56 protein-coding genes, 1 riboswitch and 1 other annotated feature (2 of these 58 running past the window's edge) are annotated in these 57,671 nt (G+C 44.9%); of the genes, 54 read left to right on the forward strand and 2 right to left on the reverse strand.

What is annotated here, in order from left to right:
• On the reverse strand, nucleotides 1-549 hold the 5' portion of the coding sequence (locus E4K68_RS10785) for a Na/Pi symporter (RefSeq protein WP_282432984.1). Its footprint begins 366 nt before the window's first position; only the first 549 of its 915 coding nucleotides appear in the window; the start codon lies at nucleotides 547-549; the stop codon falls past the left edge of the window.
• Between the two features lie 147 nt (nucleotides 550-696).
• On the opposite strand from E4K68_RS10785, the gene E4K68_RS10790 reads away from it, so the two are divergent.
• The 33 genes from E4K68_RS10790 (at nucleotide 697) to ftsZ (ending at nucleotide 36,237) form a co-directional block, all read left to right on the forward strand.
• Nucleotides 697-1,203, forward strand: a complete 507-nt coding sequence (locus E4K68_RS10790; protein WP_135378932.1) for a GNAT family N-acetyltransferase — start codon at nucleotides 697-699, stop codon at nucleotides 1,201-1,203.
• 283 nt (nucleotides 1,204-1,486) lie between these two features.
• Nucleotides 1,487-2,980, forward strand: a complete 1,494-nt coding sequence (locus E4K68_RS10795; protein WP_135378933.1) for a TldD/PmbA family protein — start codon at nucleotides 1,487-1,489, stop codon at nucleotides 2,978-2,980.
• Nucleotides 2,977-4,296 (forward strand): metallopeptidase TldD-related protein, encoded by a 1,320-nt coding sequence (locus tag E4K68_RS10800; protein ID WP_135378934.1) that lies wholly within the window; start codon nucleotides 2,977-2,979, stop codon nucleotides 4,294-4,296. Before E4K68_RS10795 ends, E4K68_RS10800 begins: the two co-directional genes overlap by 4 nt.
• Nucleotides 4,297-4,327: 31 nt before the next feature.
• Complete coding sequence (locus tag E4K68_RS10805) at nucleotides 4,328-5,089, forward strand: histidinol-phosphatase (RefSeq protein ID WP_135378935.1); 762 nt, start codon at nucleotides 4,328-4,330, stop codon at nucleotides 5,087-5,089.
• Between the two features lie 170 nt (nucleotides 5,090-5,259).
• Complete coding sequence (locus tag E4K68_RS10810; protein ID WP_135378936.1) at nucleotides 5,260-5,946, forward strand: hypothetical protein; 687 nt, start codon at nucleotides 5,260-5,262, stop codon at nucleotides 5,944-5,946.
• Nucleotides 5,947-6,008: 62 nt separating this feature from the next.
• Entirely contained in the window at nucleotides 6,009-6,368 is a 360-nt protein-coding gene (locus E4K68_RS10815) for a YlbF family regulator (RefSeq protein WP_135378937.1), read from the forward strand.
• 31 nt (nucleotides 6,369-6,399) lie between these two features.
• A complete protein-coding gene (gene bshA, locus E4K68_RS10820; protein ID WP_135378938.1) occupies nucleotides 6,400-7,530 on the forward strand; it encodes an N-acetyl-alpha-D-glucosaminyl L-malate synthase BshA in 1,131 nt (376 codons plus the stop codon).
• Nucleotides 7,531-7,578: 48 nt separating this feature from the next.
• Complete coding sequence (locus E4K68_RS10825) at nucleotides 7,579-8,499, forward strand: MoxR family ATPase (protein WP_135378939.1); 921 nt, start codon at nucleotides 7,579-7,581, stop codon at nucleotides 8,497-8,499.
• Nucleotides 8,483-9,832 (forward strand): VWA domain-containing protein, encoded by a 1,350-nt coding sequence (locus tag E4K68_RS10830; RefSeq protein WP_135378940.1) that lies wholly within the window; start codon nucleotides 8,483-8,485, stop codon nucleotides 9,830-9,832. The genes E4K68_RS10825 and E4K68_RS10830 overlap by 17 nt, the downstream gene beginning before the upstream one ends.
• Nucleotides 9,833-10,193: 361 nt before the next feature.
• The gene (locus tag E4K68_RS10835) at nucleotides 10,194-10,364 is read left to right on the forward strand and encodes a 4Fe-4S binding protein (protein ID WP_135378941.1); all 171 of its coding nucleotides are present in this window, start codon (nucleotides 10,194-10,196) and stop codon (nucleotides 10,362-10,364) included.
• A 141-nt stretch (nucleotides 10,365-10,505) separates the two neighbouring features.
• On the forward strand, nucleotides 10,506-10,934 hold the full coding sequence (locus E4K68_RS10840; protein WP_135378942.1) for a transcriptional repressor: 429 nt from the start codon (nucleotides 10,506-10,508) through the stop codon (nucleotides 10,932-10,934).
• Between the two features lie 149 nt (nucleotides 10,935-11,083).
• Nucleotides 11,084-13,210 carry a glycosyl hydrolase gene (locus tag E4K68_RS10845; protein ID WP_135378943.1) on the forward strand — a complete coding sequence of 709 codons (2,127 nt, stop codon included), beginning with the start codon at nucleotides 11,084-11,086 and terminating at the stop codon, nucleotides 13,208-13,210.
• 450 nt (nucleotides 13,211-13,660) lie between these two features.
• Complete coding sequence (locus tag E4K68_RS10850; protein WP_135378944.1) at nucleotides 13,661-14,734, forward strand: methionine synthase; 1,074 nt, start codon at nucleotides 13,661-13,663, stop codon at nucleotides 14,732-14,734.
• A 154-nt stretch (nucleotides 14,735-14,888) separates the two neighbouring features.
• The gene (locus E4K68_RS10855; RefSeq protein WP_135378945.1) at nucleotides 14,889-15,086 is read left to right on the forward strand and encodes a DUF1858 domain-containing protein; all 198 of its coding nucleotides are present in this window, start codon (nucleotides 14,889-14,891) and stop codon (nucleotides 15,084-15,086) included.
• Between the two features lie 228 nt (nucleotides 15,087-15,314).
• Nucleotides 15,315-15,896, forward strand: coding sequence for a LysM peptidoglycan-binding domain-containing protein (locus E4K68_RS10860; protein WP_135378946.1), 582 nt, complete (start codon nucleotides 15,315-15,317; stop codon nucleotides 15,894-15,896).
• A gap of 691 nt (nucleotides 15,897-16,587) precedes the next feature.
• Complete coding sequence (lpdA, locus tag E4K68_RS10865; RefSeq protein WP_135378947.1) at nucleotides 16,588-17,970, forward strand: dihydrolipoyl dehydrogenase; 1,383 nt, start codon at nucleotides 16,588-16,590, stop codon at nucleotides 17,968-17,970.
• Entirely contained in the window at nucleotides 17,936-18,118 is a 183-nt protein-coding gene (locus tag E4K68_RS10870) for a hypothetical protein (protein ID WP_135378948.1), read from the forward strand. The genes lpdA and E4K68_RS10870 overlap by 35 nt, the downstream gene beginning before the upstream one ends.
• Nucleotides 18,119-18,307: 189 nt before the next feature.
• Complete coding sequence (gene mraZ, locus E4K68_RS10875; protein WP_199241744.1) at nucleotides 18,308-18,739, forward strand: division/cell wall cluster transcriptional repressor MraZ; 432 nt, start codon at nucleotides 18,308-18,310, stop codon at nucleotides 18,737-18,739.
• Nucleotides 18,740-18,755: 16 nt separating this feature from the next.
• The gene (gene rsmH / locus E4K68_RS10880; protein ID WP_135378949.1) at nucleotides 18,756-19,688 is read left to right on the forward strand and encodes a 16S rRNA (cytosine(1402)-N(4))-methyltransferase RsmH; all 933 of its coding nucleotides are present in this window, start codon (nucleotides 18,756-18,758) and stop codon (nucleotides 19,686-19,688) included.
• 30 nt (nucleotides 19,689-19,718) lie between these two features.
• Entirely contained in the window at nucleotides 19,719-20,201 is a 483-nt protein-coding gene (locus tag E4K68_RS10885) for a septum formation initiator (RefSeq protein ID WP_135378950.1), read from the forward strand.
• A gap of 53 nt (nucleotides 20,202-20,254) precedes the next feature.
• Nucleotides 20,255-22,309, forward strand: a complete 2,055-nt coding sequence (locus E4K68_RS10890; RefSeq protein ID WP_135378951.1) for a penicillin-binding transpeptidase domain-containing protein — start codon at nucleotides 20,255-20,257, stop codon at nucleotides 22,307-22,309.
• Nucleotides 22,310-22,409: 100 nt separating this feature from the next.
• Nucleotides 22,410-23,897, forward strand: a complete 1,488-nt coding sequence (locus tag E4K68_RS10895) for a UDP-N-acetylmuramoyl-L-alanyl-D-glutamate--2,6-diaminopimelate ligase (RefSeq protein WP_199241745.1) — start codon at nucleotides 22,410-22,412, stop codon at nucleotides 23,895-23,897.
• Nucleotides 23,878-25,299, forward strand: a complete 1,422-nt coding sequence (murF, locus tag E4K68_RS10900; RefSeq protein WP_135378953.1) for a UDP-N-acetylmuramoyl-tripeptide--D-alanyl-D-alanine ligase — start codon at nucleotides 23,878-23,880, stop codon at nucleotides 25,297-25,299. The genes E4K68_RS10895 and murF overlap by 20 nt, the downstream gene beginning before the upstream one ends.
• A gap of 15 nt (nucleotides 25,300-25,314) precedes the next feature.
• Entirely contained in the window at nucleotides 25,315-26,322 is a 1,008-nt protein-coding gene (mraY, locus tag E4K68_RS10905) for a phospho-N-acetylmuramoyl-pentapeptide-transferase (protein ID WP_135378954.1), read from the forward strand.
• A gap of 578 nt (nucleotides 26,323-26,900) precedes the next feature.
• Nucleotides 26,901-28,277: a UDP-N-acetylmuramoyl-L-alanine--D-glutamate ligase gene (murD, locus tag E4K68_RS10910; RefSeq protein WP_135378955.1), complete on the forward strand. Its 1,377-nt coding sequence runs from the start codon at nucleotides 26,901-26,903 to the stop codon at nucleotides 28,275-28,277.
• 14 nt (nucleotides 28,278-28,291) lie between these two features.
• Nucleotides 28,292-29,386, forward strand: coding sequence for a putative lipid II flippase FtsW (gene ftsW / locus E4K68_RS10915; protein WP_135378956.1), 1,095 nt, complete (start codon nucleotides 28,292-28,294; stop codon nucleotides 29,384-29,386).
• 16 nt (nucleotides 29,387-29,402) lie between these two features.
• Entirely contained in the window at nucleotides 29,403-30,512 is a 1,110-nt protein-coding gene (murG, locus tag E4K68_RS10920; RefSeq protein WP_135378957.1) for an undecaprenyldiphospho-muramoylpentapeptide beta-N-acetylglucosaminyltransferase, read from the forward strand.
• Nucleotides 30,513-30,608: 96 nt separating this feature from the next.
• Nucleotides 30,609-31,463: a hypothetical protein gene (locus E4K68_RS10925; RefSeq protein WP_243450339.1), complete on the forward strand. Its 855-nt coding sequence runs from the start codon at nucleotides 30,609-30,611 to the stop codon at nucleotides 31,461-31,463.
• Nucleotides 31,378-32,262, forward strand: a complete 885-nt coding sequence (murB, locus tag E4K68_RS10930; RefSeq protein WP_199241746.1) for a UDP-N-acetylmuramate dehydrogenase — start codon at nucleotides 31,378-31,380, stop codon at nucleotides 32,260-32,262. The genes E4K68_RS10925 and murB overlap by 86 nt, the downstream gene beginning before the upstream one ends.
• 82 nt (nucleotides 32,263-32,344) lie before the next feature.
• Nucleotides 32,345-33,610: a UDP-N-acetylglucosamine 1-carboxyvinyltransferase gene (gene murA / locus E4K68_RS10935; RefSeq protein WP_135378959.1), complete on the forward strand. Its 1,266-nt coding sequence runs from the start codon at nucleotides 32,345-32,347 to the stop codon at nucleotides 33,608-33,610.
• Nucleotides 33,611-33,788: 178 nt separating this feature from the next.
• A complete protein-coding gene (locus E4K68_RS10940; RefSeq protein ID WP_135378960.1) occupies nucleotides 33,789-34,514 on the forward strand; it encodes a cell division protein FtsQ/DivIB in 726 nt (241 codons plus the stop codon).
• An 18-nt stretch (nucleotides 34,515-34,532) separates the two neighbouring features.
• Entirely contained in the window at nucleotides 34,533-34,862 is a 330-nt protein-coding gene (locus E4K68_RS10945) for a small basic family protein (RefSeq protein ID WP_135378961.1), read from the forward strand.
• A gap of 310 nt (nucleotides 34,863-35,172) precedes the next feature.
• Nucleotides 35,173-36,237, forward strand: coding sequence for a cell division protein FtsZ (gene ftsZ, locus E4K68_RS10950; protein WP_135378962.1), 1,065 nt, complete (start codon nucleotides 35,173-35,175; stop codon nucleotides 36,235-36,237).
• Nucleotides 36,238-36,347: 110 nt separating this feature from the next.
• On the opposite strand, the gene E4K68_RS10955 is transcribed toward ftsZ, so the two are convergent.
• Nucleotides 36,348-37,967 (reverse strand): methyl-accepting chemotaxis protein, encoded by a 1,620-nt coding sequence (locus E4K68_RS10955; protein WP_135378963.1) that lies wholly within the window; start codon nucleotides 37,965-37,967, stop codon nucleotides 36,348-36,350.
• 442 nt (nucleotides 37,968-38,409) lie between these two features.
• Between E4K68_RS10955 and E4K68_RS10960 the strand changes: the two genes are divergently transcribed.
• From E4K68_RS10960 to gcvH, 21 genes are all read left to right on the forward strand, one after another.
• Complete coding sequence (locus E4K68_RS10960; protein WP_135378964.1) at nucleotides 38,410-39,375, forward strand: efflux RND transporter periplasmic adaptor subunit; 966 nt, start codon at nucleotides 38,410-38,412, stop codon at nucleotides 39,373-39,375.
• 16 nt (nucleotides 39,376-39,391) lie between these two features.
• Nucleotides 39,392-40,045, forward strand: a complete 654-nt coding sequence (locus tag E4K68_RS10965) for an HlyD family efflux transporter periplasmic adaptor subunit (RefSeq protein WP_135378965.1) — start codon at nucleotides 39,392-39,394, stop codon at nucleotides 40,043-40,045.
• A gap of 15 nt (nucleotides 40,046-40,060) precedes the next feature.
• Nucleotides 40,061-41,686, forward strand: a complete 1,626-nt coding sequence (locus tag E4K68_RS10970; protein ID WP_135378966.1) for a DHA2 family efflux MFS transporter permease subunit — start codon at nucleotides 40,061-40,063, stop codon at nucleotides 41,684-41,686.
• The gene (locus tag E4K68_RS10975; protein ID WP_135378967.1) at nucleotides 41,649-42,140 is read left to right on the forward strand and encodes a MarR family transcriptional regulator; all 492 of its coding nucleotides are present in this window, start codon (nucleotides 41,649-41,651) and stop codon (nucleotides 42,138-42,140) included. Before E4K68_RS10970 ends, E4K68_RS10975 begins: the two co-directional genes overlap by 38 nt.
• 266 nt (nucleotides 42,141-42,406) lie before the next feature.
• Nucleotides 42,407-43,321, forward strand: a complete 915-nt coding sequence (locus tag E4K68_RS10980; protein WP_135379094.1) for a sigma-E processing peptidase SpoIIGA — start codon at nucleotides 42,407-42,409, stop codon at nucleotides 43,319-43,321.
• Between the two features lie 3 nt (nucleotides 43,322-43,324).
• On the forward strand, nucleotides 43,325-44,050 hold the full coding sequence (sigE, locus tag E4K68_RS10985; protein ID WP_135378968.1) for an RNA polymerase sporulation sigma factor SigE: 726 nt from the start codon (nucleotides 43,325-43,327) through the stop codon (nucleotides 44,048-44,050).
• Between the two features lie 57 nt (nucleotides 44,051-44,107).
• Complete coding sequence (gene sigG / locus E4K68_RS10990; RefSeq protein WP_135378969.1) at nucleotides 44,108-44,881, forward strand: RNA polymerase sporulation sigma factor SigG; 774 nt, start codon at nucleotides 44,108-44,110, stop codon at nucleotides 44,879-44,881.
• Between the two features lie 179 nt (nucleotides 44,882-45,060).
• Nucleotides 45,061-45,336 (forward strand): YlmC/YmxH family sporulation protein, encoded by a 276-nt coding sequence (locus tag E4K68_RS10995; protein WP_135378970.1) that lies wholly within the window; start codon nucleotides 45,061-45,063, stop codon nucleotides 45,334-45,336.
• Nucleotides 45,337-45,512: 176 nt separating this feature from the next.
• Complete coding sequence (gene pgeF / locus E4K68_RS11000) at nucleotides 45,513-46,334, forward strand: peptidoglycan editing factor PgeF (protein ID WP_135378971.1); 822 nt, start codon at nucleotides 45,513-45,515, stop codon at nucleotides 46,332-46,334.
• A gap of 5 nt (nucleotides 46,335-46,339) precedes the next feature.
• The gene (locus E4K68_RS11005; protein ID WP_135378972.1) at nucleotides 46,340-47,026 is read left to right on the forward strand and encodes a response regulator transcription factor; all 687 of its coding nucleotides are present in this window, start codon (nucleotides 46,340-46,342) and stop codon (nucleotides 47,024-47,026) included.
• A 6-nt stretch (nucleotides 47,027-47,032) separates the two neighbouring features.
• Entirely contained in the window at nucleotides 47,033-48,403 is a 1,371-nt protein-coding gene (locus tag E4K68_RS11010) for a HAMP domain-containing sensor histidine kinase (protein WP_135378973.1), read from the forward strand.
• 14 nt (nucleotides 48,404-48,417) lie between these two features.
• A complete protein-coding gene (locus E4K68_RS11015) occupies nucleotides 48,418-49,353 on the forward strand; it encodes an HlyD family efflux transporter periplasmic adaptor subunit (RefSeq protein WP_135378974.1) in 936 nt (311 codons plus the stop codon).
• 64 nt (nucleotides 49,354-49,417) lie between these two features.
• Entirely contained in the window at nucleotides 49,418-50,116 is a 699-nt protein-coding gene (locus E4K68_RS11020; RefSeq protein WP_135378975.1) for a YggS family pyridoxal phosphate-dependent enzyme, read from the forward strand.
• Nucleotides 50,117-50,143: 27 nt separating this feature from the next.
• On the forward strand, nucleotides 50,144-50,581 hold the full coding sequence (sepF, locus tag E4K68_RS11025; RefSeq protein WP_135378976.1) for a cell division protein SepF: 438 nt from the start codon (nucleotides 50,144-50,146) through the stop codon (nucleotides 50,579-50,581).
• Between the two features lie 15 nt (nucleotides 50,582-50,596).
• Nucleotides 50,597-50,860 carry a YggT family protein gene (locus E4K68_RS11030; protein WP_243450340.1) on the forward strand — a complete coding sequence of 88 codons (264 nt, stop codon included), beginning with the start codon at nucleotides 50,597-50,599 and terminating at the stop codon, nucleotides 50,858-50,860.
• Complete coding sequence (locus E4K68_RS11035) at nucleotides 50,861-51,658, forward strand: YlmH/Sll1252 family protein (protein ID WP_135378977.1); 798 nt, start codon at nucleotides 50,861-50,863, stop codon at nucleotides 51,656-51,658. It abuts the gene before it with no gap.
• Between the two features lie 11 nt (nucleotides 51,659-51,669).
• Nucleotides 51,670-52,131: a DivIVA domain-containing protein gene (locus tag E4K68_RS11040; protein ID WP_135378978.1), complete on the forward strand. Its 462-nt coding sequence runs from the start codon at nucleotides 51,670-51,672 to the stop codon at nucleotides 52,129-52,131.
• Nucleotides 52,132-52,218: 87 nt separating this feature from the next.
• On the forward strand, nucleotides 52,219-52,692 hold the full coding sequence (locus E4K68_RS11045; protein WP_135378979.1) for a hypothetical protein: 474 nt from the start codon (nucleotides 52,219-52,221) through the stop codon (nucleotides 52,690-52,692).
• A gap of 25 nt (nucleotides 52,693-52,717) precedes the next feature.
• Nucleotides 52,718-52,924: a binding site (T-box leader), on the forward strand.
• 130 nt (nucleotides 52,925-53,054) lie between these two features.
• Nucleotides 53,055-55,817: an isoleucine--tRNA ligase gene (gene ileS, locus E4K68_RS11050; RefSeq protein ID WP_135378980.1), complete on the forward strand. Its 2,763-nt coding sequence runs from the start codon at nucleotides 53,055-53,057 to the stop codon at nucleotides 55,815-55,817.
• Nucleotides 55,818-56,008: 191 nt separating this feature from the next.
• A riboswitch (glycine riboswitch) is annotated at nucleotides 56,009-56,116 on the forward strand.
• 227 nt (nucleotides 56,117-56,343) lie between these two features.
• Entirely contained in the window at nucleotides 56,344-57,438 is a 1,095-nt protein-coding gene (gene gcvT / locus E4K68_RS11055) for a glycine cleavage system aminomethyltransferase GcvT (RefSeq protein WP_135378981.1), read from the forward strand.
• 66 nt (nucleotides 57,439-57,504) lie between these two features.
• Nucleotides 57,505-57,671 carry the beginning of a glycine cleavage system protein GcvH gene (gcvH, locus tag E4K68_RS11060; protein ID WP_135378982.1) on the forward strand. 220 nt of this gene lie beyond the right edge of the window, so only the first 167 of its 387 coding nucleotides appear in the window; it begins with the start codon at nucleotides 57,505-57,507; the stop codon falls past the right edge of the window.

Raw genomic sequence — 57,671 nt, forward strand, 5'->3', positions numbered from 1 at the left:
AAGTAGGGCAGATAGAATGGTCCCTGCGACAACCCCTTGAAGATGGTTGTCTCCAAGTTGCCGGAGGAAATGCTGAATGGACGGAAGATCGGCGAGCGGAGCCATACCTGCTTGGAGTAAAGTCAAGGAGAAAAAGAGAATGCCAAGACCCAAGATGGATAGAGAGAGAAATCGTCCTCGATTAGGAAGGAAAAGATAACCCAGAGCGCCGAGAATCATGATGTAGGGGGTTATTTGGTCTAAGGGAAAAGCGAGTAGTTGCGTGGTCAGTGTGCTTCCAATGTTACTCCCTAAAACTAGTGCGAGGGCATTTTCAAATGGGAGTAGCTGGGCATCGACAAAGGATACGGCCATAACGGTCAAGGCGGTACTTGATTGGAGTAGAGCGGTTGATATTGATCCACTCCAAAACCCTTTCCAAGGGGTCTCGGTCATCCAAAGTAGCGCTTGGCGGAGGCCATGCCCGGCAAACGTCTGGAGTCCTTGGCGTAATAAATGCATCCCACCCAGGAGGAGGACGAGGCCGAGCACGAGGGTAAATAGGTACAGAGGGATCACCTGCCTTAGTTCACTAACTTTGAATACATAGTTATCTTCACATAAAAAGAGAACACAATTTTGTGTTCTCTAATAATATTTTTGGATGAAAGCGACACTTGACTGATGCTCGCATAAGTTAGCCTAAGAGGTGATTATATGCGTGTTCGGAAAGGGAATGTTCGTGATTGGCCTTTTATTTTTGCCCTTGGGAAAGTAGGTATTCCGGATAGTATTTCTCCATGGCGTAAGCAGCCGATGGAGGAGACCCTTAATTACAGGGAAGTTATTCTTAAAGGGTTTTGGACTTGGATTCAGCAGTCAGGGTCCGTTGTCTTTATTGTGGAGGTTCCTATTGAGGAGGAAAAATCTAGTTCGGATACGAAAAAGACTCAGCCGATTGGGTATTTAGTTTTGCATACTTCATCAAGGGAGGAATTGACGGGCGTTTTCCAGGGATGGGTTATGGATTTTGGAGTTCTTCCCGAGTGGAGGGGTAAAGGGGCGGGCCGGGTGTTGCTTGAAGCGGCGGAGGATCATTGCCGCGAACAAGGGGTTCCCTACTTAGGCCTTGCTGTTAGTAGTCATAATGTGAAGGCGCTTCGCCTTTATGAGAAGTTTGGCTTTGCTGAGGAACGAAAACTCATGGTCAAAAGTTTAGATTGAATAAAAATAGGGTAAAAAAAGCTTGCGACAAATTATTTGTCGCAAGTGAAGTAAAAGAGAGGAGTGGGGATAAAAAATTGAAAATGTGAGACTGTTTATATCTTGTCCCAGGGCTTTGCTGTTTATACAAGCCCTGGGATATGTTTTTCTCCAACTATTTCGTTCAGGTGAGGGGCTGGAGTTTCCTTTTTTCTCACTGTGGTATAATATTAATATCCATATTGGAGTAGTTGAGGTAGATTTTAGGTCAAATGTGTTGGACGTTTGATTATAGGAGGTAACCGTGGAACAAAAGGAAATGAAAACGTTAGTTGACTCTGTTTTGGCGGAGGCTCGGGCTTTTGACGGGTATGTTATTGTAAGGGCCCAGTCGCGTAGGGAATGGGGTATGCGCTTAAGCAATGGACGTTTTGAAAGGGTATCGACGGGTGGGGATAGCGGCTTTGGAGTTCAGGCGTTTACGAAAGACGGGGCATCGGGATTTGCTACCTCTGACGTTTTAGAAAAAGGGGTCGGGCGTAAACTGGTCGAAAAGGCCATCCGGTTAGCCCAGAGAAATGAAGGGATTGAGTCTAAGCGGAATCGCCAGATTTGGGAGGCTCCTCTAATTCAGGATGAGGGGGTGAATCCTGCCCAAAAGGTTTTCGGAGAAATCCCGTTGGTTGAACTTGAGGAGATGGTAATGTCCTTGCACTCTCGTCTAAGGAGTGCTTTTCCAGAGGGGATCTGGCAAACGAGTTATCGTCAGGTTGAAGAGGTATGGTGTATTGGACGTACGGATGGGACGTTGGTGTCGTTTATCATTCCGAGAGCGGTGTTAATGCATCAAGGGACGGTGCGGGATCACGGCAAAGCTCAGAGTACTTTGATTCATCGTAGTGGAATGGATGCTACTGTGCTCTTTGAGGAATTAGTGGATCATGCTTTGGAAAAAAAGGCGATGGATCGGGCTGAATTTGCCCGAGCTGTGTGTGGTGCACCCCAATTGCTGAGTGGTCATTATCCCCTTATTATTGATTATGGGCTTGCAAAGGGACTGGCGCACGAAGCTTTTGGACATGCCGTGGAGTCCGATCATATGAGTGAGTCAGTTCTGGGCGAAGCTGGAAAATTGCGTAAAGGCCTCAGGGTTGCTCGGCCAGGTGTGACCATTATTGATGGACCGCTCGTTGGTGACTGGGCGTATCAACCTTTTTCTGCCAATGGTCTTCCTCGGCAAACTGTGACAATTGTACGGGATGGGATTTTGGAAGCTGGTTTGGGAGATGTTTTCTCAGCTGAAGAAGCAGGAATGCCTGTGACTGGGGCTGGGCGGGCGGAGGGTTATGGGAATATTCCCTTGCCGCGTATGAGTAATATCCGTTTGCTTGTTGACCGTATGCTTCCTTTAACTCCAGCGGAGCATCTGATGGAAGAAGTAAAAACCGTGCGGGAAACTCTTTTGAAGCATGGTGAGTTACGCGAGGGAGAGAAGAATCTTCTTCTTTTGGGGTATCGTGGGGGTCAAGTCAATCCTAAAACTGGGGATTTTGTCTTTCAATGTGATGGGATTATTGATGTTGCTGATCCAGCTCTCCCAATTTATCAGCCGTCGATCTTTAGTGGAAAAATCCTTTCCGCTTTGGAAGCGATTCGTGGGGGGCTCGGCGAAGGTTGTTATGATGCTATAGGAACCTGCGGAAAGGGTGGACAATCGGTTGCCTCAAGTGGTGGAAGCCATCGCTATTTGCTAATGGACATCGATCAACAAGTTAGTTTGGGAGGTGAACATGGATGAAACTCGTCGCACAATTAGAGGAACTTCTCTATCAGGCTCAGCATTCACCGAAAAAAGAGGAAACGCGATTATCTGCCTGGCGTATTTTGGTTCATGAATCGGAATCAGTGTCCTTGGGTCTCAAAGATAATTCGCCGGGAAGTGTCTATACTCCACCTAGTTATCGTCAGGGTCAAAGTGGGGAGGTGTTTTTGATCTGGGCAGATGGAACATGCAGCCAGGCCATCGTTCAGTTGCCATCCCACAACGACTCCGAGTATTGGCATAAGGAATTGGAACAATGGAAGCAGGCCTCTTATGAAGACCCAGATGCAGCACATATTCCGTCTCCAGAACCCTTGCCACTTGTGGCTGTTGAAGACCGGGAAATCCAGAAAATTATTGCTGGAGACGACGAGATTCTATTTGACCAAGTAAAGCGTTGGCTAACCGATAAACCTTCAAAAGCTAAGATGCAGGGAAGTATCCAAGCGGCGTGGGGATACCGACATGTTCGAACTTCGACTGGACTTGCCGTTTCATACCAACAATCTCAGTTTATGTCTTGGTTTTCCTTTGATAGCTTAGTTGGGGGCGGGTTTGCTAAGCGACGATTGATGGATATCGCAGAACAGGAGGAGTTGTGGTCGCGTACGGTGAATCACTATGAGGCGATGGATCATGAAGCTCCTCCGGTAGGGATCCAGACTCAAGTGATTTTAGCCCCCTCTATGACGGAGGAAATGTTAGGACAGTTTGTACTTCCTAACTTTTCGGGAGATCGGGTGATTGAAGGGCAGGGTGCTTTTTCAAAGGAGAATTTTATGGATCATAAGCAGGTGTTCCATCCGCAATTCTCCTTAAGCGTTGACCCACTCCGCCCGTTGGAATTGGGATCTTATCTGGTGACTGCTGAAGGAGTACCGGCGGATCGTACCGTGCTGGTGCAGAATGGGCAGCTTCAGACTCCTTATCTTCGGGTTAAAGATGCAGTGCGTTGGGGTTCAAAACCGACAGCCCTTCCACAAGGAGCGGCTGGGCTTTACCTTCAGCACCAGGCTGAGGTCTCTTGGGAAAATGCTTTGCAGAGTGTGCAGGATGGTGTACTTGTGTTATCTGTTCTAGGATTACATACTCAGGAGGCGGTTTCTGGGTCTTATTCTCTCAGTGCGCCACATAGTTTGCGGATTTTGAAGGGTCAAATCGTCGGGCGAACGGATGTGAAATTAACGGGTAATTTCTTCACGGATTTAGCGGCACAGACGACTGTCATGGCTCGTTCGGCCTTTGAAACACATCCGTATCTCATCCTTAAGACGGGCGTACAACCTCTTTAAAATTAGAACGAATAAGGAGGCATAACTTGCAGTGTTGGATTTGCATGTTCATCTTCTCGGGCATAACGATCGGGAGGCAAATCGGGAAAACATACGGGCGTTTTTGGATGAAGCGTCCCGTCGGGGACTCAAGGAAATTGGGTTTGCCGATCATGATTATTACTTTGAGCAAATGAACTTCCCGCTGATCAGGGAGGTTGCGAAGGATTATCCACATATAAAGGTTAGAGTAGGCCTGGAGGCAGAGTACCGTCCGAACGAAGAGGAAAGAATTAAACGTTTGATTGAACAGTTTCCGTTCGATTTTGTGATTGGATCTGTTCATGAGATCAAGGGCTGGGCTTTTGATTTTCCAGGCGAGGAGCCTAACCATCTAAAGAAGGAAGCGGATACGCTTTACCGTGAGTATTTTGACATCGTGACGCGTGCCGCGAAGAGTGGTCTATTTACAACGATTGGCCATTTTGATCTCATTAAACTATTTGGAGTTCGTCCGAGTTCGGATATCCTGGTACTTGCCGATGAGGCATTAACGGTTGTCGCTGAACAGGATTTAGTTTTGGAAGTAAACACGAATGGAAGGTATAAGCCAGTTCAAGAGTTTTATCCGGAACGACGTTTGATGGAGGAAATTCGACGGAGAGGAATTGATTTTACCTTAGGGTCTGATGCACATTATGCAGAGTCTGTTGGTCGAGATCTTGATGAAGCGATTCAGGTATTGCGCCAGATCGAGGTTCATTCGATTGTTGGGTTTGCTGATCAAAACAAGGTGAGGTATTCATTAGATTAAGGTAAAAGGATTTAGATCTTTCCAAACAACTTTTATGGTATAATCCTTAGTAAGAAAATTTAAAATTTAATGAACACGTCATGGGGAAAGAGATCCATCGAATTAGTATAACTTTACACTCTGGTGAAACACTAAAGTTGAGTGTTTCGGTTTGTAAAGGAGACGTGCAAATGCCTTGGATTGAAATTGTGCTTTCCCCCCAATCAGAATGGAATGAAGAGGGTCTTGAGGATTGGGCACTGGCCCTAGGGGCCTTTTTGACTGAAAGAGGAACAGGGTTAAACCCACGAATTCGTATGTTACCTGGATTAAATGTGGTTCAATTAGGAGAAGCAGGAATTGGAGAACTCACGTTAAGTAGCTCAGAGCGACTGGTCATTTTGGACGGTTTATCGTTAAAGGGAAATATCGAATGTGATTTTGCTCGTTTTGTCGTCCGCTTTGCTCGTCAAATGGGAGCCCTTGGAGTATGTATTTCTATTTCAAGTGCCACCGAAAAGCATTTTTGGCGGAAGCTGGGTGGGATCGTCCAACCGGAGTCAGTTCCATTGAAAAGTCCCATTGATAAAGCAAAAGTGGGTATAAAACAGCTGGCTAAGTTCTCCTTACTCGTGACGTATGAAGGTGAGCCAGTGCTTTGCCTTGAACCTATTACGTGTAATTCCCATGCACCTGGATTAGTGAGTCTTGCGCAACGTCGGTTGGAAAAAATGTATGGCGGAAGTCCGTTGGGATTTGCTAGTAGGTTAGCTGTTCATTGCCCTTGGAATATTAGCCGAGAGCAATGGGATGATTTACTGTCTTTTAGCCGCTTACAAGCTTTTGACTTGCTGGAGGACCTGGTTATAAATAGTTAGAACGTTTAAATTGCTTAACTAGAATTATTATAGATATTATAGAGGTAGAGGAGAGGTAGAGAATGGCTACAAATGAACTGGCCTATGAATTGGCGCGTACTCTAAAGGAATCTAATGAATTCAAGCAGTTTCTCAAATCCAAAGAAAAGGTCATGAGTGATGCTAATAATCACAAGATGGTTCGCGAGTTTCAATTGAAACAATGGGAGGTTCGCGAGGCACAAATGCTGGAACAGGAGATCAGTGAGGAAAAACAGCAAGAGCTTGAACGCCTCTATAGCTTGGTCAGTATAAATCCAACGGCTCGGGAATATTTAGAGGCGGAGTTCGAAGTTTCACGTATCGTTAATGATATTCAGAAGATTATTGGTGAAGCGATTCAGGATGCAATGCCAATAGGTTTTGAGGAACTACCACACTAAATATATGCTCAAATAAAAGAGAGGTTATAGGATGAAAATCGGAATGGTTTGTTACCCAAGTTACGGAGGGAGCGGTGTTGTAGCCACCGAGCTAGGGTATGCGCTCGGCGAGCGGGGACATGAGGTCCATTTCATTTCATCAGCTCGGCCTTTTCGCCTACAACGATATCATGAACAACTATTTTTTCATGAAGTGACGGATGTGAGCTATCCCGTCTTTAAATTCCCACCTTATACGTTGCTACTTGCTAATAAAATTGTCGAAGTGGCAAACGATGTTAGTCTGGATGTGATTCACGCTCATTATGCAATCCCGCACAGCATTAGTGCATTTTTGGCCAAACAAATGATGATGAGGCCGCTTCCATTGGTTACAACGTTACATGGCACGGATGTCACTTTGGTGGGAGCGTATGAAGAGTTTTATCAATTGACGCGTTTGGCTCTTCGGTCCAGCGACCGCATAACGGCTGTTTCACGCGCGCTGGCGGAGGAAACTGTGGAGACCTTCGGAACACTGGATCAAGGAATCGAGGTTATTCCAAATTTCATTGATCCCCAGGTTTATTTGCCAGGGGAGGGAATCATGAAACGGTGTAGGAAACATTTTGCCCCCCATGGAGAGAAGATATTAGCCCATATCTCGAATTTCCGGGAAGTTAAAAGGGTCGTGGATGTTGTTAATATCTTTGCTTTGGTAGAAAAGGTCGTTCCAAGTCGTCTCTTGCTCGTAGGGGATGGGCCTGAAATGAAGCGGGTTAGTCGAGAGGTCGTAAAACTAGGGCTCGAGGGAAAAGTTCAGTTTCTTGGAAAACAGGAAAGTGTACAGGACATTCTTCAGATGGTTGATGTTTTTATTCTTCCTTCTGAGCAGGAAAGCTTCGGCTTGGTGGCCTTAGAGGCGATGGCGTGTGGGGTTCCGGTGGTTGCCAGTCGGGTTGGAGGGTTACCTGAAGTCGTACAACATGGAAAAACAGGTTATTTAGCAGACGTCGGGGATGTTCAAGGGATGAGTGAAGGAGTTCTTAAGCTGTTGACCGATGAAACACGGTATAAGACTTTTTCGGAACAAGCCGTGACTTGGGCTCGAGAAACTTTTCCAGTTGGACGAGCTGTGGAAGGGTATGAATCGGTGTACGATGAGGTTATTCATAGTTTTTAGTTCGTAGTTCGTGGTTTAAATATCGCTGATAGCAAAAGGAGGAGTTAGATGACTAACCAGATGACACTGGATCAGTTTGAGAACAAGTTGGAAGAAATCGGCTATATCACGGAACGGGATGATCGAATCGCGCTTACAGCATATCTAGCGACTGAGTTAGGCAAACCTCTTTTGGTCTCTGGACCAGCCGGAGTGGGCAAAACGGAGATTGCCAAAGTGTTAAGTGAAGTTTTCGGGGCTCCTCTGATCCGCTTGCAGTGTTATGAAGGGCTTGATGAAACCAAAGCACTCTACGAATGGAACTACCAACGTCAACTTTTGAAGATTCAAATGGGCCGGGAACACCTGCAGGAGGAAGACCTTTTTTCCACAGACTATTTATTACCCCGTCCTTTACTTCAGGCACTCCTGAGTAATGAACGGACCGTGCTGTTGATTGATGAAATTGATAAGACGGATTCGGAATTCGAGGCATTTCTTTTCGAACTTTTAGGGGAGTTTCAAGTTACAATTCCTGAGATGGGAACTGTTAAGGCCAAAGAACGACCGATTGTTGTCTTAACTTCCAATGGAGAACGAGAGCTTTCCGATGGGCTGAAGCGACGGTGTGTTTTCCTGCATGTGGAGCCGCCTTCGGTTAATAAAGAGGTCCGTATTCTTCGTGCCAAAGTTCCAGATTTGCCAGAACGATTGGCCTTAGAGGTTGCGCGAGCGGTTAACGTCCTTAGGGAACGCCTCTCTCTGAATAAGATCCCTTCCGTATCCGAAACGATGGATTGGGCTAAGTCGTTGTTAGTGATGGGAAAGACCGGACTCGATCCAGCTTGGGTCGATGCAACTCTAACTCTGTTGCTCAAGAGCCAAGATGATGTAGAACTATTCTATCGAGAGATGGGAGCAGAACGCCTCCTTTTCGAGTCAAGCAAAGTGGCACAGGGAGAAAGGCATGTCCATGGACAGCAACAATGATTATAGAGTCAGTGAATTGGACCGACATCTCGTGGAATTTGCGCAATTGTTAAGGACGGTTGGACTAAAGGTGAGTCCTTCGGAAATTTCAGATGCGACGCAAGGAATTTCGATGATCGGTTTGGTGGATAGAGATAAGGTTGAGGGTGTGCTCCAAGCGACACTTGTTAAGGATATCCAACATATTGCTGCGTTCAAAGAAGCTTTTCGATCCTACTTTGCAACTCTAGAACAAAAAGAGGCGTGGCAAAAGGATGTAGCACAGAAAGCAACCCAATGGAATGAGCAGATGGAGAGTACTCGTCAGGATCTCCGCTTTCAAGAAAATGAACTGGATATTTCAGAGGAACAGCGAGCTGTTTACGCCAGCCTTCCTGAGAAGGATAAGCAACGCCTACGCGATTTTTTGGAGAAATCCTCGAAAGGCACGAGAGGCGGAGCTCCGGTGGATCATTCTTATCAACCTATGGTCGAACGGGTTCTGCGCGGCTCTCTGGAGTATTGGCGTAAGAGGTTAAATGAAGATGAGCCAATTCTTGCTCCGGGATCCATGGATGGTGTTCTCTCTGAAGTGCAACGCGCCCTTCGTGAACGAGAAGTTGAGGTATTAAGTCGAGATTTAAAGAAGATTTCCCCAGAAGAATGGCCGGAAGTTGTGCGCTTAATTCGCCGCCTCAGTCAACGCCTTGCAAGCCAGGTAACTCGACGTTACCGCCAGGCTCGTAGGCGAGGTGGCTTGGATATGCGGGCTACATTGAGAAGAAATTTACGCTATGGTGGGGTTCTCGTGGAGCGAAGCTATCGCAGTCGCCGTAAGGGACGGCCCAGGATTGTTTTGCTCTGCGATATTTCAGGATCCATGCTCAAGTACACAGAATTTATCTGGCAATTTGTGTACGGACTCTCCACAGTTGTAAGCGGAATTAAAACATTTGCTTTTGGTGAAGAGCTGATTCCCTTGTCTGGAAAGTTTCGCAAAGGGCAAACATTCGAAGCAATGGTTAAAGATGCCCTTCTATTAACGGGAAAAGAATGGGGGGGAGGAACCAATTTAGCAAAGTCTTTAGAATCATTGCAAAGTAAGTTTCCAGATGCTCTTTCCAAGCAAACTCTACTTCTAATTGTCAGTGATGCTCAAACTCTTGAAGTAGAACGAGCAGCAGCTTTACTGGGCGGGGTTAGTCGTCATGTTCGCCAGGTGCTTTGGCTGAATACCCTTCCTGAGCGTCGATGGTTAGAGACACCTCATGTTAAAGTGTTTCTCCCCTTTTGCCAGATGTATGAATGTTACACTCTTGGTCACTTAACTCAGATTCTAAACAAGCAATTTTAGTAAGACTTGTGTTTATTTTCTAGGTAAAGGGAGCATACTAGATTTGTAAGTTATTTGTACAGAAACACACAAAGGTGTGGGGGGGTAATTATTAATGTTAGAAAAATGTCGTGCTTGTGGTTTTGAACATGAAGATTTAGGTCATATTCTTTTTAAACGAAATCATGTGAGTAATCGAGTCCTACCTTATTGCTCGCATTGTCTGCGTAGACTTTATCAGGTGCCATATAGGCCAGAACGGGATCTATAATGATGTTGAATAATTTAATCGAGTCATGGAAAAGATAATGTTTTAGCTTGCCTTTTCTTCATAGCTTTGGTATATTGATTTTGAAGTTTGGAGAGAAGGAGATGTTGTATAATGGCATACGTTATTAGCAGCGATTGCATTAGTTGCGGCGCTTGCGAAGGAGAATGCACAGTTTCCGCTATTAGCGAGGGCGACGACAAATTCGTCATTGATGCAGAACTTTGCATTGATTGTGGTTCATGCGCGAGTGTTTGCCCAGTTGAGGCACCTAATCCAGCTTAACTTTTATAGATTTTCCTGGATTAAAAAGTCACTAAGAAAGGAGAGTATCACTCTCCTTTTTTTATTGACAAATTTATGATATTAATTTAAAATCTAAATAACAATTATTTTAAATTATAGAGTTATGAAAGGAATACGGATATGGATGCAATTGGGATTCTTAAACAATTAAAGAATAAAGGCGTCCGTTTTACGCCTCAGAGACAGGCGATCTTAGAATTCTTGCTTCAAACAGTGTCTCACCCAACCGCCGATGAAATCTATCATCACGTCAAAGCAAACTTTCCAGGGGTGAGTCTTGGGACGATATATAATACACTTAACATGCTTAAAGAGCACGGACACATTTTAGAGTTATCCTATGGTGATATGTCAAGCCGTTTTGATGGTAACCCACAGAACCATTATCATGTCGTATGTTCAAAGTGTGGCAAAGTTGTGGACCTTCACCGTCCTCTTATTGATATGGATCAAGAAGTGATGGAGAAATCAGGGTTTATAATTTTGGGACACCGTATGGAATTTTACGGGATTTGCCCTGAATGTCGCCAGGGTGAGCAATTCAATTAAGAGGGTAATAAATTAGGATAAAAACTCATTGGGTAAACTAGGTTTCATAAGCCAGTTGCCTATGGGTTTTTTTTATTGGCGGCAAGGGTTTTTAAGATATTTCACGAATAAGTCAAGTAGTGTCTAGATAATAAAAGAGGGGCCGTTTTATGTTCAATCGTCGCTTAATGATCTTTATCGTTTTATTTGTATTAACTTTAGGTGCACTTTGGTGGTATTGGCAACGTCCTGGAGGAGAATCTCTTCATGCAGGGCAACCTGGAATAAGTGCCACGCGTTTTACGCAGAGTTTAAACGGAAGCTGGGATGAGTTCTCTTCTCTGCGCCAGGCTTGGACAACTGAATCTGAACGCGTCAAAGGAAAAAATGATCAATCCTTTTTTACCGCAGGTCGGCTCCTAACATTACCTTCAAGTGAGAGAGCCACGGTCGTGTCTAAACGATTTCAAGTTCCGGGAGAATGGAGTTCCCGAACCATGTTGTTGACATTTAATGGCGTACAGGGGCATGCGAATGTTTACTTGAATGGAATCACCAGCGGCCAGAAAGTTGGAGAATTTGAAGGAAGCGGTGGTGCGGACGCGTTGGCGATTCCGCCTAAGGCGTTTCACTATGGAGAAGATAATATTCTGGTGGTTGAGCTAGCTGGAAGCTCAGATCAGCGTGCCATGTTTTTGGGTTCCACTTGGCCGAAATCCGGGCGCATCGTGGGTGACATTCGCTTAGAAGCCGTGGTAGATACGATCTTCACACCGCCTCAGGTGATGGTAACTTGGAATGAGACAACGGCACAGGTGACGTTAAAGACGAATTTAGTGCATCACGGTTTTTCGCAGGAAGGGCCTTGGACTGTTTACGGCATGATCTCAGATGGTTCAGCTGGCGTAGCTGAACAGATGATTACGGTTAACTCTAAGGAAGAGGCAGACAGCCAACCTGTGACGTTGAACTTTACTATACCAAATGCTCACCGTTGGTCAATGCAAGCTCCTTTTCTCTATCAGCTACATATAACTGTCTCCAATAATCAAGGGGATATTGACGATTTGGCATTGCCCTTGGGCCTACGATCGATTGCTCTTGCACCTGGTAAGTGGGTATTAAATGATCAGGAGATCCCAATTAAAGGGGTGGCATTAACTCCTCAGAAGGAGTATGGGCTTAGACAAGCAGGAGAGCTGGATTCTTGGCTAAAATCTGAACAGAAAAAAGGGATAAACCTTGTTTACTTTATTGGGCAGCTCCCTGATGAACTTTGGCTTCAAGCGGCAGATCGAACGGGTATGGGTTTATGGGTTGAATTACCTGTTGAGTTAATCCCTTCTAATCGACTCCCACAACCTGATGGTTTCCAAAAAATTATTGCGGAAAAAATGCTCCATCCGTCCATATGGGCTTGGACGGTAGGGAAAGGATTAGATGCAGACGCTTTGACTCAAACGTATTTCCGGCAGTCTGCAAAAGCAGTTCAGCCTGATTTGGCCTTTGCTCTCAAAACTAATTCTGCAGTTCCTACTGGACTTCCGGCGGAACAATCACTCACTATTCAGGGAAACAAGATTCAAGGGGCATGGGGGCAAGTAACGGTTGAGGACCCAGCGACACCCAACGTTCGTTGGGTGAGGGAGCCGATGGCCGCAGGAATTTGGGCTCTATTGATGATTGTTCTGGGCTGGATGAGTATTCGATCAGTACCCTGGCGTTATAAAGAAATCTCCCAAAAAAAACCAAGGCGCCGTCTGCGCAAAGCTTGGTTCTGGGATGGATTGTTTGTTTTCGGCCGTGTAGGGACGCTAGCTGGACTCATTACTTCTGGATTATTTCGTATTCCGATCCATTCTAGTCTATGGTTCTCGCATTTATGGCCAGGTATTGAGTTATTACAGATACAATCTCCCTGGCTGATCTGGACGCTATTGGGCGTGTTGATCATGCTTGCTCGGTTGCTTCAAGTGGGTGTGGTTGCTCCACATTTGCCGAATGCCCCGCATTCGATCGGGCTTGTTTATTGGCTGGAACGACGCTATCGATGGGTTGTATTTATCGCAATCAGTTGGGCTTTGTTACCCTGGGGGGTTCCGTTCTATATCCCTATTCTCGGTTACATTTTCCTGGTCTGCGTGTTTTTACCCATTCGTATCCGCGATATTCGTCGTATTGGGGGGCATTACTTACCCTTTTTGTGGGTACCCGGTATTATAACGAGTGGTTTGCTAGTCTGGGTTTCTTATCACTTTGCGGATTGGGTTTATCTTTGGCATATGGTGAGGCGTTAGGGGAGGAAGTGTCTTAGCATCCTACGGCGGTATGTGTTCGTTTTAGGTAAGCGCCTTCGGCGATAGTCTCCACCGGAGACTATCGTGTTCGCACACGCTGCATCGCTATTCGCTTGACGCCGAGGCTAAACCGCAAAACCTCTGGGTTGTTCTGCATGTGAACCGTTGCGTTTCTTAACGCCTTGTCGTCTGCGCTCATTGACGCGATTCCGCTAAAGTGCTCTCTAAGCTAAGAAACTTCCTCTGAACTGGGGTCGCTATTCGCTTGACGCGATTCCGATAAAGTGCTGTTTGTGTCTTTGACGCAATAGCGCTGGGGAGAGTGAGGGGTTGTTCGGGTCGTAGCGCCATTCTTGGCACCGCGGTATGGAGATAAGGCTTGTGACACTGTGCAAAGCAAACGGCGTTTGTTCCCAAAATTTAAGAATTAGTCATGGAAAGAGGTAAGTTATGCAAAACGAAGGTTTTAAACCATGTTTTTTGACGACTGGGGTTGGGAGTATGCCCCAAGTTAATGGTGAAGATGCTTTAGAATTGATATGGAAGAATGTTCCTCGGGCACCACATTGGCCTCAACTTCCGGGTCTAGGGGCAGAGAGCTCCTTTGTTGGGCAATATCTTAATGCTTTGGTCGAGACTGGAGTTATAGAAGATCTCAAATCTCCTAAATTCCAAATCGAAGCGCCTGATTGGATGGAGCGGATGACGGCCTTCTATACGCTTTATCTAGAGGCGCTCGAGGGGGATGAACAAGCTCTGGAACGCTTTGGATTTAGTGCCCAAGGGGGTGAAGGATTTGAACTATTTTGTCGTGATCTTGAACGGTTCGGTACACGGGGAGCTGTGCTTCTGAAGGGACAACTCAGTGGTTCGTTGACGCTGGGAATGCAGATCACGGATAAAAACAGACGGTCGAGTTATTATGATGATACCCTGAGGGATATGTTAGTTAAAACCCTTGCTTTACATGCGGAGTGGCAGACTAAACGGCTCCGACAATTTGGGTTACCTATTCTGATGACGATTGACGATCCAGGGCTTTATGCCTTTGGTGCCTCAACTCATGTTACTCTGAACAGAGAACAACTTATTGAAGAATTGAATGCAATTGCAGAGGGGATTCTTCGTCAAGGCGGAATTCCTGGTGTTCATGTTTGTGCAGGGATGGATTGGACCCTTGTATTTAACTCAAAGGTTCAGGTCGTGAATTTTGATGCTTACGATTATATGCAGAGTATGATGGTCTTAGCTGAGCCTATAAATCAATTCTTATCTCGTGGAGGGATTCTTTCTTGGGGTATTATTCCTACGAATCCAGTCGCATGGGAGGAAACCTCTCAGAGCCTTAAACTGCGCCTGGAAAAGAATATTAGGGAACTCGTGACGAGAGGCGTGAATGAATCCCTTCTTCGTCAGCAAAGTATTATAACGCCGAGCTGTGGGACTGGGACGCTGCAAGTGGACTTAGCAGAACATATTTATAAACTATTAAATGAACTAGGATCAAGCTATTATTCTATTTAATATCTTGCATAATTGATCAAGGGTACGGACATCGGATATCTGAACAATGAACTTCGTACCTAGCATCCTGATTCACGGGTTGCTTATCCGAGTGTTTTGCTTTATAATAAAACCTAGTGTTTCACTATGGAATCCAAAGGAGGAACTAATTGTTATGTTAACTAAAGAAATGACTGTTGGCGAAGTCTTGAGAACATATCCTCAAACTGTTCAAGTTTTCCTGGAACTTGGAATGCATTGTTTAGGTTGCCCGTCTTCCACAATGGAAAGTTTAGAAGGCGCAGCTTTAACCCATGGCAAAAATCCCAATGAACTCGTTGATCAATTAAACAAAGCGATTAAAGTTGTCTAATTTCCTTTTCCTTAATATCTTAGTTAATTAGTAGAGCTGACCTATCAAGGTCAGTTCTTTTTTGTGCTTGTCAATAAATCTAAAGAATTAACTGATAATATTGATCTACAAGAATTTTTTAAAGTACAAACACAATCTCCTGTGATTACCATATATTGTTAATAACTAAAGGGAAGAAAGTCAGACAAGAAGAAATTAAACGTTTGTTATTTGAAGGAGGAAAATAATATGGAATTACGTTCCGTTGCTTATAATCCAACTCTCACACCTGGAATGGGTGGAATGCCAGGGATGCAACAAGATATGCAAGGAATGGGCGGAATGCAAGCAATGCCAGGGATGCATCAAGATATGCAAGGAATGGGCGGAATGCAAGCAATGCCAGGGATGCATCAAGATATGCAAGGAATGAGTGGAATGCAAGCCATGCCGGGAATGCAACCTGGTATGCAGGGAATGGGTGGAATGCATGGAATGCCCGAAATGGAAAGAATGTTGCATGGAATGCATGGTGTCCCTGGTGGGTGTCAATATCAAGAGTATGATCCTTGTTGCCCGATGCCTTGCCCACCGTATAATGAACCCATGCATCACGAGCACTATGAGCATCATTGCCCAATGCCCGAACCCACTCCAGCGCATGAAGTTTATGTCGTGAAAAAAGGAGATAGCATTTATAAAATTGCCAAACGTTATGGCACAACGATGCAAGCTATAATACTCGCAAACAATTTGCGTAATCCAAATCTTATATATCCAGGACAAATCTTATTTATCCCTGGAGTAGCTACTTCGGAATTTTATGGCTAAGAATGCAGACTAGTGAGATCATATAATCATAACAATTTGAAGATGAACCTGAACCTTGAGCGAACGCTCGGGGTCCAGGTTTTTATCGTTTTGAAGAGGAAGTTTCTCCACCCGTTCGCACACGCTGCATTGCTATTCACTTGACGCTGAGGCTAAAACTCAAAACCTCGGGGTTGTTCTGCATGTCAACCGTTGAGTTTCTTAACGCCTAAGCGTCTGCGCTCATTGACGCAATTCCGCTAAAGTGCTCTCTAAGTTGAGAAACTTCCTCTGGGCTTGGGTCGACGGGGGGAGGAAGTTTCTCCACCCGTTCGCACACGCTGCATTGCTATTCACTTGACGCTGAGGCTAAAACTCAAAACCTCGGGGTTGTTCTGCATGTCAACCGTTGAGTTTCTTAACGCCTAAGCGTCTGCGCTCATTGACGCAATTCCGCTAAAGTGCTCTCTAAGTTGAGAAATTTCCTCTGGGCTTGGGTCGACGGGGGGAGGTTTCTCCACCCGTTCGCACACGCTACATTGCTATTCGCTTTTCTCTCTGTGTTCGTGTGATTTGATGAGTGCATATGATGAGATAGTGCTGGACATATTGTCTAGAGTTTATGCGATAAAATCATCGGCGGTAATCAAGCAGGGAAAATGTTGACGTGAGTAGAATTATCGTGTATGGGTATGGAAAGGGGAGAAGGAACGTGGATTATCAAGTCGGTATTCTTGGTGGAGGGCCTGGTGGTTATGTATGTGCATTGAGAGCTGCCCAGCTTGGCTTATCAGTCGTACTTATTGAGGGTGAACGCTTGGGCGGTACTTGTTTGAATCGGGGATGTATCCCTACTAAAGCATTGGTGAAGAGCGCGGATCTATGGCGCGAGTTAGGACGTGTTGAGGAGTTCGGTTTGTTTGTGGGCGAAAAGCGCGTGGATTATGCCGCTGTAGTTGCCCGTAAGAATCAAGTTGTTAATTCGCTTGTTTCCGGTGTGGAGAAGCTGATGAAGGCGGCGAACATACGCGTGATCAAAGGATGGGGAGAATTTAAAGAAGCTGGTATGATTTCAGTGACAACAGATCAAGGCGTTGAACAACTCCACGTTGAAAACGTAGTGTTGGCGACAGGGTCAGTGCCTGTGCGAGTACCAATTCCCGGGGCAAATCTCCCGGGGGTGGGAACTAGTGATGAAATTCTCGAAGAAACGGATCTACCAAAACGTCTTGTGGTAATTGGCGGCGGTGTTATTGGTTTAGAATTTGCTTCGATCTATCAGTCGTTTGGAGTCAAAGTTAGTGTAGTGGAAATGCTTTCAACCTTGTTGCCCACGATTGATGAGGAAATTCCGAAGCGGTTGACCCCTCTACTAAAACGCACAGGGATGGAGATTTTGGCCAAGACGGCTGTTAAGCAGATTCGACAAGAGGGAGAGAACCTTGTTGTCCAGGTTGAAGATGCGAAAGGGGTAAGAGAGATACCCGCTGACCGTGTTCTACTTTCGACGGGACGAAGGCCTAATTTGCATGGGATTGATGTGGATAAGCTGGGTTTGGAGACTGAAAGAGGGGCCATTAAAGTCAATGCACAGATGCAAACAAATCTGCCCAACGTATACGCTATTGGGGATGTGGTCGGGGGAATCATGTTAGCTCATGTAGCTTCTTCTGAAGGGATCATTGCGGTAGAACATATCGGAGGACGTTCAGTTGCTATGAGTTATAGAGCAATACCAAGCGCAATTTTTACGCATCCTGAGATTGCCGCAGTTGGGTACTCTGAACAGGAACTCAAAGCTTCGGGGAAGGTCTATCGTGTGAGCAAGTTCCCATTTTCGGCAAATGGTAAGGCTTTGGCTTTGGGCGAGAGCATCGGGTTAGTTAAGATTTTGGCGGACGATGAGGGAGTAATCCTTGGGGCGAGTATCATGGGTCCTCAGGCTAGTACCTTGATCGCGGAATTGGTGGTTGCTGTTGAGAAAGGTCTTCGAGCAGAAGATATTGCGCGTACGATCCATGCACATCCAACATTGCCAGAAACCATCATGGAGGCGGCGCATGGAATTCATGGTAGACCGCTTCATTTGGCATAAGCTTTTTGATAATATTTTAGAGGCGAAGGTCAAACGCAAAGGCAAAGGCAAAGGCACAAAAATATGGGCTATCGTCATAATTAACGAGGTAATCTGTCTAAAAGCTCACCGTTTAAGTTACATTAACTTAAACGGTGAGCTTTTTTAGAAGATCAATTATGTTACGGAGTACTAGGACCATAGTCGAATTGGAACGAATTTTAGGACTATTTTCCTATCTTTGGCCTTTCGTAGAAAATAGCAGTTTCTGTAGCAGGATAATCCTTCTGAATGGAGAATAAGTGGGGTAATGTGGGGCGAAGTGGGGCAGAGAAGCACCGTTGTGGGGTGAGACAACATGTTTATGGGGGAATACATTCATACGATCGATGGAAAAGGCCGGCTGATTATTCCGGCAAAGTTCCGAGAGGCCTTGGGGGAAAAGTTTATTGTGACCAAAGGCTTAGATCACTGTCTGTTTGTTTATCCTCCTTCAGAATGGAGCACCTTGGAAGAGAAGCTACGCGCTTTGCCATTTACCCAACCCGATGTTCGTGCTTTCGTCCGTTTCTTTTTTTCTGGGGCGACGGAATGTGATCTGGACAAGCAGGGAAGAATTCTATTGCCGGCTAATTTGCGTGACTATGCGCAATTGGAGAAAGATCTGGTTCTGGTTGGAGTATCAAGTCGGGTGGAGATTTGGAGCCAGATACTTTGGACAGAATACAGTCGGCAAGCAGAAAACGCTTATGCCAGTGCTGCTGAGACCCTCGTCCAGCTGGGTATATAGAAAGGAACGGATTAACTTGGATTTTCATCATGTCACAGTGTTGTTAGAAGAAACTGTTGATGCAGTTGTTACAAATCCCTCGGGTAGATATGTCGATTGCACATTAGGTGGAGCTGGGCATAGCTCTATGATTTTGGGGAGGCTTGGTTCGTCTGGAAAATTGATTGGTTTTGACCAAGATGACCAAGCAATTCGTCACGCACAGGAACTTTTTGGCCAAGACGAACGTATCACCTTGGTTAATCGGAACTTTGAATCATTGGAAGAAACGTTAAAGGAATTAGACCTATTGCCAGTGGATGGTATTTTGTTCGATTTAGGGGTCTCGTCGCCTCAACTGGATGAAGCCGAACGCGGTTTTAGCTACATGCAAGACGCGCCTCTGGATATGCGTATGGATCCTTCGCGTTCCCTAAATGCCCGCGAAATTGTGAATTCGTGGAGCGAAGAAGAATTAGCTAAGGTTATTTGGAACTATGGGGAAGAGAAATGGTCGAAACGGATTGCACAATTTATCGTACGAGCTCGCAACGAGCAGCCTTTGGAAACAACGGGTGATCTGGTTCAGGTGATCAAAGCAGCGGTGCCGTCTGCAGTTCGACGGAGTGGTCCTCATCCGGCTAAGCGAACGTTTCAGGCAATAAGGATTGCGGTAAATGATGAACTAGGTGTCTTAGACCGAGTGCTTGATCAAGCGTTGCGTTGCCTGGATCATGGTGGTCGAATTGGCGTGATCACATTTCACTCACTTGAGGATCGTATTGTAAAAGAACGAATGAAGTCTTGGCTCGGGCGTTGCACTTGCCCACCAGAATTACCTATATGTCGATGTGAGGCTAAGGCGATGGCGAAGGTCTTGACACGAAAACCTATTCTCCCCTCAGAAGAGGAAGTTGAGCAAAACCCCCGTTCTAGAAGTGCAAAATTAAGAGTTGCGGAAAAAATATAACGGTCTAAAGCAAAAGGAGGAGGAATACCCTTGGTAGTGGCGCAGGAAAAAGTAGAATGGCAGGAACCATTAAAGCAAAGATCCATCGAGAGAAAGCCTCGATCCGCCAAAAGAGAGAAACGGCACGCCAAATTAAAGAGCGTCATGGCATTGGCCTTCATTGTTGGGCTGACGGGTGCAATCGGGGCGGAAACGATTCAACTGACTGTCGTCGAAGGAGCAAAAGTTCGATCCTTGGAAAAGGAGATTGCTACGATTAAAGCACAGAAAGACCTTCTGCAGATGGAGGCTGACAAACTTCGTGCAGTGAGTCGAATTGAGAGTGTAGCAATCTCTATGGGCATGGAAAAACCTACAGGGAAAGTGTATGTGGCAGGTGCAATGCCTGCGGTCAAAAATCAAAAGGGGACTCCGCCGACCCAAGTGGCAAACCAACCCACTGTGGCTAAACCTACTGCACTTAATCAATTTTTGCAAACTTTTACTGGCTTTTTTGCTTCAACACAACGTTAAGAGAATGGCGCTTTGGGTACGCGGAGACCCCGAAAAGGTGGGGGTGAGGACTTGTGAGTCCTTTTGTTGTCATGCGTAAACGAATCGCTTTTCTTTTTTTGTGTGTTTGTCTCTTTTTAGTTGTCTTAATCATTCGATTAGGTTTCGTCCAACTTAGTCAGGGGGCGGATTTGCGTAAGAAGGCGGATGATTCTCATTTCCGTGGTGTTCCTGTTGCGCCTAAACGTGGAAATATTGAGGATCGACAAGGGAACGTTTTAGCAATGAGCGTAAGTAGCGAAACAGTTTATGCAATACCGGCAGAGGTTAGGCAGTCCGGTCGAGCCAAAGAGATGGCTCTGACCTTGTCCCAACTTTTAGGGCAACCTGTTGCAGAGGTCGAAGCACATATTACGAAACGGACAGCGTTAGAATACGTTCAAAAGCGGGTTAAACCAGAAGTCGCGGCCCAAGTGCGTGCGTTATCCTTACCTGGAATAGGCACAACTGAGGACAGTCAACGATATTACCCCAGCGGGACACTTGCAGCACATATAATAGGATATGCTGGAATTGACAATCAGGGTCTGGAAGGGATAGAGTTAACCAGGGAATCCGAGCTGAAAGGGATTCCAGGTAGTATCCTCCAAGAATTTGGTGCCAATGGGATTCCTCTTCCTCAAGCAGAGCATCAGTACTTAGCCCCTAAACAAGGGAACACTGTGCGGCTGACTATTGATAAAAATATCCAAGCTTTTGCCGAACGGGAGTTGCAAAAGTTGATGTCTGGTCAGGGTGTAAACATGAATGGGCAGGCACCCAAAAATGCGTCTATCCTAGTGATGGATCCCAATACAGGAGAATTGCTTGCACTTGCTTCGGCACCAACGTTTGATCCGAATCGTTATCAGGAATCTGATCCCACGACAAGGCGTAATATTGCGATACAGAATGGCTATGAACCAGGGTCCACCTTTAAGATCATTACCCTTGCAGCCGCGCTTGAGGAAAAGAAAATAAAGCTAACAGAGCACTATTTCGATAAAGGAGCTTATACTGTTCTGGGAAAAAACGTTCGTTGCTGGAAGGCAGGAGGGCATGGTGACCAAACATACTTACAAGTTGCCGAAAATTCCTGCAATCCGGGTTTTATCGAAATGGGACAACGCCTCGGGATGGATGCGTTCTATAAATATCTTCGTGATTTCGGTTTCGGCCAGAAAACAAAAATTGAGATGTCTGGTGAAGCGCTAGGCATTCTGGCAAATAAGAAAAAAGCGACCGCCCTTGATTTGGCGACGATGTCTATTGGGCAAACGAATAACGTCACTCCTATTCAACTATTGACGGCGGTTTCAGCAGTTGCCAACGGTGGAACTCTCATGAAACCACAATTGGTGAAAGACATTGTCGGCCCTAGCGGAAGGGTTGTTACCCCCTTTGAAAAAGAAGAAATCCGACGCGTCATCAGCGAGGATACCTCAAAATTAGAACGCGAAGTTTTAGAATCAGTTGTGACCAATGGAACTGGGCGGCGGTCCTTTCTGCCTGGCTATCGTGTGGCTGGAAAAACGGGGACAGCGCAAAAAGTAGTCAATGGAGGGTATGTTCAAGGGGAGTATGTCGCTTCATTTGTGGCGTTTGCCCCTGCAGATAAACCACGGCTAGTTACGCTCGCCGTGATTGATGGTGTGCCGTTTTATGGTGGAGTTGTCGCATGCCCTGTAGTCCAAAGTGTTATGCTCGATTCCTTAAGATACCTCGGTATTAAACCAGATCCTCAGGCGCCAATGATACCAGGAAAACCTATGCCTGGTCTGGAATTCCCGCCTATTAAGAAGGCAGCTGCCGTTCCTTCTGTCTTAGGCCTTCCTTTAGCCGAAGCGGAAAAGGTTTTGACTCAAGCCGGGTTTAAAGGGATTACGGAGGGTCAGGGTGAAGTGGTTCTTGATCAAGTTCCACATGGGGATGCGCAAGTAGAGGCTGGATCAAATGTACTTCTCTATCTAGGAAAGGATGCATCCGCTCCGACGCTTGCCCATTGGTGGGAAGATGAGGATGAGGATATTGTAGCGATGCGCAATCTGTCAGGACGTGTTCCGATTTCTGCAAGCCCACTTGGACGCTAATCGCTGGTTTAAGTCTGTTAGAGCGGGAATTTGTCAATAATAATTTTAAGTTAAATTATTAAGTTTTTCTTTTTAGAAAAATTTAGAAAGGATGATAAGGATGCCCACAGCAGCAAAATCACTGTTAGAAATATTAAAAGGAATTGAGGTTCAGTCCTCATCTGGGGACTTTCAAGTAATGGTTACTGGGATGTCAATGGATTCACGGCAAATTCTGCCAGGTGATCTTTACGCTTGCGTACCAGGATTTCAAGCGGATGGCCATGACTTTGCGGCCGGTGCAGTCGCATCAGGAGCTGTGGCATTGGTTGTTGAACGGTTTTTGCCACTCGATGTTCCGCAAGTGAAAGTGTCCAATGTGCGCCAAATTATGGGATCAATAGCCGCTAATATTTATGACAACCCTTGTGAACAATTGGAATTGGTCGGTGTGACGGGGACGAATGGGAAAACGACGATTACTTATCTTATTGAGAAAATCGCTTCAAAGCATGGCAAAAAAGTCGGTTTAATCGGAACGTTGGGTTCTAGGATCAATGGACGGGAGATTCCAGGGGAAAGGACTACCCCAGAGGCTATTGAAGTTCAAAAGCTTCTGGGAGAGATGGTTGCCGAAGGGGTAAGTCTGGCGGTGATGGAAGTGTCATCACATGCCTTGGATCTAGGACGCGTTGCGGGCTGTGAATTTGATGTCGGTATTTTTACGAATTTGACACAAGATCATTTGGATTATCATAAGACAATGGAGGACTATCTTTTTGCCAAATCCCAGCTGTTTTCAAATCTTACAGGAGTAAAGCAGCCCAAGATTAGTATTTTAAATGGGGATGATCCTGCATTTTCAAAACTGAGTCAAGCTTCGTCTGCTCCGGTTGTGAGTTATGGGATTAATAATGCCGTGGATTATCGGGCTGAGAACGTCGAAGTAACTACAGAGGGTGTGCATTTTCAGGTACACTTTCGAGATGAGGTTCAAAAGATCTGGTATGCGACGCCAGGGGTTTTTAGCGTCTACAATGCCTTAGCAGCGTTTGTTTGGGGAGTTGAACGCGGGTACGATAAGGCGATTGTCGCGGAGGCCCTGGCAGAGATCGTTGGGGTACCAGGTCGTTTCGAGAGTGTTCGACTTGGTCAACCCTTCCAAGTTATCGTGGATTATGCTCATACGCCAGATGGCCTAGAAAATGTTGTGCGAACGGCTCGGGGATTTACCAAAGGAAAGCTTATCACAGTCTTTGGGTGTGGGGGAGACCGAGATCGGAGTAAACGACCGCTGATGGGGGAGGTTGCATCACGAGGAAGTGATTTCGTCATAGTGACTTCAGATAATCCCCGGACTGAAGATCCAAATCAAATTTTTAGAGAGATTCACAAGGGGATTTCTGGAGTGGATTTTGTTATACTGAGAGATCGGCGGGAAGCCATTTGGGGTGCTTGCCGAATGGCGAAATCAGGAGATACGATTCTGATTGCTGGCAAAGGACATGAAACGTACCAGATCTTCGGTACTGAAGTTCATGCGTTTGATGATAGGGAAGTGGCGCGCGAAGCGTTGAGGGGGTTAGGATATGAGCAAGTGGACCGTTGAAGAGGTAGCTCAGATCGCTCAAGGGAGAATGATCGGAAACCCTAATCTAGAGGTTCAAGGGTGTATTATTGATAGTCGTCAAGCCCAAGGCGGGGAGATGTTTTTCGCCTTGCCTGGGGAACAGGTTGACGGCCATGATTATATTGAGGCTGCCTGGAGTAAAGGGGCGGTTCTGGTCATTGCAGAAGAAGCTCACTTTGAGGGTAAGGAAAAGAGTCCTTTCGTTCCGAAGGGTAAGGCGCTTCTGCTCGTCAAGTCAGTGTTTGAGACACTCCAGAAATTAGCGAAAGCTTGGCGTTTGGAGTTAGGTGCTATGGTGGTTGGAGTCACAGGGAGCAATGGGAAAACTACCACCAAGGACATGATCACTGCAGTCTTGTCACGGCGATTTCGCGTTCATCGCAATAGAGAAAACCATAATAACGAATTGGGGCTGCCATTAACGGTCCTCAATGCGCCGCTAGGGACTGAAATCTTGGTTCTCGAGATGGGAATGCGGGGCTTGGGTGAGATCAAAGCTTTATGTGAAATCGCAAAGCCCGATATTGGGGTGATCACCAATATCGGGACAACCCATCTAGAACTTTTACTGACCCAGGAGCGCATTGCACAGGCTAAGTGGGAGTTAATCGAGGCCCTGCCGGAAGATGGTATCGCCATAATCAACGCTGAAGACTCATATTCAGTTAAAAAGGCAAGGAACGATTTGCATTCAATTAGTTTCTATGGCATCGAAGGTTCGTTTGCCCTGCCACATATTAAAGGGACTCAGCTTCGACCGTGGGGGGCTTTAGGGACGACATTTGACGTAAGCTTCCAGACTGAAAAGGCTACTGCTAATCTACCGCTACCTGGTCAACACAATGTATTGGATGCATTAGCAGCACTGGCCGTGGGCACTGCTTTTGGCGTGTCGCTCGCTGAGGGATGTATTGGACTTGGTGAGTTGGAATTGTCTAAAATGCGGTTGGAGATACGGCAGGGTCTTTTTGAAACGACCTTGATTAGTGATGTCTATAACGCAAATCCGGTTTCGATGCAGGCTTCATTACGAGTTCTTAAGGAGCGAGCGGGTGGACACAAGACCCTCGCTATTTTGGGAGATATGTATGAGCTGGGAACTTCGGTGGAGTCGGGACATCGTGAAGTCGGACGAACTTTAGCGAATCTGGAAATCTGTGAATTAATCACTGTGGGCAAATTGGCCGAAGAAATTGCCCAAGGGGCTCGGTTAGCAGGATACCCAGAAGATCATATCACGGTGACGGCCACGACTATAGAAGCTGTCGCGAAAGCCCGGGATTTCCTCGCGCTCTTCGGACCTGAGGTATGGGTCTTGATCAAAGGGTCGCGAGGGATGAAAATGGAAGAGATCACAGTGAAACTTGAAAGATCAGAGTAAAGGATGGAATAACAAATGTCTGAGCGTTTGGTCTTGGCAGCAGGATTAGCCCTTATCATCACGTTGGTCCTGAGCCCTTTTTTGATACCGGTCTTAAGGATCCTTAAGTTCGGTCAAACTGTACGCGATGATGGCCCTAAAAGACACTTGAAAAAGGCCGGAACCCCAACAATGGGTGGTATTATTTTTCTTGTCGGTATTATTGCCAGTGCTTTGATTTCGGCAGAACAACCCACCTCTTTGGAAATGGTAACGTTGGTGGGAATCACGCTAGGTTTTGGTTTAATTGGCTTCATTGATGATTTTATAAAAGTAGTGATGCATCGTTCCTTAGGGCTACGAGCTTATCAAAAACTTATTGGGCAGTTTGGCCTGGCCTTTCTTCTCATGTGGATTTCCGTCCATTGGCTTGGGAGAGGAACGGATATTGCTATACCGTTCACGTCAATACACTTGGAGCTTAGTTGGTTTTACTATGTTCTAATTTCGTTTGTGATCGTGGTCATGACCAACGCTGTTAATCTCACCGATGGGTTAGACGGTTTGGCTGCGGGAAGTACTATGTTTGCTGGAATAGGCTATATTGTTATTGCTCTGCTGGCCGCTATTCAAGGGGGTGGAGTTGCGGTTTTGGCGCATGAGACGGATATGGCTGTATTTGCGGCCGCCTTGGTGGGCGGTTGTCTGGGATTTTTGCGTTTTAATACGTATCCAGCCCGTGTATTCATGGGAGATACAGGGTCTCTGGCCTTGGGTGGAGCCTTAGCTTGCCTAGCAGTACTCACGAAAAGCGAATTGGTGCTTATAATAATCGGAGGATTATTCGCGGTGGAGGCACTCTCGGTGATCATTCAGGTTATTTCCTTTCAAACTACAGGGAAACGGGTCTTTCGGATGAGCCCGCTTCATCATCACTTTGAGCTCGGGGGCTGGGGTGAGTGGAAAGTGGTCCTCGTTTTTTGGGCTGCTGCGCTGGCTTGCGCAGTGCTTGGGGTTGTTGCATATATGCCGACGTTGGGGTAGGGCACTGGAGGAAGTGCGGAGAAAGTGTCTTAGCATCCTACGGCGGTATGTGTTCGTTTTGGGTCAGCGCCTTCGGCGATAATCTCCACCGGAGACTATCGTGTTCGCACACGCTCAATCGCTATTCGCTTGCCGATGAGGCTGAAATGCAAAACCTCTGGGCTTCCTGCATGTTCGCCGCTCCTTGCCATCCTTGGCACCGCGGCATCAGTCCATCCATGGACAAGTCCCGTTGCGGTTCTTAACGCCTAATGGCCTACGTTCATTGACGCAATTGCGCTAAAGCCCGCTCTCTAAGTCAAGAAACTTCCTCTAGGCTTGGCCGACGGGGGTTGGAACGACTTGGGGGCTGTTTGCGTCTTTGGGGGAATGGCGGGAACGTGGGAACGGGTCAGTTGCTTGCTTCTTTGGGGTAGGAAATTCCTTGACTCATTCGCAATTACACCAAGAATTGTCCTTATATATTATCTATGCATCGGTTTTGGGTAGTATTTTGGTCTTGCAAAGGGAATGAAATTATAAGAGTATGACAATGAGATACGAATAGAGCTAGATTAATTAAGCGGAGGTTTATTAACGTGAATTGGTTGAATAAACGTGTTTTAGTTATCGGTGCAGGCTTAAGTGGGCAGGCGGCTGTTCAGCAGCTTCGGCGTTTGGGGGCGGAGGTTTTTCTGACGGATAATAAGGTGCTGGAGCAGCTCACCGGTGTTGAGGGGTTGGGACTTGATCCGGATCATTTGCTTGTTGGCAGGGTGCCGGAATTTACGGAGATTAATCCTGAACTTATTGTTTTATCGCCAGGGGTATCTCCAAAGCTTTCTTTGGTTCAGGAGGGGATTTCCCTAAACGTGCCTGTGTGGAGTGAAGTCGAGCTTGCTATGTATGATTGCCCTGCTCTTTGTATTGGGGTTACTGGTACGAATGGGAAAACGACGACGACGACTTTGATCGGTGAATTGGCAAAGCTAACGGGCCGCCCCACGACGGTTGCTGGGAATATTGGAGTGGCTTTAAGTGGGCAAGTAGCCGGGATGGATGAGACCGGTATTGCAGTGGCTGAGCTTTCCAGTTTTCAATTGGAGTTTAGCGATAAACTCCGTGTTCATGTAGCAATTTTGCTAAATCTTACACCAGATCATTTAGATAGACATGGCTCCTTAGAGAATTACCTTTTTGCTAAAGCCCAAATTTTCAAAAATCAAACGGCAACTGATTTGGCAATTTTGAATTGGGATGACCCTTTAGTGCGTGATTTGGGACCTAAATTGAAAAGCCGTATTATGTACTTTAGCCCGACCTCTTTTTTACAAGATGGGATTAGTCTCTGGCACGAACAGATTGTTTACGCGGAAAAGGATAAGAGAACTATGATCCCTATTATTTCCCGCAAAGAACTTCAGCTCCGAGGGGCTCATAATTTGGAAAATGTTATGGCTGCTGCGGCAGCAGCGAGGGCGTTAGGTCTTTCATGGACTGAGATCGCGGATGGGCTTCGCCAGTTCAAAGGAGTGGAGCATCGAGAGGAAATTGTGGGAATGTTTGAGGGAATTCTCTTTGTGAATGATTCCAAAGGGACAAATACGGATGCTGCAACCAAGGCTTTATTGGCTTTTGATGAACCCTTGGTTCTAATTGCTGGGGGAAAGAACAAAGGTCTTGATTTTCATGATTTTATGAAAGTTGTTCGTGATAAGGTCAAAAGTCTTGTTTTATTGGGGCAAGCTGCCGATGAGATGGAGCAAGCCGCCCGGGATGAAGGGGTAAAGACTATTATCAGAGCGACAAGTTTTGGGGATGGAGTAGAGAGAGCGATATCTGAGGCGATAGCTGGTGATGTTGTTTTATTATCTCCTGCCTGTACAAGTTGGGATATGTTCAAAAGTTATGAGGAAAGAGGGGAATTGTTTAAGGAGTTAGTGCGTAGGCATTATAGGGAACCCATTCAACTATAAAGGGGGAACTATACATGCGAAGGCTTCATCGACCGGATCTGGTCTTGCTTGGAGCGATTTTGGCTCTGTTGGGAATAGGGTTTGTTATGGTTTACAGTTCAAGTGCTGTCAGAGGGTACATACAGTTTGATGACCCCTATCACTTTCTGAAAATGGAGGTAATGTGGGTTGCTATGGGACTCGTGGCGATGATCTTGAGCTTGTTGGTAGATTTGCGAATGTTGCGCAGATTTGCCAAGCCTGCCCTTTACATTGCGATTGCCTTACTGATTGCAGTCAAAATCCCGGGAATCGGGCGCAGAGTCAATGGCGCTGACCGTTGGATCGGTCTGGGGCCGTTGTCGATTCAGCCTTCCGAAGTCATTAAGCTTTCCATGGTGTTGGTGATGGCCCATGTATTAGCTCTTGACCCTCATAAAATTCAATCGTTTCGTAAAGGGGTTCTGCCCATTCTCGGCTTGATGGGGGTAATTGCAGGTCTGATAATGCTCCAACCAGACCTTGGAACGACTCTAGTCATTGCAGCCACTACTTTTTTTATGTTGATTTCTGCAGGAGCACAGGTTAGACATATTGTCTCTCTTGCGGGGACAGGGCTTGGTTTAGTGGTGTTAGCGATTGCCGCAGCTCCCTATCGTATGAGACGTATTTTTGCTTTTATGGATCCTTGGTCTGACCCGTTGGGAAATGGATATCAGACCATTCAGGCGCTCTTAGCCTTGGGACCGGGTGGATTGTTTGGTTTGGGCTTAGGACAAAGCCGCCAGAAGTTTCTTTATTTGCCGGAAAACCATACGGACTTCATCTTTGCTATGATAGGCGAGGAACTTGGTTTTATTGGTGCGTCTTTGGTTGTGTTACTCTTTTTCCTTTTCGCATGGCGTGGGTTTCGAGTGGCTATGAGGGCCCCTGATGCCTTTACGGGCTTTCTCGCGGTTGGTTTAACCGCTATGGTGTGTATTCAGGCAATGATTAACATGGGCGTTGTTAGCGGGGTATTGCCGGTGACAGGGATCACGTTACCTTTTATAAGTTATGGTGGGACATCGCTTGTCTTTACAATGCTAGGTGTTGGAGTGCTGCTGAACATTTCCCGAGAAGTAAGGTAAGAAAGGGGTATATAAAGTGCGTGTGATGTTGACGGGTGGTGGAACAGGTGGGCATATTTATCCAGCTTTAGCCATTGCCAAAGGGTTGTTGGCGCGTGATGACGAGACTCAAATCCTCTATGTGGGAATTCGGGACGGAATGGAAGCACGTTTGGTGCCAGAGGCGGGTATCGCTTTTGCTGGGATTTCTGGGAAAGGCCTTCCGCGCCGCTTAAGTTTGGATACTATTAAAGTTTTAGGGCAAAGTGTCAAGGCCTTGTGGGAGACGAAGAAACTTTTGCGTCATTTTCACCCGGATCTCGTAGTAGGAACTGGGGGATATGTGTCAGGGCCAGTTGTGTTGACCGCTGCCCTGTTTAATATTCCGACGTTACTTCATGAACAGAATGCCTTGCCTGGAATCACTAATCGTATTCTTGCGCGGGTTGTACGACGTGTTATGTTAACGTTTCCCGAAAGTATGGAGCATTTTAGTGTCAAAAAGAAGCTGGAGCTCGTAGGGTTGCCGGTCCGTCCGGAAATAGGAAAGGTATCCCGTGAGGTTGGGGCAAAGCACTTTAAGCTACGACCCAATCGTTTGACCTTGCTTGTGACAGGGGGAAGCAGAGGGGCACGCACGTTAAATCAGGCTATGATTGGGGTTTTGGAACATCTGGCCCAGCGTTCGGACATTCAGGTGATTTGGGCGACTGGAAAAACGACATATATGGAAACTATTGAGGAGTTTAAGAAAAGAGGAATCTCTTGGGAACGTCCAGAGTGGCGGATCCTTGAGTATTTGAACGCTATGCCAGAAGCCTTAGCCTGTTCGGATATCTGCATTGGTCGGGCTGGGGCGGCATCCTTAGCTGAGATGCAGGTTGCAGGTATTCCGAGCATTCTGATTCCCTATCCATTTGCTGCAGAAAATCATCAAGAACATAATGCTCAAGCCATGGTGCAAGCGGGCGCAGCTCGAATTATTTTGGATCGTGAATTGGATGGGGAACGCCTGTGGAAGGAAGTGGAGGGGTTGATTTCTCAACCTAAGCTTCTCGCTAAAATGGGAACTGCTGTCCAGACGCTGGCGCAACCACAAGCTTTGAATAAAATTGTCGACCTATGTAGAGCTACTGCATGGCACTGATCTAGTGTAAGATAATCCCTTTTGAACCCACCTGCTCACACCTTTTTACTCCAATGCATAGCATATGGCAGTAGGCAAATGAAAGGAGTGAGCAGGGTGTGGCCGAAGCGAAAAATACAATTGATAGCTTCTTCTGCGGCCCCTGGAATAGACGGAGTTCGGGCCGTGTTAAAAGAGATTCAGCTGGAATTCCTTGAGATTGACCCAGCAAGGGAGAAGTTTACCTCCGAATTTACAGAAACTTGGCTAGAAAAGCCGATAGATCATGGATTTACGGAATCAGGTCCTGCGACAGAATTAGTATTCTGGTCAGAGGGGACTGAATATGAGTACTGGCGAGAAAGGGCAATCGCTCAAGGTTTAAGACAGCAATCTATTCAATCGTTTATACATACTATTTTGCATGACGAAATCCTTATCAGGATTCCTGAACCGACTGTTTTTATTCAAGAGCGGCCTTTGTTGGGGCATGTTTTAGATGAGGCAGGGTTTGAACCGACTATACTCTGGCCACAGGCAGATGGAAAATGGCTTTGCGTAAGGAAGCAGGGCTTACATTGGGTGATCCCAGAGTCCTGGATGGTGGGATTAGAGGAAGAAAGTTCGTTGGGAAGAAAGGCTACACGGGTTGATAATAAGGCAACTTGGAGAGTCCGTGATAATGGAGTTGACTTTTATCAGGGACAAGAGGGGCAGAAATTTGTGGGCTATTTGCCTCGTTGGCCAGTCCTGAAGGATGAAGAAGTAGCAGCCCAAAACATTGCGCAGTGCATAGATTTGGGAGTTTCCTGGCTGGATATTAGGTTGGCCCTCAGTTCTAGTTTCAATAACATAATAAAGACGGACAACTTGAGGTGGAACAACGATGATTTTAGATGGAATGCCAGGGCGTGTGGAGAAAAATTACCCGCTGCACCAATTGACTACGTGGAAGATTGGTGGGCCCGCTGAGGCTGTGTATTGGCCTAATACAACGGATGATATGCTGAGCGTGTGGAAGTGTGCTCAGGAAGCAAAAATACCGGTTTGGTTGATCGGGAAGGGTTCGAATCTGTTGGTATCTGATGAGGGGCTCCCTGGAATTACGATAGTGACTACATCCCTTCGCGCGATTCAATGGGGGGAGTATTCGGTTCGGGTTGAAGCGGGGTACACTTTAGCACGTTTATCCCAAGAAGCGGGTGAACGTGGGTGGAGTGGCCTTGAATTTGCTCGAGGAATTCCAGGATCTGTTGGCGGTGCCATTATGATGAACGCTGGTGCCCATGGAGGGGAAATGGCTCCGCATATTTTGAGTGTCACCGCACTTTGTGCAGATGGGGAAATCAAGAAATTTGAACGATCAGAGCTTGAATTTGCATATCGCTTTTGTTCTTTGCGTGGTTACGCATGGGTATTGGAAGCTCAACTTGCGTTTTCAGCGGGAAATCGTGAAAAGATTTTAATTGAGATGAGAGAAAACCTTATTAAAAGGGCCGCCAATCAACCGCTTGAGGACCCTAATGCAGGCAGTGTTTTTCGTAATCCACCTGGTGATTCAGCAGGCAGATTAATTGAAGCAGCGGGGTGGAAAGGGAAAACCTTTGGAGGTGCTCAAGTTTCGAATAAACATGCCAATTTTATAGTAAATACGGGCAAGGCCAAGTCAACAGATGTGCTGGCTCTAGTGGATGCCATTCAGAGAGATATTCAGATGAAATTTGGAATCACCTTGCAAACTGAAGTAGAGTATCTTGTGCCAAATTCATAGACTTCTTCAAGAAGGTTGAGAATGAATCTGTAGCTATCAAAGAAAGTAGGAATTATCACATGGGAGAAAAGGGGGTTGCTTTATGGCGATGGATCGCTATGTTATCGCGGGAAAACAACGGTTAGAAGGAAGTATTCGAGTAAGTGGAGCAAAAAACTCTTCCCTTCCCCTACTGGCAGCAACGTTACTAACGAAAGGAACGTCTTCTTTGATAGAAATTCCTGCGTTAGCTGATATTAAGCATATGATTGAAGTACTTGAGCACCTGGGCTGTGGGGTAGTACGTCAAAATGGGGCTTTGCTCATTAATGCCGGAGCCATAACTTCCTGTGATGTTGATGAAGGACTCATGCGGCAAATGCGTGCTTCTAATCTTATTTTAGGCCCGTTACTAGCACGTTATGGAAAGGTAAAAATATCAAGGCCAGGCGGGTGTGCTATTGGTTCTCGTCCGATGGATCAACACATCAAAGGACTTGAACAATTAGGGGTTAAGGTTAAAGAAAAACATGGGTATATTGAAGCCTGGGCGGATCGGTTATACGGCGCTGATGTCTACTTGGATGTTCCTAGTGTAGGGGCTACTGAAAATATCATGATGGCTGCAGTTTTAGCAAAAGGAGTCACTGTAATCCGCAATGCGGCAAGAGAACCGGAAATTGTTGATTTACAAAACTTCTTAAACAAAATGGGAGCAAGAGTACGTGGAGCGGGAATGGATGTACTTCGAATTGACGGGGTAGAGGCGCTCCACCCAGCAGAACATACCGTTATACCAGATCGGATTGAAGCTGGTACGCATATGATTGCCGCGGTCATGACTGAAGGGGATGTGCTGATTGAGAATGTTGTGCCGGAACATTTGGAACCTGTTATTGCTAAGTTACGTCAGGCAGGTGCACTTATAACTCTTCAGGATGATTCGGTTCGTGTTCAGCAACGGGGGAGAATTCGCGGTATGGACCTTAAGACAATGCCTTACCCAGGATTTCCTACTGATATGCAACCACAGTTTATGGCGATGTTATCCTGTGCGGAAGGAACTAGCATTATTACGGAAACGATCTTTGAAAACCGCTTTCAGCACGTGGATGAGTTAAGACGTATGGGAGCGCATATCACAATTGAGGGAAGAACGGCCGTCATTCGTGGAGTCGAAACCCTTGAAGGGGCCTTCGTGGAGGCTACAGATCTCCGGGCAGGAGCAGCGCTTTTTCTCGCTGCATTAGCAGCGGAGGATGCAAGCGTTCTTGAAAAAGTAGATTACATTGATCGGGGCTATGAAAATTTAGAAGAGAAATATAGCCATTTAGGGGCAAGATTTCAGCGTGTTACACAAAAGGGGTAGCAAGTCTTGAAAATCAGCATTACAAATAATGGCAGTTGTACAGCTAGAATGAATTAAAGGAGAGTACGTCCTGAGTATATAGAGAGATAAGGGGTTATTTTGTCAAAAAAATTCTCTTAAAAAGGCATGACAGAATAGGACTGTATTCGTTATACTTGGGACAAGGAGGAAGTGCGAAATGCAACCCAAGAAAATAAATACGTCCTTTCTCTATGTCGTTGTCTTGACGATTTTGCTTTCACTGGGTTTAGCTCTTTTCTTACGTTCTAGTGCTTTTGCGGTTGAGCACGTAATGGTACAGGGGCTTAAGCTGATCCCGGAAAACGAAATCTTAAAACTGGCCTACGGGATTCAAGGACAAAACTTGTTTCTACTTGATCAGCAGGGACTTGGTCATAAGATCTCCTTGCATCCGCTTGTTCAGAGTGTTCAGTTTCAACGGAAACTTCCTCAGACCCTAGTCATTCAGGTAACAGAACGAACTCCAGTTGCCCTGGTTGTTGTTCCCAAAGGGGTCTTGGAGGTGGATGCACAAGGATTTTTCTTGCGCCGTTTGGAGAGCTGGCCTAAGACAGATCATCCTGTCATCACAGGAATTAATCTCACGGATACCGTGGGACCAGGGCAAAATTTAATGAATCCTTCCCTCACTTCCGCATTAAGCCTGCTAGGACAGGCCCCCCCAGAATTACTTACCCAGATTGGGGAACTTCATTTAAATACTAGCCAACAAATGACGTTGTATTTAAATAGTGGGGTCGAAGTCCGCCTGGGACAAGCTAAGGATTGGAAAGATAAATTGAACGCGCTTTTTCAACTTATTAACGATAAAGGGTATAAATCGTTTCAACAGGGGGTACGATACATTGATTTCACGGCGGCAAAACCAGTAATAGGCCGCTAAGCAGGGGGGATTTGGAAGATGTGGTTACCACTCTTGGGATTGGTTTTAGGATTGGCAATTGGGTATGTCAGCCCTTTTTCAGTCCCGATTGAATATGCTAAATACTTATCTGTGGGGATCCTTGCGGCTTTGGATTCGGTCTTAGGTGGAATACGTTCTGCACAAGAGGATCATTTTGATAGTGCGGTGTTTCTGACAGGCTTTTTTAGTAACATGCTCCTAGCAGCTTTCTTGGCATACGTCGGAGACCGTATTGGGGTTGATCTTTACTTGGCAGCGGTATTGGCATTTGGTGTTCGTCTGTTCCAAAACTTGGGCAGTATACGACGCCATCTAATAAAGAAGTAATATGGACTAAATAGATGATTAAGTTGAAGAAATTCCTAGAAAATTTTTATACTAAAAAAAAGGGATAAAGCATAAACACATAGAATTCATTATGATGTGTGCATTTAAGGTAAAAAGGTATAGTTTTGCACGTTAATGGGTAGGTTTTAAAGCGCGATTAGTAGCAGTAGAAAGAAAAAAACTCTAATTGTATAAGTGCAATGATTATTTTTTACTTACGGCGTTTGAACAGCAGACTCGAATTTAGTTATAACCTGTACTTTATCCAAAGTATAGTAGTTCAGAATGAAGCGAGGGGGTTAAAGCCTAAATGCTAGAATTTGATACTGATTTAAACCAATTTGCAGAGATCAAGGTGATCGGTGTTGGTGGTGGGGGAAACAATGCGGTGAACCGTATGATTACCGCTGGCTTACAAGGGGTAGATTTTGTTACAGTAAATACTGATTCACAGGCTTTACAACTATCACGTGCCGGTCAAAAAGTGCAAATAGGGATTAAGTTAACTAAAGGACTGGGAGCAGGGGCAAATCCGGAAATCGGAGCTAAGGCGGCAGAAGAAAGCCGTGAAGAAATCGCTAAAGTCTTAAAGGGAGCGGATATGGTCTTCGTCACAGCAGGGATGGGGGGCGGAACGGGAACAGGAGGGGCACCTATCGTTGCGGAAGTGGCTAAGGAAATGGGAGCACTCACAGTAGGCGTGGTCACTCGTCCGTTCACTTTTGAGGGCCGTAAACGGGCCATGCAAGCGGAAAAGGGAATTGCTGAGCTTAAAAGCAAAGTGGATACACTCATAACGATTCCGAATGACCGTTTGCTGCAAGTGGTGGACAAGCATACTACGATCCATGAAGCTTTTCGCATAGCTGATGATGTCCTGAGACAAGGGGTACAAGGGATTTCAGATTTAATTGCAGTTCCTGGTCTGATAAATTTGGACTTCGCCGATGTCAAGACCATTATGTCGAATACAGGGTCTGCACTGATGGGTATTGGCCAGGCAACAGGGGAAAATCGTGCAGCAGATGCCGCTCGTAAAGCAATTTCAAGTCCGTTGCTGGAAACTTCTATTGAAGGTGCTAAAGGAGTGCTTCTCAACATCACTGGTGGAATTAATTTAACTCTCTTTGAAGTCAACGAGGCTGCAGGCATTATTGCAGAAGCTGCAGATCCAGAAGCGAATATCATCTTTGGTGCAGTTATCGATGAGAACCTAAAGGAAGAACTTCGAGTAACTGTCATAGCCACTGGATTTGATCAACAATGGGGCGGCTTTGGGCTGGAACCGGGAAAATCTCAGGAGAACATTATTAAACCTGTAGCAGCAACAGAAGTCGACATCGATATTCCAGAATTTTTGAGAAGACGTCGTTAACACGGATAGACCAAGGAAAAATATATAAGGAATCACAAAACGACCAAGTCTTTTGAAAAGACTTGGTCGTTTTTGTGATTCCTTAGTGCAATTAATAACAGACTGTTATTTTACCATTCAAAACGTTGAATAACTTGATGTAAGTGAGCTGAAGTTTTAGCTAATTCAGAAGAGATAGAGGCGATTTCTTGGGTCGAGACCATTTGTTGCTCCACGGTGGTTGCAGCTTGAGTTGCACCTTCAGCAAATTGAGCAGCAATAAATGTGGCCTGCTTTTGTGACTCGACTAAAAGTTGACTTTGTTTTAATAACGTATCGGCATGTTGAAGATTCGCATCAACTTTAATTGCGGTCGTATTAATCACATCGTCAAGTGAGGTAATCGATCTTCCAGCCTTTTCAATCACTACTTTACCGTGATTTACCTCTTCCATTCCTTGCGCAATATTTTCTACTGTCGTATGGACCATTGTTTGGACGTTTGAAATAAGATCCAAGATTTGCCCAGAGGAATAACTTGAACTGTCCGCTAATTTCCTGACTTCTTCTGCAACGACGGCGAAACCTCTGCCATGTTCTCCAGCCCTGGCCGCTTCAATCGCTGCATTAAGGGCCAAAAGATTGGTTTGAGCTGAGATCCCATTGATAACTGAAATGATATCCCCGATCTTTTGTGCCTGCTCGGCTAAACCAAGAATAGAATGATTGGCTTGCTCGGTTACTTCATAAATAACGCCCATCTCGCGAATAGCTTCTTTAACCGCTAAGCTTCCTTCTTGACTTGTCGTTTTAGCGGATGTAGCCAAGGAAAGAACTTCTTGAGTACTTTTTAAGATACTTTGGGAAGCGGTTTGTATATCATCCACTTGTTTTTGGGCCATCTTCATTCCTTGAGTTTGTTCCGTAGCACCTGCACTAAATTCTTGTAGAGTAGCCGCTAATGTTTCTTGATTTTCTGCTGAAGAGTGAGCATGAGAAGCTTGAGTTTGACTCATATCTTGAGCTCGCTTGGAAATGGAAGCCAAATCCATAATAATGGATTTCATGCCAATAGATACCTTGTTTATTTCATAAGATAAGTTTCCTAATTCATCGTCTGAATGGGCTTTAGCGCTAACTTTTAAATTCCCTTTTGCGATTGCTTTAGTCACTTTAAAAGTTTCCTGTAGAGCAGTTGCTAATTTGTTTTTAAGCCAAAAACTATAAAAAAGTTGAATTCCTATAGCGATCACCGAAGAAATTATGGAAATTGGTGAGAAGGAGCTTATGGTAATCCAGGTCCCTGAAAGAAAGAGAAGGGGTACTATCCCTGTGTACACTTGTTTTGTGAGTCGAATCTTTTGAAGAGGAATGCCTAAGCGTAAAGAATAGAGATGCTTCCCTTTTACGAAAATTGGACTTGCAGCATCAAGTAGAACTTCTCCCGTATTACGATGATAAATTTGAGTAATCGGTTCAGAACACTGTGCTGCTTTAAGTTCTGTCTCATTATTAAAGTAAAGGCCTTCTCGAAGACGGTTCGAGTGAACTAGTGCTTGCCCTTTAAGATCACACAACAATATATACTCATTGTTTTCGAGGTTATGATCGATCGCTTCAGTTAATGGTTTCCTGGCACTTTCCCAATCTCCAGTTTTATCTAGGATTTCTTCCAATTCTTTGGCAATTCGAGAGATAATTTCTAGACCACTTTTTTTCTGAATGAAGCTAACTTTTATGTTTCTTGCCATATTATTCACCCCTTCTAATTATTATTAACGGCAATATTATTCTATGTACTGTTTTTTCACTCATAGCCCTATTTTGGTGATTAAAGCCTAGCCTAGCCTTTGCGTACGACCTCCTTTGTTATAATCTAATACAAGAGAGCGCCGAAATAATTATCCAGTCATTGTTTTTCTATGTCTACTTCAAAGGAATTTGTATATTATTCAAATAAATCTGAAAATAATATAGCAATATTACATAATATTACAACTTTACAATAACACTACCCTATTGTTTTTACAATACAAGTCTTTCATATAGGAAGGAAATCATTTCAGGAATTTAACATTAAATGGAACTTGAATTTTGGGTATTGACATAACTAGAGTTTAACTGTATATTACAAGAATGCTTAAAAAAAGTACGCATGCGAACGGTTGCAGTACTAACATAAGGGGGATTGTAATGAAGAGGATGGCTCTGGTTATATTAGCAACGGTTGTAGTGCTTACAGGTTGTGGTACGACCGCTCAAACAGAAAAGAACATAAGTACGAATGTGCAAGTAAGTAAACCGGTTTTTGTGATGGCGGGTGTCATCGATGGAAATGAAAAAGCTGCAATTACTTCGAAAATTTCGGCAAGGGTATTAAGTATCTCTGTGGACAAAGGTTCCGTGGTAAAACAGGGAGACACGATTATTACACTGGATACTAGAGATCTTGAAGCTCAGGTCGCACAGGCTCAAGCGGCGGTGGATACCGCTCAAGCCAATTTAATGAAGTCGCAGTCTGGAACTCGCCAAGAGCAGATTGCTAAAGATCAAGCGGCGTTGGATAGTGCTAAAATGAAGTATGCGAATTCAAAGAGCAATTTTGATCGAAATCAACAACTCCTGTCAGCTGGGGCAATATCCCAATCGCAGTTTGAAACTGCTCAGACACAGTTAGCGGCTGATCAGGCTGCGTTCGAAACTGCACAAGATCAGTTAGATATGTCAACCAAAGGGGAAACTCAAGAAACTTTAAATGTCCTACAAGCACAAGTTAAACAATCTCAGGCAGCGTTAGAGTTAGCAAAAACTCAGCTAGCCAATGGCACCATTGTCTCACCCGTTTCAGGAACAATTAGTGCAAAAAATATCAATGTCGGGGAAATGGCCTCTCCCGGTGTTGCTCTGCTTTCGGTCGTAAATGTTGACTCCTTAAATATTAATGCTTCTCTTCCTACTGGATTGATCGGAAGTGTGAAAGTCGGGCAGGAGGTTGTCGTGAAGGTAACGGAGATCCCCGATAAAGAGTTTAAGGGAGAGGTTTCGGTCGTTGACCCTGTCATAGATCCACGGAGTAGAAGTGTTTTGGTAAAAATAAAGCTAAATTCGGATTCCTTATTAAAACCTGGAATGCTGGCAGAAATCGGCCTTAAAAAATAAGGACAGGTGAGAGAATATGATTGAAAAGCGTAAAAAGTTAATTTATCTAATTATAACTGTCATGGTCGTTGCGTTTGCTAGTATCGGAGTATATTACTGGTATAAAAATGCTTACTTCGTTTCCACAGAAGATGCCAAGGTTATGGGTGACCTCGTAAGTGTAAGCCCACAGATTTCTGGGAAACTACTGGAATTGAATGTTGAAGAAGGGGATACCGTTATTAAGGATCAGATCCTGGGACGCCAGGGAGTCAGCAACCCTCAGGAAACCAATATCGACCCGTCGGTTTTTAGGGCACCTATTAGCGGTATCGTAATCAAAAAGCAAGGGACTGTTGGAGAGATCGTTTCTCCAGGGCAAACGATTGCAATGCTTATTGACCCCAATAAGCTTTATATCACTGCGAACATTGAAGAGACAAAGTTGGCAAATATAAAACAGGGTCAAAAAGTGGATATTACGATTGATCAATTCTCGAATAGGACGTTTTCAGGAAAAGTTAAATATGTTGGGCAAGCCTCTAATTCCACTTTTGCACTGCTTCCTACATCAACGAGCGGGACTTTTACTAAGGTTATCCAAAAAATACCGGTAAAAATCGAATTTGATAAAAGCGATAATACATTACTGCCTGGAACGAATGCTATTGTCAATATTCATATAAAGTGATGAGGTGAAATGAGTATGACAGCACATGGCCTTCAGGAAAGCGCAGATGACAGTTCATATAAGTGGGCTGCGTTGTTTGTTGTTGTGGTAGGGACGTTCATGGTCATGCTGGACAGCAGTATTGTAAATATCGCGATTCCCAAAATGATGAACGTTTTCGGATCTGACTTGGAAGCGGCAAAATGGATATTAACTGGCTACACTCTGGCGATGGGTGCTGTAGTACCTATAACAGGGTTTTTGAGTGATACATTTGGAGTTAAAAAACTATTCATCTTTGCCTTGGGCTTTTTCACCATAGGGTCGTTCTTGTGCGGCTTTTCTTGGAGTAATAATGCTATGGTTGTTTTCCGAGTCATCCAGGCGATAGGTGGCGGTGCCATTATGCCGGTCGGAATGGGCTATATTATGCAAACGTTTCCTATTCAGGAACGTGGTAAAGCTTTAGGCTTTTGGGGGATCGCTGCAATGGCGGCGCCTGCAATTGGTCCAACCTTAGGTGGATATATTATACAATATATGGATTGGCGTTTCATATTTTATGTTAATGTGCCAATTGGAGTCTTTGGAGTAATTCTGGCAGGTATTTTATTGAGAGAAACACCGCTGAAGCCCTATAAAGGAAATTTTGATTACATTGGGTTCCTTTCCTCAATTGCTGGGATTGTCAGTCTGTTATACGTCCTCGGTGAAGGCAATAATATTGATTGGGGAAATGTAAAATATCCGCTTTTACTAGCTTTCGGTAGTTTTTGTCTCCTCATATTTGTCGTCAACGAATTGATGCATCCAGATCCCTTGCTAGAATTACGGGTATTCAAAATATATAATTTTTCTCTAGCTCAAATCATATCAGGTGTAACTACTTTGGCTATGATGGGTGGTATCTATGTTCTGCCTCTGTTTTTGCAAAATCTAAGAGGATACACGGCTATGGAAACAGGGTTGATTCTTTTTCCGTCAGCCATTGCTTCCGGATTAATGATGCCCATCAGTGGCGCGATTTTTGACAAGTTTGGGGCAAAGGTCGTGACTGTCCCCGGACTAATGATTCTAGCCCTTGCCACCTATATAATGTCTCAATTTACCATGGATACACCAGCGATAACTATTACTGTGATTGCTTCTCTCAGGGGGATTGGACTTGGGCTTGCCATGATGCCGGTCAATACGGCCTCGATGAACGCCGTTCCGAGACATCTGTTTGGGAAGGCAACGGCACTGTCAACAACAGTTCGTAATATCATGAGCGCCGTAGCAATTACGTTTATGACTACAATCATATCCAATAAATCAAGTTATAACTATGCTAGACTAACCGAACAGATTACTCCGTTTAATCAAACTTCAAACTATCTTGCCAAGGTCTTGCAAGGGGTCTATATGAAATCTGGGTTATCTCAACAAGTTGCTCAAGGATCTGCATTTTCCACACTTGGAAAGCTAATCTATGCTCAGGCTTATCTTGATGCTATGAATTATGCTGTGGCAATAACAGTTCCTGCTGTCTTTTTAGCTATTGTTTTGGTTATAATGATGCGTAGTAACCAAAAGACAAAGAAAATTGAGCCAGACAAGAGCTTAACAAAGGAGACGATTCCGGATGGATCAGATGTCGGAGTTGCCGCGTGTGTGGAATGACCCGGCTGAGAGAGTTGTATTTCTCTTTAAGTCTATTCAAAAGATATATAGAGATCAACTTTACCAAAAATCTAGACAGCACGGTTTTACTGGACCTCAAATTGGCCTAATAATAGGATTGCATAAAAACCCTTTTTCAACTTTGAATGATATGAGTGAATGGTTAGGCTTGTCTAAGAGTACGGTTTCAGGGATTGTGGATCGGTTAGTTAAGCAGGGAGTTGTCATCAGAGAGGTTCCAGAAGGTAATCGCAGAATTGTACAACTATCACTATCACCAGAGTTCCAAAATAATAATGTTATTAAAGATTTTATGAACGAATTTATCACTAATATTTTTAAGGATGTTAGAAAAGAAGATTTGGAAAAAATAACGATTGGCTTAGAGTTGTTACTCACATTAGTGGAAAAAAATCAAAAAGACTTTCGCCCCATTTGGAATAGCATGCTTTAATGTCATGAAATTTTGATTTATCGACCTGTCGAGAATAGACAATCAGTCTATTCTCGACAGGTCTTTATTTACTTAAATACGAGCTTTAAAGGGGCATCTCCTGTGTAAATTTGCACACTTTGTCGACGATTACAATTTTTGCAAATAAATCTACACCACTCGCACTTGTCTTCCTAAAAAATCCCATTCTGACCCACGGAAAGCGACAGGTTTTATCACCTACTTTAGATATAATTTTTAGAGAAGCGTATGGAAAGGATGCACAGATGACCGTAGTAGAGACTTATCTCGATCTGGATATTCTTATTAACGGAGGAATGGATGCATTTATTCTCGTGGTTTTAGCCCGACTCATTCGCCTCCCAGTACGGCCAGGCCTAATTCTGGTGGCGGCTTTGCTGGGCGAAATTCCAGTCATATTAGCCTGCTATTCCGCACCGCCGTGGACCACGTTAAGTAAATGGATTATCCCGTTTCTTATGGTTGGGGCCGCTTTCCCGACTCGGAGATTGAGAACCTATATGAAATCATTGGTTGGTTTTTGGTTGCTTTCGGCAGGACTAGGCGGATTTGTGTATGCCATTTGGGGTTGGGTGCAATTTGATAGTGGGTTAGGTACTGAACTTTTTTCGCTGGCTTTAAACAACCTTTGGATTCTCCCGTTGGGTGGATTTATGTGGTGGTTCTTACAGCATCTTTGGCAGCGCTGGCAAGCAAAACACTCTGTCTTGGAGCAAGTTATTTACGATATAGAAATTGATTTTGGCGCTGAAGAACAAAAGGTTGTTAATGTAAAGGCGATGCTGGACACAGGGAATCATTTGAAAGATCCCATGACAGGATTTCCTGTTATTCTGTTAGAAGAGGAGGTTGCGGCTACATCATTACCAGATGATGTACGGTCATTTCTAACTATTCCTTGGAAAGATTACGCAGACCCGTGGCCGTTACTTTGGAGGTTTAGCCCAAGTTTAGTAAAGCACCTTGTTTTTATCCCTTTTCAAGCGATTGATCGTCAGAGCTGGCTTCTTGGGATAAGGCCTGAACGTGTGACATGTTATGACAAAAGTGGAAGTCAGCAAATTCAAGCAACGGTAGCACTAGTCAAGCAAGTATTAAGTTCAGAGGGTGAATACCAAGCGTTACTACACCCGGAACATTTACAGAAAGGTGGAGATTGATAAATGAAGTGGTGGAGTAATGCTCTTGATAAGGTTAAATTTCTATGGGTTAAACTTCTTCAGAGAATTCTCGGAGTTAGTGAAATTTATTATGTCGGAAGTAGTGAAGCACTTCCGCCACCACTTAACTCGGATGAAGAAGGGGTTCTCTTAGAACGATTGGAAATGGGGGACTCTTCCATTCGGGATATTTTAATCGAACGTAACTTGCGCCTGGTGGTGTATATTGCACGCAAATTCGAAAATACAGGGATAGGGATTGAGGATCTCGTTTCAATTGGAACCATTGGGTTGATTAAAGCGGTCAATACGTTCGACCCCCAGAAGAAAATCAAATTAGCCACTTACGCTTCTCGATGTATCGAAAATGAAATACTAATGTATCTTAGACGTAATAACAAAACCCGTTCGGAAGTATCGTTTGATGAACCTCTTAATATTGACTGGGATGGAAACGAATTACTGTTGTCCGATGTTTTGGGTACGGAAAATGACATTATCTCTAAGCCCATCGAAGAGCAGGTGGATCGGCAGTTATTACAGTTGGCGATGGGGAGGCTGACAAATAGAGAGAAGGTGATCATGGAATTAAGGTTTGGGCTGGATAATGGGGTTGAGAAAACACAAAAAGAAGTTGCAGATCGATTGGGAATCTCACAGTCTTACATTTCTCGGCTCGAGAAAAGGATTATTCGCAGATTACGCAAAGAATTTTGCCGATTGGAATAACCTAAACGGTGTTAGGGCATACTTCAGTACAGAATTGGCTGGGGAGGTGCTCTTGGTTTGGCATTAAATAAAGTTGAGATCTGCGGAGTGAACACCTCGAAGTTGCCTGTATTATCCAGTGTAAAAATGAAGGAATTGTTCGTGATTTATCAAGCTGGAGATCGCAGCGCCCGAGACAAACTTATTCATGGAAATCTCCGTCTAGTTCTCAGTGTGATTCAGAGGTTCACGAATCGAGGAGAGTACGTTGATGACCTTTTTCAGGTTGGCTGTATTGGATTAATGAAAGCAATTGACAATTTTGACCTTGGACAAAATGTAAAGTTTTCTACGTATGCCGTTCCCATGATCATTGGAGAAATTCGTCGATATTTAAGAGACAACAATCCTATTCGGGTTAGCCGTTCGCTACGGGATATTGCCTATAAGGCACTTCAAGTAAGAGATCAGTTGGTCTGTGAGTGTTCACGTGAACCAACCGTAGCGGAGATTGCTGGTAAACTTTCTCTTCCACGAGAAGATGTTATTTTCGCCTTGGATGCCATCCAGGAACCAATCTCTCTATTTGAACCGATTTATCATGATGGTGGAGATCCTATCTTTGTCATGGACCAAATTGGAGATGATAAGCAATCGGACAATGGTTGGATTGAAGGACTTGCCGTACGAGAAGCTTTACGGCGTCTTAGTGAACGAGAAAAGCTCATTTTGTCTTTGCGTTTTTTCAATGGTAAAACTCAGATGGAGGTTGCTGATGAGATTGGAATCTCTCAGGCTCAGGTATCTCGTCTTGAAAAAGCAGCTATGCAACATATGCGCAAGTATGTGTAACCATGAAGTACGATGCACATTGTCTGAAGCAATTGCTTAGATATGCAAAAATATCTCAACTGTAGGCTATTTCAAGTCTCTCCCTCATATGATGATATATAGGAAACTGACTTATCTCGAGGTTAGCGCGATGGACGATATTAGAACCTCGAGCCTCGATTAGGGGGGAGGGCCTTGGAATGAGGATCTCAGATTTGAGATTATTGGATGTAGTGAATGTTAAGGATGGACGCAGGTTAGGGCCAATCAAAGATCTAGATTTGGATCTCGAACGGGGCGTTGTCAAAGGGATTATTGTGCCAGGGCCCCCAAGAAGTTGGGGATTTTTTGGCGGCGGCAAGACGGAGGATTATATTATCCCGTGGGACCGAGTCAAAAAAATAGGGATAGACGTTATCTTAGTGGATGCCAATGATCTGCCTGAGTTTAATACGGAGAATGATAACAATCGGTAATCGTAATAAGAATTTGAACTAGCGTAGGCCCCCTGTTTATTATACAGGAACATGGGCCTACGCTAGTTTTATTAACGAGGCGCAGACTACTTGACTAGGACTTAGGCAGGATTGTCCTTAAGGATATTAAATGGTATATTAAAAGGAAATCAAAGGAAATAAAAGGGGCTGGAGAGATGAGCTGGAAGTGGCAGAAAAGAGGAAGCTTAACCTATCTAACCATTCCAAAATGGCAAGATAAAGGCATAGACTTAGGTTTCTCCACTCGGGTAGGGGGAGCAAGTCGGGTTCCCTATGGTACTTTAAATTTAGGGCTTCATGTGGGTGATGATCCCACTTCAGTTTTAGATAACCGAAAGCAATGGTTGGATCAATGGGGGGCTGTCTGGTCAGAGGTAGCGGTGGGCGAACAGGTGCATGGCACAAACGTTATATGGATCAAGGAGGAAGATGGGGGTCGGGGGATTCGTGAATTGGAGACGGCAATCCCCGCGGTGGATGGATTATTGACACAAAGTAATGTTGGACTGATGGCCTTTTATGCAGATTGTGTTCCGCTTTTTTTCTATTTCCCAGACCTAGGGGCAATAGGAATTGCTCACGCTGGTTGGAAAGGGACTGTCGATAAGATTGGGCAAAAGGTCCTGGAATGTTTTGAAGAAGCTGGAGGGCATATAGAGAACGCTTGGGTTGCGATTGGACCAAGTATTGGGCCTTGTTGTTATGCAGTGAATGAAAGTGTGGCAGTACAGTTTCGGGCAAACTACCGTGAGACACCATTTCTGCACGCTCAAGAAGGTGGACATTACCACCTTGATTTGTGGGAGGCTAATAAATCCGTGCTTTTAGAAAAAGGGGTTCGCTCGGAAAATATAGATGTAGCATCGATCTGTACTGCAGACAATCCTGAATGGTTTTTTTCCCATCGCCGTGATGGTGCCCTAACCGGACGAATGGCTGGGTGGATACGACAAAAGGACAATGAGAGGAGGGTTTAGGATAAGTGACGACAATTTTAGTAGTTGATGATGAAGAACCTATTCAAGAACTCCTCAGGTTTAATATGGAAAAGGAAGGTTACCTGGTTTGGGTGGCGAAGGATGGGCCGGAGGCCTTAAGGTTTGTGGAAAAGGAACAGCCTGACCTTGTCGTGTTGGATGTCATGCTTCCAGGGATGAATGGCTTAGAGGTTTGTCGCAAACTTCGTTCAAACCCCAAATTTCAGCAAATTCCTATTATCATGCTAACGGCTAAAGGTGAAGAGATCGACAAGATTTTAGGATTGGAGCTTGGTGCAGACGACTACATGACCAAACCGTTTAGTCCGCGTGAATTGTTAGCAAGGATTAAAGCTCGTCTGCGGCGTCTGAATTTGCCCGAGGGAGAGAATGCTCAGATACTGCGGGGAGAGTTGCGGATTGACTTGACAGGTTTTCGTGTCCATGTTCGGGGAGAGGAGATCGAATTAACGCCCAAAGAATTCGAACTTCTTCGCGTTTTAATAACATATCCTGGTAAGGTCTACTCTCGGGATGAATTACTTGAACGCATTTGGGGGTATGAATATGACGGAGATACTAGAACGGTTGATGTTCATGTGCGCCATCTGCGGTTGAAAGTGGAAAGGGACCCGTCACGCCCTGAGTACATTGAAACATTACGAGGGGTAGGCTATCGTTTTAATGGGTAATAGAGTATGAGAATTAAATGGAGGATTACCGGACTTTTCTTTGCAATGACAGGGCTTTCTCTACTCCTGTTTTGGGTAGGAGAGAGCACGAAACTAGGATCTGCAGGGCAGCCTCCTAACTTTGGGGTTGCATCACTGGCGTTGTGTCTTCCTGCAGGGGTTGTTTACTTCTACTCTAGCCAACTATCACGTCGCATGGAAAAGCTTCACATTGCGACTCAACGAATTGCTAGGGGAGATTTTGAGCCCACTCATCTATCGGATTCAACCGATGAACTTGGACAGTTCACTGCTGAACTAAACAGTCTTTCGCGTCATGTCGAGAGGATGGTTGAAAATGGAACACAGGAAGCACACAAGATGGAAGCAATTTTGGCAGGGATGCAAGAAGGAGTTGTGGCTGTCGATCATGTAGGACGGGTTGTTTTAGTTAATGCTGCTGCCGAAAGAATTTTTGAACGTCAACGTACGGATGGAGAATTGGAATATCTATTAGAATTGACCTATGATCCGGAATTAGAGCGTTTAATGCGTAAGGTGCTTTCTGGTCAGCCCTCAGCTACAAGGGAAACTCATATTGCCCAAAGGACAGTGCAGAGCCACATTAACCCTATTCATAGTGAACGCGACCAGCCCCGAGGAGCGGTCATTGTTATTCATGATGTTACAGAGCTTCGGAGACTAGAACAAATGCGGACGGAATTTGTCGCTAATGTTTCTCATGAATTAAGAACTCCTCTGACCTCCATTAAAGGGTTTGTGGAAACACTTCTAGAGGGGGCGGTGGACGATCCCTCTCTGCGCGATCGGTTCCTCAAGATAATCCAAGCAGAGACGTTGCGCTTGCAGCGCCTTATCGAAGATCTTCTGACCCTGGCCCATATTGAGGGACGAGAAAATCGTGCTGGGATGAGTTCCAATAAAACTAGTTACGTTCAGCAAGCTTATGAAAAAATAAAACCAGTGATTCTGAGCTTTGCTGAGATCAAAGGAATAGAGGTGGAGGTTGAACTCCCGGAAGATTTGCCCCCGATTTTAATAGGAGAAGATTTGCTAAGTCAACTTCTTCTTAATTTGTTAGAGAATGCGGTTAAATATACTGCAGAAGGGCGCGTCTGGCTGCATGCGCAGGTAGATTCCCAAGAAATTCGTCTTGAATTTGGAGATACGGGCTGTGGGATTCCAGAGGAAATGTTGCCACGAATTTTCGAGCGTTTTTATCGAGTGGATAAAGCTCGTTCTCGAGAACAAGGGGGAACTGGACTCGGACTTAGTATTGTAAAACATATGGTGGAAGACCTTGGTGGCAAAGTTAACGTCGCTTCTCAGCTTGGGATTGGAACCGTCTTTACATGTGAATTGCCAAGGGCTGAATAACCAGGGAGGGCGTTATGAAAGAAAAAAAGTTTAAACTAAGATATTGGTTTTGGGGTAGTTTGCTCATTGTTCTGGTCGCAGGAATTTTGTGGTCCTATCGCTCCAGTCTTATGGCTGGAACGATAAAATCGGCCTTAGCCCAAACTGGAACGATTATCCATCAGCGAAAAGTTGCGGCAACATTTGCCAATCAGGAGTGGCCAATACTTGCCCCATTTTCAGGAAAGGTTCAATTTGTAGGTGAAGATGGACAGCGCTTTAGACGTGGGGAAACGGTGGCAACCCTCCAACCAGAAGGTGCGGCTCCTGGAACTAAACAGGAATATGTGATGAACCAAGCTATTTTGGCAGCAAATGGGGGGCTGTTCTTTCGCCAAAGTGATGGCTTAGAATCCACTATGACCAGTGAAAATCTGAGCTCGATGGACTTGGGTAAGTTATTGGCCCAGACTGTCAATGTAAAAACCGCAGGAGCAACGGCGCAGGCGGGAGAAGTTGTGGGCAAAATTGTGAATAACCTTATTCCAACTGTGGCATTTTTAGAACTGCCCAGTATTGATGGGCTCATTGTTGGAAAAACGATACGCTTAACGGCTGGGGATCAAACGGTGAGTGCCAAAATCACACGAAAATCAGATAAACCGCTAGGTGTCGTTGTTCAGTTTCCCAATTATGTTGATGGGTCAGCGATCAATAGACGACAAGAGGTGACTTGGATCTACCAATCGCCGACAAATGGAGTTCTCGTTCCAAGGAGCGCACTTTGGACACAGGGAGAGGAGCTCGGAGTATTCCTGTGGAGCGAGGGAGTTGTGCACTTTAAGAAGGTGAAGGTCCTCGATGAAGATGACAATCAAGCCTGCATTGAAAATCTGCAAAGTGGTGTTCCTGTTGTGATCAACCCCCGCGACGGACTAGAAGGGTTAGTAGCCAACGTAAAAAATATTTAGGTTTGGGCTTCACAAGCAGGAAACGACGAAAGGGCGTAGAATTCATTGCGAAGGAGATATTCTAATGTTGACAAATACGGGTGTTGAGCAAAACTTAGTCGAGGTTCGTCAGCGGATAGACCAAGCCATAGCGCGGAGTAAGAGGGACCCCCGTACTGTTCGATTATTGGCTGTGTCGAAGACCCAACCAGTATTACGTTTAGAGGAGGCTTATCAAGCTGGACAACGTGCCTTTGCTGAGAATCGTGTTCAAGAGTGGATGGAGAAAGCTCCAGTTCTTCCGAACGATTGCGAATGGCACCTGGTGGGAAGGCTACAGACAAACAAAGTGAAGTTTTTAGACCAAAATATTGCTATGATTCATTCGCTCGATCGGTATTCGTTATTGGAGGCACTTAACAAGCATGGCGAACGGTGTGCTAAGACCTGGACGACACTTGTACAAGTAAATATTGCTCGGGACCCTGCAAAGGCAGGGCTCTTGCCTGAAGAAGTGCCAGACTTTTTAACTTCAATTAGGGATTACCCCCATATCTTAGTTCGAGGGTTTATGACCATCGGGGCGTTGGAAGCCAGCTCGCTGGAAACTCAAGGCTTTTTCCAACAGCTTCGGGAACTTCGCGATACGTTGCAGTCCCGAAAATGGCCTGGAGTCGATTTGCGCGAGCTTTCAATGGGAATGAGTAGAGACTTCGAATTGGCGATCGAAGAAGGGGCAACTCTTGTCCGTGTAGGACGTCAGATTTTTGGAGAACGTAATTAATGTACCTGGAAAGGGAGGAACAATAAATTGGCTAAGTTAATTGACAAAGTGATTGGGATTATGGGGTTCGCGGATGAAGAACCCGAAGAAGACATTTTTCAAGAAAATGATAGAGAAAAAAACGAGCAAGAAGAGGTGCGCACTAGCCGTAGGAATGCCCAGGTCGTAAGTATACACACTCAGAAACAAATGCGTGTGGTGGTGATGGAACCGAATTCCTTTGAAGAAGCTCAGAACATTGCGGATCAGCTGAAATCGCGCCGACCGGTTATTGTTAATCTCGAGAATGCAGAAAAAATGTTAGCAAAACGGATCGTTGATTTTATTAGTGGGACAACCTATGCGTTAAATGGCAACATGCAAAAAGTAGGGAATGGAATATTCTTATTTGTACCAAATAACGTCGATATTTCTGGTGAGATGCGCGATGAACTGAAAGACAAAGGATTGTTTTGGCCGAAATAGGGAGGGATTCTAAACGTGATTTCACTAATTGCTCAAATTGTTGATAAAGTGATAACTATCCTCATTTATGCGATCGTAATTCGAACGTTTCTTTCCTTCGTACCCCAATTGAAGTCCAACTATTTGATTAGCCTCCTCTATGATGTGACAGACCCCCTTCTAAAGCCGTTTCAACGGTTTCAGATCGGCGGACCAGCTATGGCGGTCGATTTTTCTCCGATCATTTCAATTATTGCGCTGAACCTGATTCAATCTTGGATTGTAAGGCCCTTTTTCTAAATGAAACATTTAATGGATCGTAATGGGCTCGGATTTTGGAGCGAAAAAGAAGTGCGTTTAGAAGCTGCCCATCTATTAGACCAAGCCGATGCGGTGGTTCATGAGAGATCTAAACAAGTCACTCCTTTTTTGAGTTTTAGTATGCGGGAATGGATTGAAACCGTTCTTAGCAAGGAACATCTTGCTATAAAGGCGGAGGGAGGCTTTCCGGAGGCAGAGCGGGTTCGAATTCTTATAGGCCCTCAAGGGGAGCCTTTGAAGTCTGAGGATGCAAATGTCTCGCTTTTATGGGTCCTTCCAACGGATTCGCGTGTTCAGCTTGAACATAGGCAGATATTAGGTTCCCTCATGGGTATGGGCTTCAAGAGGGATGTTTTTGGGGACATTCAAGCAGGGCAAAAGGGTCAATATATTGCAACCGCAACAGAGATTGTTCCTTTTTTATTGGGCCATTGGACACAAGCTGGGCGAGAGAAACTAAAAGTCTCACTATGTGGAGAGATTCCAGACCTGTATCCTGATTCGGGTGAAGAGCGTCGTATTACGGTTAATTCTTCTCGCATCGATGCGGTAATTGCCAACGCTTTTGGGGTTTCGAGGTCTAATGCGCTGGAATGGGTTACCCGAGGCAAGGTAAGCCGAAATGGACTTAGGGTAAGTAAAGCGGATACAGAAGTTCAGCCGGGGGATACCATCTCTTGCCGGGGGCAGGGGCGTATTAAGTTTTTGGAATGTTCTCAAACCCGTAAGGATCGAACTGCTTGGCAAATTGTACTTTTCCGGTCAAAACGGCCTTAGGAGGGAATACGATGCAAATGACTCCTCTTGATATACGCAATAAAACCTTCCGCAAAGGGGTACGAGGTTATCAGTGCGGGGAAGTGGAGAAGTTTCTTGAAACCGTGAGTCAGGAATTTGAATCTGCGTATGCGGAGAACTTCGAACTTCGCGAAAAGACAAAAGGGTTAGAATCGGAGGTCAGCCATTATCGTCAGATAGAGAACACCTTGCAACAAACTCTAGTCCTAGCTCAACAAACGGCAGAAGAGGTTAAGCAGGCCGCACGTCATGAAGCTGAACTTTTGTTGAGGGAAGCAGAACAGAAAAAATTGATCAAGGTGTCTGAGGCTGAAAAAAAATATGAAGAAATTCAAGAGCAAATTCTGGAACTATCGCGGAATCGTGATTTGCTCCGAACTCAACTCAAGTCTTTTCTGCTTACCCACCTAGATTTGGCAAATTCACAGGATCGAAAAGAAGGCATAGCTTGAGAGCTCAGAGTGCCTGAGGTTGCGAATCAGCTTGGTTTCGTGGTAAAATGATAAATAGATAACTTTGAAGGAGAAGGATTGTCATCAATGAATAGATTAATTAGTGAGATACCTCCCGACTTTCTCATTCAAGGATTTGGGTTGCATCAGGATGAGAATAATGTTTACGTTGGGAAGGTAGGAGGACAAGAAGTTCAACTTTTATCTTCAATCAACGATTTGCCGGTAGATACAAAGGATGAAAAAATTTTTACTGTTGGATTTGCCGAAGCAAGCCATCATTTTCGCCCAGGGGATGTCTTGATGACTGGAAGCGATGATTTACTTGATCGTGCATTTCAGGCCATGGATGAAATGGAGCAACGTGGCGTTGTCGTCAGTTTAACGCCCTCTCAAGATTCCACGCACTTATACTTTTCTAAGGAACATATGGATCCCTTTGTTCAGGAATGGAAGAGCCAGAAAATTTCATTTCTGTGTCTGTGGATGGTAGATCCGATTGAATCGGAAGGACGAGCGAAGCTTGTCACTATCTTACGAAGGGTTATCTTTAAAGGATAAAACTAGCGACAAGAATTAAATTTCGTAGAACACATTGAAAAGGACAGTCTTTGTCAAACGCTTCAACAGCGAGCGGGAAATGGTGTGAACCCGTGAGGTGTGACTGAGAAAATCCCCTTGGAGTGAAGGGCTGAAATCAGAGTAGGCTGCTTTCGGTTTGTCCCCGTTATCAGACTTCCAAGTGGCTAGTTATGGCGACAAGGGTGGTACTGCGAGTGATCTCGTCCCTTTTTATGAGGGACGAGATTTTTGATATTTATTGAACTAACCTATTCCTCAACGTGTGAATATCGCACATTTAGTTATGGATAAGGTAGTTGTCTTTACCTGTGTTTTTGGTTAATCAAAGGAGGAAATTATAAATGGACTATCGCAATACACTGAATTTACCCGAAACAGATTTCCCAATGCGGGGAAATCTTCCCCAAAGGGAACCGGAAATCTTGAAATCATGGGAAGAAGAGAAACTTTACGCAAAGGTTCAAAAAGCACGTGCAGGACGACCAAAATTTATTCTTCATGACGGTCCACCATATGCTAATGGGGATATACATCTTGGACATGCCATCAATAAGGTATTGAAGGATGTTATCATCAAATACAAGACCATGATGGGTTTTGATGCGCCTTATGTGCCAGGATGGGATACCCATGGACTTCCTATCGAGCAACAAGTCATTAAGAAATTAGGCGTAAACCGTCATGCGGTATCTGCACTGGAATTCCGACAGAAATGTAAGGACTATGCTGAGAAATATGTAGGGATTCAGCGTGAGGAATTCAAACGGCTTGGAGTACGCGGAGATTGGGAACATCCTTACCTCACCTTGCAAAAGGAGTATGAGGCAGCTCAAATTGGGGTTTTTGGTGATATGACCAAAAAAGGCTATATTTATAAAGGGTTAAAACCTGTCTACTGGTGCCCTTCCTGTGAGACAGCATTAGCTGAAGCGGAAATTGAATATGCGGATAAGCCCGCCACGGCGATTTATGTTAAATTTGCGGTACGTGATGGGTTGAACGTGCTTGCCGAAGAGAATACTTTCGTGGTCATTTGGACCACAACTCCTTGGACCCTTCCAGCGAACCTAGCGATCAGTGTACACCCAGAGTTAACGTATGTCGTTGTCACTGCCCAACAAGAACATTGGGTCGTCGCTGAGGGGATGTTGGAGTCCTTACGCTCCCTCTGGAAGCTAGAACTTCCAGTTGAAAAGACACTCTCTGGTAAAGAACTTGAAGGTGTGATTTGTCGAAATCCGCTCATTGACCGAGACTCCGTGGTGATTTGCGGGGAACATGTTACCTTAGAAGCCGGCACAGGCTGTGTTCATACCGCGCCAGGCCATGGAGAAGATGACTTTTTGGTTGGGAAGAACTATGGGTTACCTGTCTTATGTCCAGTTGACCATCAAGGAAAATTCACGTCAGAAGGCGGAGTGTATGTTGGTCTTAAAACTGGAAAAGCAAATCCTGTGATTGTAGAGGACCTCAAGAAAACCGGAGATCTTGTGCTTGAGGAAACAATTGAGCACAGTTATCCTCATTGTTGGCGTTGCAAGAGCCCGATCATTTTCCGAGCAACAGAACAATGGTTTGCCTCCATTGATGGATTTCGCCAAGTAGCACTAGATGAGATTGAGAAGGTTCGCTGGATTCCCGCTTGGGGAAGAGATCGGATCTATAACATGATAGCAGACCGGGGAGACTGGTGTATTTCCCGGCAAAGGACTTGGGGGGTTCCTATTCCCATCTTCTACTGTGAGGATTGTGGAAAAGTGTTGGTGAATGACCAAACCATCGCAAAAGTTCAGGACTTTTTCCGTCAAGAAGGATCGGATGCTTGGTTCGCCCATTCTGCTAATGAATTGTTGCCAGAAGGGACCGCTTGTGATTGTGGTAGTACCAAATTCCGTAAAGAGACGGATATCATGGACGTTTGGTTTGATTCCGGTACAAGCCATGCTGGCGTCTTGAAGCAGCGGAGTGAACTTTCTTGGCCAGCAGATCTCTACCTAGAAGGTTCAGATCAGCACCGCGGTTGGTTCAATTCTTCTCTATCAACGTCAGTGGCCGCTTTTGGTCAAGCTCCCTATCGTAGCGTACTAACCCACGGCTTTGTGGTCGATGAGCAGGGGCGCAAGATGTCTAAATCGCTGGGCAATGGGGTTGATCCTCTTAAGGTTGTACAAGAATTAGGCGCAGACATTTTGAGGCTTTGGGTTAGTTCTGTGGATTATAAGAATGACGTGGCTGCTTCTCCGCGTATTATGAAGCAAATGTCTGAAGCCTATCGTAAAATCCGAAATACCCTGCGTTTCTTGTTGAGTAACCTCAATGATTTCGATCCTGCTAAAGACAAGGTGACTTATCAAGAACTTCAGGAAATTGATCGGTGGGCTTTGCTTAAACTTTCTAAAGTGGTTGAACGCGTGCTCCAGGGGTATGAGACTTATGAATTCCACTGGGTTTACCATACGATTCATAATTTCTGTACCATTGAATTAAGCGCCGTTTATCTGGATATTGTTAAGGACAGACTTTATGTAGAAGGAAAAACATCACTCCTTCGTCGCTCTGCCCAGACAGTTTTATACGAAGTCCTTGATGCTTTGGTTCGCCTTTTAGCTCCGGTCTTGTCGTTCATGACTGAAGAAATCTGGCCGTATATTCCTGGAGATAAGAACGCAGAAAATGTTCAAATAGCTGAAATGCCAAAGGTAAATTCGGAATGGATGAATGAAAAGATCGCTGACCTTTGGGATCAGATCTTGGAGTTACGGGCCGATGTTTCCAAAGTCTTGGAAAAAGCGCGTCAGGAAAAATTAATTAATCATCCGTTAACTGCACAAGTGGATCTTTATCCGACTGAAGTTCAATATGAATTCCTGCAAAAAGTCCCGAATCTTGCAGAAATCTTTATTGTTTCCAATCTAACTGTCCATGGGCCTCAGGAAGAAAGGCCAGAAGGTGTACAACCTGCGGAAGGTCACGAGGGTTTGGGGATTCTAGTACAGCCAGCCAAAGGGGAAAAATGTGAGCGTTGCTGGATGTTTCACGAGGAAGTTGGAAAGAATTTAGAGCATCCCACGATCTGTCCGCGTTGTAGTACTGTAGTTAGGTAAGTTTAAGGATTGTCTGATACCAATACGGAAATTCCATTAGTTTTCGTCAGATCATTGAAGCCTTCATTGCTTATACGCCCATTAGTGATTAGCTTTTGTAATAATCTTGGAAAATTTAGAAGAAGAAGTTACTAGACTAATTAAGGGAAAAGGCATATTATATTGAATAATAGCTAAATAATTAATATCGGATGATTCTAGTGGGAGAGAGCTGGGAGAACCAGTCGCCGAAGGAGAAAATCCCTTGAAATCGCTTTTCAGGGGGGGAAACTCTCAGGCAAACGTACTGCTAGATGACGATACTCTGGAGAGTTTCTCTTTATAGAGAACACCAAAGGGGAAGCCGGAGACGGCGAATCTCTCAGGTTCAAGGACAGAGGAAGTGCGATAATGCACCTCCTCTGTCCTTTTTTAGTGTATTAAGATGACAGCTGACTCATTGTGAAAGCCCTATGGGAGTTTTTAGTTGCCAACTATTACTTACTGAGTACTAACCAGGTGACAAAGTTGAGGAGGTTATAACAAAATGATTGAAACGAAACGAACTCCTCTTTATGAGGAACATCTGGCAGCAAAGGCCAAACTAATCGACTTTGGTGGATGGGAGATGCCTGTCCAATATGTTGGCGTTATTGATGAACACCATGCGGTTCGTACAAAAGCAGGGCTTTTCGATGTTTCACATATGGGAGAGGTCGATGTTCGCGGTAAAGAAGCACTGGCTTATGTACAAAAGTTGATTACCAATGATGTAAGTAAGCTCCAAGATGGCAAAATTCTCTATTCTCCTATGTGCTATCCAAACGGCGGAATCGTCGATGATTTACTTGTTTATTGTTATAATCGAGAACATTTCTTTATCGTCGTTAATGCTTCTAACACAGATAAGGATTACGAATGGATGGTGGAGCAAACTAAAGAATACGACGTGGTTGTTGAAAACGTTTCCGATCAGTATGCCCAACTTGCTTTACAAGGGCCTTTAGCTGAAACTATTTTGCAACGTATTACAAACGTCAATTTGGCACAAATTAAATACTATGGGTTTACACATGGAGATGTTAATGGTGTGCCATGCTTGATTTCACGCACCGGTTATACTGGCGAGGATGGATTTGAAATCTATGTTTCTCCCGAATTGGGAAGAGGATTATGGCAGAAGATTCTAGAAATTGGTGCTCCGGAAGGTGTGCAGCCGATTGGCTTGGGAGCCCGTGACACATTGCGTTTTGAAGCTCGTCTTCCTCTGTATGGCAATGAGTTAGGAGCGGAAATCTCTCCGTTGGAAGCAGGGCTTGGTGTCTTTGTTAAATTAGATAAAGCGGATTTTATCGGAAGGGACGCACTTCTAGCCCAAAAGGAACAAGGGGTATCTCGTAAGTTGGTAGGTCTTGAAATGATCGGTCGAGGAATTGCCCGCTCCCATTACCCACTTCAAAAAAACGGTGAAGAAATCGGATTTGTTACTTCAGGCTCTTTTTCGCCAACCCTTAACAAAAACATTGCTTTGGGCCTCGTCCACTCGGATTTAGCGGTTCAGGGCGAGATTTTAGACGTCATGATTCGTGGGAAAGCCGTGCAAGCCAAGATTATTCCCTCTTTGTTTTATAAACGAGGGTAAAAACGGAAAATGACTGTTATGCATTAAAAACTAGGTAAAAATAAAAATTTTAGGAGGATGATTTTAATGAATCCAGTAGAATTGAGCTATAGCAAAGACCATGAATATGCGAAAGTAGAAGGAAACGTCGTTGAGTTTGGGATTACAGATCACGCACAGGAAAGTCTTGGGGATGTTGTATTTGTCGAGCTTCCTGATGTTGGCGCGACGGTGACTGCCGGGAAGTCCTATGG

The sequence above is a fragment of the Desulfosporosinus sp. Sb-LF genome (assembly GCF_004766055.1).
Classification (GTDB): Bacteria; Bacillota; Desulfitobacteriia; order Desulfitobacteriales; family Desulfitobacteriaceae; genus Desulfosporosinus.

Excerpts from the sequence above, each read along its gene's own strand:
- E4K68_RS10800 (WP_135378934.1), top strand. The coding sequence starts at position 2,977 with ATGAAACTCGTCGCACAATTAGAGGAACTTCTCTATCAGGCTCAGCAT.
- sigE (WP_135378968.1), top strand. The coding sequence starts at position 43,325 with ATGAAGTGGTGGAGTAATGCTCTTGATAAGGTTAAATTTCTATGGGTT.
- E4K68_RS11010 (WP_135378973.1), top strand. The coding sequence starts at position 47,033 with ATGAGAATTAAATGGAGGATTACCGGACTTTTCTTTGCAATGACAGGG.
- E4K68_RS10955 (WP_135378963.1), bottom strand. The coding sequence starts at position 37,967 with ATGGCAAGAAACATAAAAGTTAGCTTCATTCAGAAAAAAAGTGGTCTA.
- E4K68_RS10825 (WP_135378939.1), top strand. The coding sequence starts at position 7,579 with ATGACTAACCAGATGACACTGGATCAGTTTGAGAACAAGTTGGAAGAA.
- E4K68_RS10980 (WP_135379094.1), top strand. The coding sequence starts at position 42,407 with ATGACCGTAGTAGAGACTTATCTCGATCTGGATATTCTTATTAACGGA.
- E4K68_RS10840 (WP_135378942.1), top strand. The coding sequence starts at position 10,506 with ATGGATGCAATTGGGATTCTTAAACAATTAAAGAATAAAGGCGTCCGT.
- E4K68_RS10975 (WP_135378967.1), top strand. The coding sequence starts at position 41,649 with ATGGATCAGATGTCGGAGTTGCCGCGTGTGTGGAATGACCCGGCTGAG.
- ftsW (WP_135378956.1), top strand. The coding sequence starts at position 28,292 with ATGCGAAGGCTTCATCGACCGGATCTGGTCTTGCTTGGAGCGATTTTG.
- E4K68_RS11045 (WP_135378979.1), top strand. The coding sequence starts at position 52,219 with ATGAATAGATTAATTAGTGAGATACCTCCCGACTTTCTCATTCAAGGA.
- E4K68_RS11040 (WP_135378978.1), top strand. The coding sequence starts at position 51,670 with ATGCAAATGACTCCTCTTGATATACGCAATAAAACCTTCCGCAAAGGG.
- E4K68_RS10970 (WP_135378966.1), top strand. The coding sequence starts at position 40,061 with ATGACAGCACATGGCCTTCAGGAAAGCGCAGATGACAGTTCATATAAG.
- murF (WP_135378953.1), top strand. The coding sequence starts at position 23,878 with ATGAGCAAGTGGACCGTTGAAGAGGTAGCTCAGATCGCTCAAGGGAGA.
- E4K68_RS11020 (WP_135378975.1), top strand. The coding sequence starts at position 49,418 with ATGTTGACAAATACGGGTGTTGAGCAAAACTTAGTCGAGGTTCGTCAG.
- E4K68_RS10860 (WP_135378946.1), top strand. The coding sequence starts at position 15,315 with ATGGAATTACGTTCCGTTGCTTATAATCCAACTCTCACACCTGGAATG.
- E4K68_RS10870 (WP_135378948.1), top strand. The coding sequence starts at position 17,936 with ATGGAATTCATGGTAGACCGCTTCATTTGGCATAAGCTTTTTGATAAT.
- E4K68_RS10835 (WP_135378941.1), top strand. The coding sequence starts at position 10,194 with ATGGCATACGTTATTAGCAGCGATTGCATTAGTTGCGGCGCTTGCGAA.
- ileS (WP_135378980.1), top strand. The coding sequence starts at position 53,055 with ATGGACTATCGCAATACACTGAATTTACCCGAAACAGATTTCCCAATG.
- E4K68_RS10855 (WP_135378945.1), top strand. The coding sequence starts at position 14,889 with ATGTTAACTAAAGAAATGACTGTTGGCGAAGTCTTGAGAACATATCCT.
- E4K68_RS10815 (WP_135378937.1), top strand. The coding sequence starts at position 6,009 with ATGGCTACAAATGAACTGGCCTATGAATTGGCGCGTACTCTAAAGGAA.
- ftsZ (WP_135378962.1), top strand. The coding sequence starts at position 35,173 with ATGCTAGAATTTGATACTGATTTAAACCAATTTGCAGAGATCAAGGTG.
- E4K68_RS10945 (WP_135378961.1), top strand. The coding sequence starts at position 34,533 with ATGTGGTTACCACTCTTGGGATTGGTTTTAGGATTGGCAATTGGGTAT.
- murB (WP_199241746.1), top strand. The coding sequence starts at position 31,378 with ATGATTTTAGATGGAATGCCAGGGCGTGTGGAGAAAAATTACCCGCTG.
- E4K68_RS10940 (WP_135378960.1), top strand. The coding sequence starts at position 33,789 with ATGCAACCCAAGAAAATAAATACGTCCTTTCTCTATGTCGTTGTCTTG.
- gcvT (WP_135378981.1), top strand. The coding sequence starts at position 56,344 with ATGATTGAAACGAAACGAACTCCTCTTTATGAGGAACATCTGGCAGCA.
- E4K68_RS10845 (WP_135378943.1), top strand. The coding sequence starts at position 11,084 with ATGTTCAATCGTCGCTTAATGATCTTTATCGTTTTATTTGTATTAACT.
- E4K68_RS10810 (WP_135378936.1), top strand. The coding sequence starts at position 5,260 with ATGCCTTGGATTGAAATTGTGCTTTCCCCCCAATCAGAATGGAATGAA.
- bshA (WP_135378938.1), top strand. The coding sequence starts at position 6,400 with ATGAAAATCGGAATGGTTTGTTACCCAAGTTACGGAGGGAGCGGTGTT.
- E4K68_RS11035 (WP_135378977.1), top strand. The coding sequence starts at position 50,861 with ATGAAACATTTAATGGATCGTAATGGGCTCGGATTTTGGAGCGAAAAA.
- E4K68_RS10965 (WP_135378965.1), top strand. The coding sequence starts at position 39,392 with ATGATTGAAAAGCGTAAAAAGTTAATTTATCTAATTATAACTGTCATG.
- E4K68_RS10830 (WP_135378940.1), top strand. The coding sequence starts at position 8,483 with ATGGACAGCAACAATGATTATAGAGTCAGTGAATTGGACCGACATCTC.
- murA (WP_135378959.1), top strand. The coding sequence starts at position 32,345 with ATGGCGATGGATCGCTATGTTATCGCGGGAAAACAACGGTTAGAAGGA.
- E4K68_RS10850 (WP_135378944.1), top strand. The coding sequence starts at position 13,661 with ATGCAAAACGAAGGTTTTAAACCATGTTTTTTGACGACTGGGGTTGGG.
- E4K68_RS10790 (WP_135378932.1), top strand. The coding sequence starts at position 697 with ATGCGTGTTCGGAAAGGGAATGTTCGTGATTGGCCTTTTATTTTTGCC.
- mraY (WP_135378954.1), top strand. The coding sequence starts at position 25,315 with ATGTCTGAGCGTTTGGTCTTGGCAGCAGGATTAGCCCTTATCATCACG.
- mraZ (WP_199241744.1), top strand. The coding sequence starts at position 18,308 with ATGTTTATGGGGGAATACATTCATACGATCGATGGAAAAGGCCGGCTG.
- E4K68_RS10895 (WP_199241745.1), top strand. The coding sequence starts at position 22,410 with ATGCCCACAGCAGCAAAATCACTGTTAGAAATATTAAAAGGAATTGAG.
- E4K68_RS10995 (WP_135378970.1), top strand. The coding sequence starts at position 45,061 with ATGAGGATCTCAGATTTGAGATTATTGGATGTAGTGAATGTTAAGGAT.
- E4K68_RS10960 (WP_135378964.1), top strand. The coding sequence starts at position 38,410 with ATGAAGAGGATGGCTCTGGTTATATTAGCAACGGTTGTAGTGCTTACA.
- E4K68_RS11015 (WP_135378974.1), top strand. The coding sequence starts at position 48,418 with ATGAAAGAAAAAAAGTTTAAACTAAGATATTGGTTTTGGGGTAGTTTG.
- pgeF (WP_135378971.1), top strand. The coding sequence starts at position 45,513 with ATGAGCTGGAAGTGGCAGAAAAGAGGAAGCTTAACCTATCTAACCATT.